The sequence below is a fragment of the Testudinibacter aquarius genome, from assembly GCF_004342725.1.
GTDB classification, from domain to species: Bacteria; Pseudomonadota; Gammaproteobacteria; order Enterobacterales; family Pasteurellaceae; genus Chelonobacter; species Chelonobacter aquarius.
This window is the reverse complement of sequence record NZ_SMCP01000006.1, coordinates 115,343-173,013: the sequence shown is the minus strand read 5'-3', so window position 1 is coordinate 173,013 and position 57,671 is coordinate 115,343. Positions and strand designations below refer to the sequence as shown.

At 46.1% G+C, this 57,671-nt stretch carries 51 protein-coding genes and 1 pseudogene (2 of these 52 running past the window's edge); 14 read left to right on the top strand and 38 right to left on the bottom strand.

Annotated features, from left to right (window positions below; all coding sequences use genetic code 11):
• Both ftsH and rlmE read right to left on the bottom strand, forming a co-directional pair.
• Positions 1–582: the 5' portion of an ATP-dependent zinc metalloprotease FtsH gene (ftsH, locus tag EDC16_RS08125; protein WP_132967231.1), read on the bottom strand. Its footprint begins 1,392 nt before the window's first position; only the first 582 of its 1,974 coding nucleotides appear in the window; the start codon lies at positions 580–582; its stop codon lies beyond the left edge, outside the window.
• A gap of 59 nt (positions 583–641) precedes the next feature.
• Entirely contained in the window at positions 642–1,271 is a 630-nt protein-coding gene (gene rlmE / locus EDC16_RS08120; RefSeq protein ID WP_132967229.1) for a 23S rRNA (uridine(2552)-2'-O)-methyltransferase RlmE, read from the bottom strand.
• A gap of 186 nt (positions 1,272–1,457) precedes the next feature.
• On the opposite strand from rlmE, the gene yhbY reads away from it, so the two are divergent.
• A complete protein-coding gene (yhbY, locus tag EDC16_RS08115) occupies positions 1,458–1,757 on the top strand; it encodes a ribosome assembly RNA-binding protein YhbY (RefSeq protein WP_132967227.1) in 300 nt (99 codons plus the stop codon).
• Positions 1,758–1,832: 75 nt separating this feature from the next.
• Here the strand turns inward: yhbY and greA are convergent, their stop codons facing one another.
• The gene (greA, locus tag EDC16_RS08110; RefSeq protein ID WP_132967225.1) at positions 1,833–2,312 is read right to left on the bottom strand and encodes a transcription elongation factor GreA; all 480 of its coding nucleotides are present in this window, start codon (positions 2,310–2,312) and stop codon (positions 1,833–1,835) included.
• A gap of 460 nt (positions 2,313–2,772) precedes the next feature.
• On the opposite strand from greA, the gene dacB reads away from it, so the two are divergent.
• Entirely contained in the window at positions 2,773–4,233 is a 1,461-nt protein-coding gene (dacB, locus tag EDC16_RS08105) for a serine-type D-Ala-D-Ala carboxypeptidase (RefSeq protein WP_132967223.1), read from the top strand.
• A 31-nt stretch (positions 4,234–4,264) separates the two neighbouring features.
• Positions 4,265–4,762, top strand: coding sequence for a thiol peroxidase (gene tpx / locus EDC16_RS08100; RefSeq protein WP_132967221.1), 498 nt, complete (start codon positions 4,265–4,267; stop codon positions 4,760–4,762).
• Between the two features lie 40 nt (positions 4,763–4,802).
• Here the strand turns inward: tpx and rnd are convergent, their stop codons facing one another.
• The 9 genes and pseudogenes from rnd to EDC16_RS08060 form a co-directional block, all read right to left on the bottom strand.
• On the bottom strand, positions 4,803–5,963 hold the full coding sequence (rnd, locus tag EDC16_RS08095) for a ribonuclease D (protein WP_132967284.1): 1,161 nt from the start codon (positions 5,961–5,963) through the stop codon (positions 4,803–4,805).
• A 30-nt stretch (positions 5,964–5,993) separates the two neighbouring features.
• Complete coding sequence (gene fadD, locus EDC16_RS08090; protein ID WP_132967219.1) at positions 5,994–7,682, bottom strand: long-chain-fatty-acid--CoA ligase FadD; 1,689 nt, start codon at positions 7,680–7,682, stop codon at positions 5,994–5,996.
• 67 nt (positions 7,683–7,749) lie between these two features.
• The gene (locus EDC16_RS08085) at positions 7,750–8,298 is read right to left on the bottom strand and encodes a Slp family lipoprotein (RefSeq protein ID WP_132967217.1); all 549 of its coding nucleotides are present in this window, start codon (positions 8,296–8,298) and stop codon (positions 7,750–7,752) included.
• A 52-nt stretch (positions 8,299–8,350) separates the two neighbouring features.
• Positions 8,351–9,097, bottom strand: coding sequence for a tRNA (adenosine(37)-N6)-threonylcarbamoyltransferase complex dimerization subunit type 1 TsaB (tsaB, locus tag EDC16_RS08080; RefSeq protein ID WP_176551969.1), 747 nt, complete (start codon positions 9,095–9,097; stop codon positions 8,351–8,353).
• Positions 9,098–9,103: 6 nt separating this feature from the next.
• The gene (gene yoaA / locus EDC16_RS08075) at positions 9,104–11,095 is read right to left on the bottom strand and encodes a DNA repair helicase YoaA (protein ID WP_132967215.1); all 1,992 of its coding nucleotides are present in this window, start codon (positions 11,093–11,095) and stop codon (positions 9,104–9,106) included.
• Positions 11,085–11,366 carry a DUF3781 domain-containing protein gene (locus EDC16_RS12750; protein ID WP_176551971.1) on the bottom strand — a complete coding sequence of 94 codons (282 nt, stop codon included), beginning with the start codon at positions 11,364–11,366 and terminating at the stop codon, positions 11,085–11,087. The genes yoaA and EDC16_RS12750 overlap by 11 nt, the downstream gene beginning before the upstream one ends.
• A gap of 6 nt (positions 11,367–11,372) precedes the next feature.
• Positions 11,373–12,200: pseudogene (locus EDC16_RS08070) on the bottom strand (BRO-N domain-containing protein); the annotation flags it as partial.
• Between the two features lie 27 nt (positions 12,201–12,227).
• Complete coding sequence (radA, locus tag EDC16_RS08065; RefSeq protein ID WP_132967211.1) at positions 12,228–13,601, bottom strand: DNA repair protein RadA; 1,374 nt, start codon at positions 13,599–13,601, stop codon at positions 12,228–12,230.
• A gap of 6 nt (positions 13,602–13,607) precedes the next feature.
• Positions 13,608–14,672, bottom strand: coding sequence for a CYTH domain-containing protein (locus EDC16_RS08060; protein ID WP_132967209.1), 1,065 nt, complete (start codon positions 14,670–14,672; stop codon positions 13,608–13,610).
• 175 nt (positions 14,673–14,847) lie between these two features.
• Here EDC16_RS08060 and EDC16_RS08055 point away from each other — a divergent pair, with 175 nt between their 5' ends.
• The 4 genes from EDC16_RS08055 (at position 14,848) to EDC16_RS08040 (ending at position 18,841) form a co-directional block, all read left to right on the top strand.
• Positions 14,848–15,528 (top strand): TIGR00153 family protein, encoded by a 681-nt coding sequence (locus EDC16_RS08055; protein WP_132967207.1) that lies wholly within the window; start codon positions 14,848–14,850, stop codon positions 15,526–15,528.
• Between the two features lie 33 nt (positions 15,529–15,561).
• Complete coding sequence (locus EDC16_RS08050; protein WP_132967205.1) at positions 15,562–16,824, top strand: inorganic phosphate transporter; 1,263 nt, start codon at positions 15,562–15,564, stop codon at positions 16,822–16,824.
• Between the two features lie 137 nt (positions 16,825–16,961).
• Positions 16,962–17,576: a TIGR04211 family SH3 domain-containing protein gene (locus tag EDC16_RS08045; protein WP_132967203.1), complete on the top strand. Its 615-nt coding sequence runs from the start codon at positions 16,962–16,964 to the stop codon at positions 17,574–17,576.
• Positions 17,577–17,587: 11 nt separating this feature from the next.
• On the top strand, positions 17,588–18,841 hold the full coding sequence (locus EDC16_RS08040) for a multifunctional CCA addition/repair protein (RefSeq protein ID WP_132967201.1): 1,254 nt from the start codon (positions 17,588–17,590) through the stop codon (positions 18,839–18,841).
• Here EDC16_RS08040 and recD read toward each other — a convergent pair.
• The 10 genes from recD to EDC16_RS07990 form a co-directional block, all read right to left on the bottom strand.
• A complete protein-coding gene (gene recD / locus EDC16_RS08035; protein ID WP_132967199.1) occupies positions 18,838–20,823 on the bottom strand; it encodes an exodeoxyribonuclease V subunit alpha in 1,986 nt (661 codons plus the stop codon). The two genes, EDC16_RS08040 and recD, sit on opposite strands and share 4 nt — an antisense overlap.
• Positions 20,820–24,569, bottom strand: a complete 3,750-nt coding sequence (recB, locus tag EDC16_RS08030; RefSeq protein WP_132967197.1) for an exodeoxyribonuclease V subunit beta — start codon at positions 24,567–24,569, stop codon at positions 20,820–20,822. Before recB ends, recD begins: the two co-directional genes overlap by 4 nt.
• A gap of 8 nt (positions 24,570–24,577) precedes the next feature.
• Complete coding sequence (locus EDC16_RS08025) at positions 24,578–24,934, bottom strand: DsrE/DsrF/TusD sulfur relay family protein (RefSeq protein WP_132967195.1); 357 nt, start codon at positions 24,932–24,934, stop codon at positions 24,578–24,580.
• 20 nt (positions 24,935–24,954) lie between these two features.
• The gene (locus EDC16_RS08020) at positions 24,955–26,277 is read right to left on the bottom strand and encodes an NCS2 family permease (RefSeq protein ID WP_132967193.1); all 1,323 of its coding nucleotides are present in this window, start codon (positions 26,275–26,277) and stop codon (positions 24,955–24,957) included.
• 191 nt (positions 26,278–26,468) lie between these two features.
• Complete coding sequence (locus EDC16_RS08015) at positions 26,469–26,648, bottom strand: hypothetical protein (protein ID WP_132967191.1); 180 nt, start codon at positions 26,646–26,648, stop codon at positions 26,469–26,471.
• Positions 26,649–26,693: 45 nt separating this feature from the next.
• Entirely contained in the window at positions 26,694–26,987 is a 294-nt protein-coding gene (locus EDC16_RS08010; protein WP_132967189.1) for an addiction module antidote protein, read from the bottom strand.
• 10 nt (positions 26,988–26,997) lie between these two features.
• Positions 26,998–27,291 carry a type II toxin-antitoxin system RelE/ParE family toxin gene (locus EDC16_RS08005; protein ID WP_132967187.1) on the bottom strand — a complete coding sequence of 98 codons (294 nt, stop codon included), beginning with the start codon at positions 27,289–27,291 and terminating at the stop codon, positions 26,998–27,000.
• Positions 27,292–27,530: 239 nt separating this feature from the next.
• Positions 27,531–28,580 (bottom strand): galactose-1-epimerase, encoded by a 1,050-nt coding sequence (gene galM, locus EDC16_RS08000; protein WP_132967185.1) that lies wholly within the window; start codon positions 28,578–28,580, stop codon positions 27,531–27,533.
• A complete protein-coding gene (gene galK, locus EDC16_RS07995; protein WP_132967280.1) occupies positions 28,577–29,746 on the bottom strand; it encodes a galactokinase in 1,170 nt (389 codons plus the stop codon). Before galK ends, galM begins: the two co-directional genes overlap by 4 nt.
• A 101-nt stretch (positions 29,747–29,847) precedes the next feature.
• Entirely contained in the window at positions 29,848–30,900 is a 1,053-nt protein-coding gene (locus EDC16_RS07990; RefSeq protein ID WP_132967183.1) for a UDP-glucose--hexose-1-phosphate uridylyltransferase, read from the bottom strand.
• A gap of 190 nt (positions 30,901–31,090) precedes the next feature.
• Here EDC16_RS07990 and EDC16_RS07985 point away from each other — a divergent pair, with 190 nt between their 5' ends.
• The 4 genes from EDC16_RS07985 to mglC all read left to right on the top strand — a co-directional run bounded on the left by EDC16_RS07985 (position 31,091) and on the right by mglC (position 35,962).
• The gene (locus EDC16_RS07985; RefSeq protein WP_132967180.1) at positions 31,091–32,089 is read left to right on the top strand and encodes a substrate-binding domain-containing protein; all 999 of its coding nucleotides are present in this window, start codon (positions 31,091–31,093) and stop codon (positions 32,087–32,089) included.
• Between the two features lie 240 nt (positions 32,090–32,329).
• Positions 32,330–33,322, top strand: coding sequence for a galactose/glucose ABC transporter substrate-binding protein MglB (gene mglB, locus EDC16_RS07980; RefSeq protein ID WP_132967178.1), 993 nt, complete (start codon positions 32,330–32,332; stop codon positions 33,320–33,322).
• 57 nt (positions 33,323–33,379) lie between these two features.
• Positions 33,380–34,918 carry a galactose/methyl galactoside ABC transporter ATP-binding protein MglA gene (gene mglA / locus EDC16_RS07975; protein WP_132967176.1) on the top strand — a complete coding sequence of 513 codons (1,539 nt, stop codon included), beginning with the start codon at positions 33,380–33,382 and terminating at the stop codon, positions 34,916–34,918.
• A 33-nt stretch (positions 34,919–34,951) separates the two neighbouring features.
• Positions 34,952–35,962 (top strand): galactose/methyl galactoside ABC transporter permease MglC, encoded by a 1,011-nt coding sequence (gene mglC, locus EDC16_RS07970; protein WP_132967174.1) that lies wholly within the window; start codon positions 34,952–34,954, stop codon positions 35,960–35,962.
• Positions 35,963–36,239: 277 nt separating this feature from the next.
• Here mglC and EDC16_RS07965 read toward each other — a convergent pair whose 3' ends face one another.
• The 16 genes from EDC16_RS07965 to seqA all read right to left on the bottom strand — a co-directional run bounded on the left by EDC16_RS07965 (position 36,240) and on the right by seqA (position 56,155).
• The gene (locus tag EDC16_RS07965; RefSeq protein ID WP_232517244.1) at positions 36,240–37,214 is read right to left on the bottom strand and encodes a sigma 54-interacting transcriptional regulator; all 975 of its coding nucleotides are present in this window, start codon (positions 37,212–37,214) and stop codon (positions 36,240–36,242) included.
• A gap of 17 nt (positions 37,215–37,231) precedes the next feature.
• Complete coding sequence (gene cydC, locus EDC16_RS07960; RefSeq protein WP_132967172.1) at positions 37,232–38,998, bottom strand: heme ABC transporter ATP-binding protein/permease CydC; 1,767 nt, start codon at positions 38,996–38,998, stop codon at positions 37,232–37,234.
• 13 nt (positions 38,999–39,011) lie between these two features.
• A complete protein-coding gene (cydD, locus tag EDC16_RS07955) occupies positions 39,012–40,778 on the bottom strand; it encodes a heme ABC transporter permease/ATP-binding protein CydD (protein WP_132967170.1) in 1,767 nt (588 codons plus the stop codon).
• A 59-nt stretch (positions 40,779–40,837) separates the two neighbouring features.
• Positions 40,838–41,791 (bottom strand): thioredoxin-disulfide reductase, encoded by a 954-nt coding sequence (trxB, locus tag EDC16_RS07950; RefSeq protein ID WP_132967168.1) that lies wholly within the window; start codon positions 41,789–41,791, stop codon positions 40,838–40,840.
• Positions 41,792–41,890: 99 nt separating this feature from the next.
• On the bottom strand, positions 41,891–42,748 hold the full coding sequence (locus EDC16_RS07945) for a co-chaperone YbbN (protein ID WP_132967166.1): 858 nt from the start codon (positions 42,746–42,748) through the stop codon (positions 41,891–41,893).
• Positions 42,749–42,807: 59 nt separating this feature from the next.
• On the bottom strand, positions 42,808–43,410 hold the full coding sequence (gene recR, locus EDC16_RS07940) for a recombination mediator RecR (protein ID WP_132967164.1): 603 nt from the start codon (positions 43,408–43,410) through the stop codon (positions 42,808–42,810).
• A 73-nt stretch (positions 43,411–43,483) separates the two neighbouring features.
• A complete protein-coding gene (locus EDC16_RS07935; protein WP_132967163.1) occupies positions 43,484–43,813 on the bottom strand; it encodes a YbaB/EbfC family nucleoid-associated protein in 330 nt (109 codons plus the stop codon).
• A 105-nt stretch (positions 43,814–43,918) separates the two neighbouring features.
• A complete protein-coding gene (gene dnaX, locus EDC16_RS07930; protein WP_132967161.1) occupies positions 43,919–46,114 on the bottom strand; it encodes a DNA polymerase III subunit gamma/tau in 2,196 nt (731 codons plus the stop codon).
• A gap of 26 nt (positions 46,115–46,140) precedes the next feature.
• A complete protein-coding gene (apt, locus tag EDC16_RS07925) occupies positions 46,141–46,683 on the bottom strand; it encodes an adenine phosphoribosyltransferase (RefSeq protein ID WP_132967159.1) in 543 nt (180 codons plus the stop codon).
• A gap of 110 nt (positions 46,684–46,793) precedes the next feature.
• Positions 46,794–47,768, bottom strand: a complete 975-nt coding sequence (gene lpxM / locus EDC16_RS07920; protein ID WP_132967157.1) for a lauroyl-Kdo(2)-lipid IV(A) myristoyltransferase — start codon at positions 47,766–47,768, stop codon at positions 46,794–46,796.
• Between the two features lie 58 nt (positions 47,769–47,826).
• Positions 47,827–48,591: a TSUP family transporter gene (locus tag EDC16_RS07915; RefSeq protein ID WP_132967155.1), complete on the bottom strand. Its 765-nt coding sequence runs from the start codon at positions 48,589–48,591 to the stop codon at positions 47,827–47,829.
• A gap of 29 nt (positions 48,592–48,620) precedes the next feature.
• Positions 48,621–49,457: a penicillin-insensitive murein endopeptidase gene (mepA, locus tag EDC16_RS07910; RefSeq protein ID WP_132967153.1), complete on the bottom strand. Its 837-nt coding sequence runs from the start codon at positions 49,455–49,457 to the stop codon at positions 48,621–48,623.
• Entirely contained in the window at positions 49,447–50,535 is a 1,089-nt protein-coding gene (gene aroC, locus EDC16_RS07905; RefSeq protein WP_132967151.1) for a chorismate synthase, read from the bottom strand. The genes mepA and aroC overlap by 11 nt, the downstream gene beginning before the upstream one ends.
• A gap of 17 nt (positions 50,536–50,552) precedes the next feature.
• A complete protein-coding gene (gene mscK / locus EDC16_RS07900; RefSeq protein WP_132967149.1) occupies positions 50,553–53,885 on the bottom strand; it encodes a mechanosensitive channel MscK in 3,333 nt (1,110 codons plus the stop codon).
• Between the two features lie 10 nt (positions 53,886–53,895).
• Positions 53,896–55,485 carry an o-succinylbenzoate--CoA ligase gene (gene menE / locus EDC16_RS07895; RefSeq protein WP_132967147.1) on the bottom strand — a complete coding sequence of 530 codons (1,590 nt, stop codon included), beginning with the start codon at positions 55,483–55,485 and terminating at the stop codon, positions 53,896–53,898.
• Position 55,486: 1 nt separating this feature from the next.
• Positions 55,487–56,155: a replication initiation negative regulator SeqA gene (seqA, locus tag EDC16_RS07890; protein ID WP_132967145.1), complete on the bottom strand. Its 669-nt coding sequence runs from the start codon at positions 56,153–56,155 to the stop codon at positions 55,487–55,489.
• 150 nt (positions 56,156–56,305) lie between these two features.
• Between seqA and EDC16_RS07885 the strand changes: the two genes are divergently transcribed.
• The 3 genes from EDC16_RS07885 to fldA form a co-directional block, all read left to right on the top strand.
• The gene (locus tag EDC16_RS07885) at positions 56,306–57,109 is read left to right on the top strand and encodes an alpha/beta fold hydrolase (protein WP_132967143.1); all 804 of its coding nucleotides are present in this window, start codon (positions 56,306–56,308) and stop codon (positions 57,107–57,109) included.
• Between the two features lie 101 nt (positions 57,110–57,210).
• A complete protein-coding gene (gene ybfE / locus EDC16_RS07880) occupies positions 57,211–57,492 on the top strand; it encodes a LexA regulated protein (protein WP_132967141.1) in 282 nt (93 codons plus the stop codon).
• A gap of 10 nt (positions 57,493–57,502) precedes the next feature.
• Positions 57,503–57,671 carry the 5' end (the start) of a flavodoxin FldA gene (gene fldA, locus EDC16_RS07875; RefSeq protein WP_132967139.1) on the top strand. The gene runs 356 nt beyond the window's last position, so only the first 169 of its 525 coding nucleotides appear in the window; its start codon is at positions 57,503–57,505; its stop codon lies beyond the right edge, outside the window.

Here is a 57,671-nt window from a genome sequence, read left to right as displayed (position 1 = left end):
TCCCGGTGGCCCGACCATCAAAATGCCTTTCGGTATTTTACCGCCCAATTTTTGGAATTTACTTGGATCGCGCAAAAAATCGACTACTTCGCCAACTTCTTCTTTGGCTTCATCACAGCCTGCAACATCGGTAAAACGGGTGGTATTCTGCTCTTCGGTCATCATGCGGGCTTTGCTCTTGCCAAAGCTCATGGCTTTGCCGCCACCGCCTTGCATCTGGCGCATAAAGAAAATCCAAACACCGATCAACAACAGCATCGGGAACCATGAGATCAAAATTTGTGAGAATAAGCCGCGTTTTTCCGGCGGAGTGCCTGACACTTTGACATTTTTTTGAATTAAATCATCCAAAATTTTGGCATCGTAAATCGGCATGACAGTTTGGTATTTATCACCATTACTTTTGGTCACGGTAATTTGACTGTCATCAAAACGTGCTTCAGTTACCTGATTATTACCCACATCAGAAACAAATGCGGTGTAATCCACGCCACTTTTAGCTTCTGAATCGGAATTAAAACTTTGAAACACGGACATCAGAATGACACCGATTACCGTCCACAAAATTAAGTTTTTTATCATGTCGTTCTTCAAGGCTCAACCTCATTTATCCTTGTTTAACAAATCGGTAGCATAGATTACTATAATTTGTAACCGGTTGCCACAATATATACTTCTCGCGAGCGGCCACGAGAGGCTTCAGGTTTCCGCACTTTCACCACACCAAACAGAGAGCGAATCTCTCTCAGGTATTCGTCGAAGCCTTCTCCCTGAAAAACTTTTACTACAAAACTGCCTTTGTTTGCCAACACTTGACGGCACATGTCCAGCGCAAGTTCCACCAGATACATCGCCCTCGGAATATCCACCGACGGCATACCGCTGAAATTTGGCGCCATATCCGACAACACTACATCGACTTTGCCGTCACCGACCCGTTGCAGCAGCGCTTTCAACACGCTTTCTTCGCGGAAATCCCCTTGTAGGAAATCCACACCGGCAATTGGATCCATATCCAGGATATCACAGGCAATCACTCGCCCCTGACTACCAATCTGTTTGACCACATACTGCGACCAACCACCCGGCGCGGCGCCCAAATCGACCACTGTCATATTCGGTTTAAACAAGCGATCCGTTTGCTGAATTTCGTCCAGTTTAAAGTAGGCGCGCGAACGCAACTTTTGTTTATGTGCTTTTTGCACAAAGTGATCTTTAAAGTGTTCATTTAACCAGCGAGTCGAGCTGGCAGAACGTTTTTTCTTTCCCATTTTATTTATCTCTTGAGATAATTACCTAACTCAAGCGGTAATTATGTTAATATGGCACTTAAATTAATAGATTCAAGTCTAAATAATCAATTATTCAAACTTTTCTATTGTGATGTAACAATGTAGCTTTAGTATTTAACCTAAGCCTGCGTTACAAGAATTATACCTACGTTAAAAGGATTTTTTATGGCAATCAACTTAACCACAAAACAAAAACAGTATTTAAAAGGCTTGGCACACAATTTGAAACCGGTTGTAATGCTCGGCGCCAACGGCTTAACCGAAGGTGTTGTTGCCGAAATCGACAATGCCTTGAACCATCATGAACTGATTAAAGTGAAAGTTGCCGGTGCCGAACGTGAAACCAAGCAATTAATCATCGATGCGATTGTGCGCGAAACCTCTGCCGCTGCCGTACAACTGATTGGTCATATTTTGGTGTTATATCGTCCAAGCAAAGAACCGACTATCAGACTCCCTAAATAATACAACTTAAATAACACAACTCACTACTGGCAGATCGGGCTAATAGCCGACCTGCCAAACCGCACTTTACATATTTTATGCCTGATAAAGCACATCAACGATATCAAATTCTACTTTGCCGCCCGGGGTGGTGATCGACACGCTGTCGTCAATTTCTTTGCCGATTAAACCACGTGCAATCGGCGAATTCACCGAAATCAGACCGCTCTTGATGTCCGCTTCATCGTCACCGACAATTTTATAGCTGACTTCTTCTTCCGTATCCAGATTCACCAATACAACCGTCGCGCCAAAAATCACTTTGCCGTTATTTTTCATCTTGGTGATGTCAATAATGTGGCAGTTAGAAAGTTTGCCTTCAATATCCTGAATTCGTCCTTCACAAAATCCTTGTTGTTCCCTTGCCGCGTGATACTCCGCATTTTCTTTTAAATCGCCGTGCTCGCGCGCTTCGGCAATCGCTTTGATAATTTCCGGACGGCGGACGTTTTTCAAAAATTCCAGCTCTTCTTTTAATTTTTCCGCACCCTGTACGGTCATCGGAATCTGTTTCATAATTTTTCCTCTGTGATCATTTTTATTTTTTACAGACAAAACAAAACCACAACATAGTTTGTATGCTGTTAGACTGCTGACAAAGGTTAAAATATACGATTAATATTGTAAAAGTAGGGGCGGATTATATATCCGCCCGAACCGCAATTCGCATTTTTTCTTTATTGATTAAGTGCTTATACCGCACTTCGCAAACGGGCGGATATATAATCCGCCCCTACATTGCCTCATCAAATATCTTTGTCAATAATCTGACAACATAGTTTGTATGCTGTAGTGATTTGCTTGTTCACCATGCCTTATAAAATGGCTTGTTAGATGCCTTTCAGCACGATTTACACTGTATGACAATTTGCCGTGAAATAATCATTTACCTCGTTGGCTGATGGCACTATTATGGACATCTTATAAAAAAAGGCAACCCCAAAAATAACGCTCAACATCCGTCACTACTCAAACTATGAAACGATTCCAACTTCAATCGACTGCATTCAAAAATATTGCATTTTCACTACTTGGACTGGCTTGGTTAAATGCCGCACCTGCCCAAGCCAATGTCAATCTTAACGACTATATTTCCTACTTGCCGACCGGTGCCAGCGTCGGTTTTGCGGCGGAAAATTTGAACCGGCAGCAAACCATTGCTGACTACAATCAGCAGATCTTGATGTTGCCCGCCAGTACGCAAAAAGTGTTTACCGCACTTGCGGCCAAATTAACGTTAGGTGATGAATTTCAATTTGCCACCGATTTGGTCAGCAGCGCCAAAATTAGCAACAAAACCCTGCAAGGCGATTTAAGTATTCGCTTCAGCGGCGACCCAACCTTGCGCAGTGGTCAGCTTTATCAACTTCTGGCACAACTGAAACAGCAAGGCATTGATACCATCAACGGCAATATTGTGTTGGACACCAGCATCTTTAACAGTCACGATCGCGGTTTGGGCTGGATCTGGAACGATTTGACCATGTGTTTTAATGCACCACCTTCCGCTGCCAGCATTGACGGCAACTGTTTTTCAGTGGAGCTAAATGCCAGCGGAGCGATCGGCGAACTGGTGCAAGCCAGCGTGCCGTCGCATTTTCCGGTGCAAGTTTTCAGTCAAGTGCGGATCGTATCAGCACAAGAAGCAGCAAATTGCGCTTTTGATGTTGTGGTCAATGATAATAATCGCTACACCTTAAAAGGCTGTATTGCACGACAAAGTAACCCTTTTGGCCTCAGTTTTGCCGTGCAGGATACCGACGCCTATGCGATCGCGATTGTGATGAATCAACTGCAAAAATTAAAGATTAATGTCAACGGTCAAATTCGCTTGGCGCTGCAACCAACTAACGGCACGATTCTTGCCAGCCACTATTCCAAACCACTGCCGGATTTATTGAAACAGATGATGAAAAAATCCGATAATCAAATTGCAGATAGCCTGTTTCGTCGGATCGGGTATCAATATTACCAAAAACCGGTTTCCTTCCAGCAAAGTGCACTGGCAATGCGGCAAATTCTCAGCAAGCAGGCGGAAATCGATTTCGGCAACAGCCAAATCGCTGACGGTTCCGGTTTGTCACGCCAAAATCTGATTAGCCCCGCGGCACTGTTGCAAGCGCTGGATTATATTAGCCGCCATGAAGATACGCTCGGCTTGTTGGATACCTTTCCGATCGCCGGGCAAGACGGCACGCTGAGCGGACGCGGCTCGATGGGCGAAGCTCCGCTGGCAAAAAACCTGATCGCCAAAACCGGCGCATTAAAAGGGGTTTATAATCTTGCCGGATTCATGCAAAATGCCAAAGGCGAACGTATCGCTTTTGTCCAATTTATCAACGGCTATTCAACCGGTGACTTAGAAAGCCGAACCAAGCGAAGTCCGTTGGTGAACTTTGAAAAAGGCGTGTTCAACGCACTTTATCAAAACCCGTGAGTTAACCCTTAAATACCCAAAGGAGAACAGGATGACAACAGTCAATTTAGGTGGCAATCCAATCGAAGTGAACGGTCAATTTCCATCCGTCACAACACATGTTGCCGATTTCAGCTTAACGGCGACCGATTTAAGCGAAGTAGCGCTGAGCCATTACAAAGGCAAACGTAAAATTTTAAATATTTTCCCAAGCATCGATACCGGCGTTTGTGCCACTTCAGTCAGAAAATTTAATCAACAGGCTTCCGGTTTAGACAACACTGTGGTGTTGTGCATTTCTGCCGATTTGCCTTTCGCCCAAGCCCGCTTCTGTGGTGCAGAAGGGTTGGAAAATGTGGTCTCATTATCCAGTTTCAGAAACCGCACTTTTGCCGACGCTGTTGGTGTAGCCATTGTCAGCGGTCCGTTGAGTGGTTTAACCGCCAGAGCAGTGATTGTGCTAGATGAAGCCAATACGGTTCTACACAGTGAATTGGTACCGGAAATTAAACAAGAACCCAATTATGAAGCCGCATTAGCTGTGCTGTAAAGAGTATCGGTCGGACAGGATATTGCCGTCCGACCTTTTTCTAGCGGCTAGTTTCGGTTTGCAGCAATGATAGCAACTGCTGTCCATAAGGTTTGCGCCAACCTTGTAATAAACGGGGTAATTTTTCCGGATTGGATTGCTCAGTCCAGACCCATTTAATCAATTGATGTAACAACTTTCGACTTGCCAGCTGCTCTTTGCTCAACTCTGGTGGACAGATCTCGCTCGCTTTATGTTGCAATGCTCGCAATGTGCTTTTATAACGTGGTAAGGTTGCAATTTGTTCAATCGCCGGCGGATATTGATCGGCTTCGACTTTTTGCGCCAAGGCAATAATTTGCAGAATTTTTTTACCATGCCGACGAATCTCATTCGGGTGAAATCCCAGATCAAGGAATTCTGCAGTATGCTTAACCTGTGATTCAGCCGCCTGGTACAGCGCCTGCTCTTTCACCACAAAATTCAGCGCAAGATCCCGCTCTATCGCCATTCTCATGCGCCATTTTGCCAGCCATTTCAGGCTCAATAAACGTTCACCGTGCAAACGCCAAGCGTTGCCGATTTTCAGATAGGCATTTTCCGGATCATTCGGTTGCTGTGCCCGCTTGAGCAAAAATTCACACTCTTCCACAACCGCACTTTGCCACTCGGTTTGCGCCAACAACGGTTGCATTTTTTCAAACAACGGCAACAGATACCAGACATCAGCTGCCGCATATTGCAGTTGCTGTTCCGATAACGGACGCGCCAGCCAGTCGGTACGCGAAGCGCCTTTATCCAACTCCAGATCAAAAAAGTGCTGTACCAATTTGGCAAAGCCGCTGGAAGTGGAAAAACCAAGAAAATCGGCAATGATCTGAGTATCCAGCATCGGCTGTGGTAACTGTTTGAAATAATATTGAAAAACTTCTAAATCTTCACTGCACGAATGTAACACTTTGGTGACGGCTTGATCTGCCAACAATTCTCTAAACGGCGCAAGATCCGGCAGTGAAAGTGGATCAATCAAACTCAACCTTTCGCCGTCATAAAGTTGTATCAAGCCCAATTTCGGATAAAACGTGCGGGTACGGATAAACTCGGTATCCAGCGCCACCACCGCTTTTTTTCTTGCGTTGTCACACACGGTTTGCAATAACTCGGCACTGTCTACCCATTGATAATTAAGCACTGACCGCACTTGCCCATTTTGTTGTTGCATATGATTCATTCTCTACTGCTTTTATTATTTTTACTGCTTTGCAGTGCGTTTCGCCAGTTCTTCATCTCGAACCACTCGACGTAAAATTTTGCCGATGTTGCTTTTCGGCAATTCATCTCTGAATTCAATTTCGCGTGGCAATTTGTAACCGGTTAAATACGCACGGCAATGCTTGCGAATCTCGTCAGCAGTCAAGCTTTCATCACGTTTGACCACAAACACTTTCACTGCCTCACCGGTCTTGACGTCCGGCACACCGATTGCCACCACTTCTAACACTTTGTAATTCAGCATCACCACATCTTCAATTTCATTCGGATACACATTGAAGCCGGAGACAATGATCATGTCTTTTTTGCGATCAACAATTTTCAAGTTTTTGTCTGCGCCCATCACCACGATATCGCCTGTTGCCAGCCAACCGTCTTGCAACACTTCAGCCGTCGCTTCCGGACGTTGCCAGTAACCTTGCATCACTTGATCACCTTTGACCCAAAGCTCACCGCGTTCACCCAGTTGTGCTTCGGTGCCATCTTCTTTGATAATTTTGATATCGGTATTCGGAATCGGCACCCCGATATTGCCATTGTGCTCGGTCGATTGTGGCGGACAAGCAGCAACCAGCGGCGAACATTCGGTCATGCCGTAGCCTTCAATAATATTGTTGCCGGTCAGCGCATGCCAACGTTCTGCCACCGCTTGATTAACCGACATTCCGCCGGCAACCGATAATTTCAGCGCAGAAAAATCCAACTCTCTAAAATTTTCATTATTCAACAATGCGTTGAACAACGTATTTACCCCTGTCAACGCCACATACGGATGGCGTTTCAACTCTTTGACAAAACCATTGATATCGCGCGGATTGGTGATCAGCACGCCGGTCAATCCTAATTCGATAAACAGCAAGCCATTCATAATCAAAGCAAATGCGTGATAAAGCGGCAAGGCAATAATCGCTTCGCGTACCGGTGAGTCTTTAACAAAATCATTGGCAATCCATTTCGCTTGGAAAATATTGGTCAGGATATTTTTATGACTCAGCATCGCCCCTTTTGCCACGCCGGTGGTTCCGCCGGTGTACTGTAAAAAGGCCAGATCATCCGGAGCCACTTGCGGCTTCACATATTGGCGCATTTTGCCGATGCTCAATACTTCACGAAATGTCACCGCACCGGGCAGTTTATATTTAGGCACCAGTTTTTTGACGTATTTCACGATAAAATTGACTAAATTGCGTTTGCCGAACGACAATTGATCGCCCATACGGGTCAAAATCACGTGTTTGACATCGGTTTGATCAACAATGCTTTCTAATGTTGCTGCAAAATTGGACACCACCACAATCGCCACGGCGCCACTGTCTTGCAGTTGGTGTTCCAATTCACGCGGGGTGTAGAGCGGATTGACATTGACCACAATCATGCCGGCACGCAGCACACCGAACAGCGCAATCGGGTATTGCAACAGATTCGGCATCATCAACGCTACTCGATCGCCTTTTTTCAGTTTTAATACATTTTGCAGATAGGCGGCAAACGCTCGACTGCGCTCCTCCAGTTTACGTATTGTCAGCGTCTTCCCCATATTAATGTAGGCGGCTTGATCCGGGCGTTCTCGCACTGCATTTTCAAACATTTCCAGCAAAGAGCGGTATTTATCGGTTTTAATCACACGCTCAGCCCCTTCCGGGTAATTATCGAACCAAATTTTTTCCATGGGATTCCTTTATTATTTCTCTATTGGTGTTTTTGTTATTTTTGTTAGTTTTATTAGTTTTGTCAATTCATCTTAATGCCGGACGCGGATAGCGGGTCGGTATCGGACCGAAAAATCGCCCGTAGCGCCGCCCTTCCCAATAATCCGCCCACTCGTCTTCGTCATAATAATATTCAATCACTTGCTGCCAAATATGGTAGTCCTCTACTTTGATTTTTGGATAAACATACTGCGCCTGATCAATTTTACCGTCCTGCCTACCGCTCAAAATTCCTTTTACAGTAATATACTGATCTTGTAGGCTGAGCGGATCGACAAAGCCGTTAAGCACAGCGATAAAACGTCCGTCACTTTGCGAAGCTAGAATCGGCTTCGCCGTAAAACGGTCAACCGCCATACTCAGCACTTCAATTTCAGTCTGCTGCGCCTGTGCAGTTGCCCGAATCACTTTGCCGCCCAACCGCACTTGCTCACAATTGCAGACAAAATCTGCAGTTTGCAGCGCCTTATAACTGATTATCGTATTGTCACGTTCCAAGCCCTGTGGTGCAAGCTGACAAGATGCCAGCACCACACTTGCAAATCCCGGCACAATCCATTTCAATATTTTCATCATTTGCCTCCTAAGCTAGGGTCTGTTGATCTTTGTTTATAATTTGAGCTATAGACTATTCTCGACCCGGCAGCTTTTTCCAGGTGACTTGGTTGCGTAAATAGACCGGTTCAATCTGCAACGCACTGTAATAGCGCTGTTGCTGCCAATTTAATTGTGCCAACGGTAGCATATAGCGGGCTGATGGCAATAAAATCTCACATTTTTTTAACAAAATGTGAGATTGCTCAAATTGCGCATACGCCCCCCAGCCGCTGCCGACACAGACCGCACTTTGCTGCGCTTGGAATATTTCAGTTTGTTGCAGTTGCTGCAACTGTTGTAACACCGCTTCCGGCGGCAACACCTGTTCTGCAATGATGTGCTGCCAATCGGCATACTCGTTGCCGTCAAGCAGCTGTGGCTGATAACGCAAGGCAGAAAAATAGACTTCGTTCATACGGGCATCAATCGCCGACAATACGCTGGTTGCCCCCAGTGTTTGATAAGCCTGCTGCGCCATGGCTGTCAAATTCGACACCGCAATCACCGGCAAATCTGCCCCCAGCGCCAGCCCCTGCACAATTCCACAGCCGATCCGCACCCCGGTAAAACTGCCCGGCCCACGCCCGAACACCAGCGCATCAACCTGTTTCAGGCTGATCCCCGCTTGCGCCAACACTTCGTCAATCATCGGTAAAATCCGCCGCGTGTGCGCTTTTGGGCTCAGTTTGTCTTTTGCTAATATTTCTCCATTATGCAATAACGCCACCGAACAGGCTTCGGTCGCCGTGTCTAATGCCAATAAGGTTGTTTTTATCATTTTTTGCTACTCTAGGGTCTGTTGATGTTTGTCTATAATTTGAGCTTGCTGTAAAAATGTAATCACTCGATTCAGATCTCGAGTGCGTGTGGCATTCGGCAAGCTCTTTAAAAACGTCGCGCCATACGGACGCATCACTAAACGTGAATCACAAATAATCACCGCACCTCGGTCAGTGACATCACGAATCAAGCGCCCGACACCTTGTTTCAAACTGATCACCGCTGTCGGCAACTGTACCTGATTAAACGGGTCGCCACCTTTCAAACGGCAATCTTCAATCCGGGCTTTCAACAACGGTTCGTCCGGTGAAGCAAACGGCAGTTTGTCGATGATCACCAGCGACAGCGCATCACCACGCACGTCCACTCCCTCCCAAAAACTGGAGGTTGCCACCAATACTGAATGGCTCTCTTCAGTAAACTTCTGTAACAGTTTGCCTTTGCCCATTTCTCCCTGCAACAGCACCGATAAGCTGCTGTGTTCACGTAGGTATTCTGCCAGCCCCCGCATCATCACATATGAAGTGCACAGCAAAAAACAGCGCCCTTGATTGGCTTCGATCACCGGCAGCAACATCTCGCCCAACCTGCCCAAGGTCTGCTTGTGATTACTGCCCGGTAGAAAACGCGGCACACAAAACAGTGATTGTTTGGGATAATCAAACGGCGAAGCCAGTACTTTTTGCTGACTGTTTTTAATTCCCATTCGCTCGCAGAAAAAATCGAAATTGCCACCGACTTCCAGCGTTGCTGAGGTGAAAATCCAACCGGCCTGCTGGTTTTGCAACTGCTGTCCAAATTTGTCCGCCACTGTCAACGGTGTTAAATGCAGCGCAAACTGACGGTTAAAGGTTTCGAACCAATAACAATAGCCGGTGATGCCGGTGTCTAAAATCCGCTTAAACTGTGTTTGTATGGTTTGAATCCGTTCAAAAATACTGTCCAGTGTTTGCGAACGTCCCAACGCCAATTTGACCACATCATGCACAAATTCCAGATTTTCCTGTAAGCTTTGTACCGCTCTTTGCACGTTTGGATCGGCAAAAAAGGTTCGCAAATTTCCCCGTTGGTTGCCCTCGCCCATCATCAGGCGAAAATCCTGCACAATTTTTTGTAAGTGATCGGCCGCGGTTCCCAGTTGCTTCAAATCTTTCACTTCGGTGCGGTAACATAATGTCATATCACGGCATAAATCATACAACTGACGCGAGCTGATCGCTTGCCCAAAGTATTGGCTGGCAATGTCCGGCAATTGGTGAGCTTCATCAAAAATAATCACTTTGGCTTCAGGAATCAGTTCGCCAAAACCGTTTTCTTTCACCGCCATATCGGCACAAAACAGATGGTGATTCACCACCACCAAATCCGCTTCCAGTGCTTTTTTGCGTGCTTTGGAAACATAACACTCGGCATAATTCGGGCAATCACTGCCTAAACAACTCTCGGTGGTGCTGGTTAATTGCGGTAAAATCGGGCTGTCTTCCGGCAATGCGGCACACTCGCTTAAATCACCGTTTGCGGTCGAAGTCTGCCATTTTCGTACCACTGCTAACGATGCCAATACCGATTTATCGCCCAACACCCCCTCAGCAATCAATTTGTCCAGCCGTTCCAGACAAAGATAGTTGGCACGACCTTTAAGCAGTGCCAGTTTGCCACTGTAGCCCAAAGCTTTTTGAATAGTCGGTAAATCACGGTTAAACAGCTGATCTTGCAGATTTTTTGAGCCGGTCGAAATAATGGTTTTTTTGCCTGACAGCATTGCCGGCACCAAATAAGCGAAGGTTTTTCCGGTGCCGGTACCCGCTTCTATCACCAACTGCCCTTGTTGCACAATCGCCTGTTCCACCGCTTGCGCCATCGCAAACTGCTCATCGCGCGGACGAAATTGTTTGATATGACGACTTAGCGTACCGTCCACAGCAAATGCCGATATTAGTTTTGTACTGGGTTTGCTGGAATAAGCTGCAATTTCTTGTTTGGGATTAGCCGCCATTATTGTCCTTGTAGCTTATTTTGTGTGCTGTGATGATACAGTAATTATTAGCATTAATTGTTATGACACTGCCATCAACACTAATATTCCAGTTCTTTCCATTTTTGCTAATCACCGCATGGGGTAACCCAATCTTCAGCTTACACCACTCAACGATATTATCTGTTACTAATTCTAGATTTTTTTGTATACGGGCAGCACCTAATTCAGTGATATGAATTTTATCTAAGTGATTTAATAACAGCTTCTCTTCCTGGATTTTTTCCTGCATTGGTATTTCAGAAATATCTTCAAATAACTTTGAAAAATTAATTGCGTTTTTTGGTGTAATTATTGGTTTCCCTGTTTCCTTCTCGATCTCTTTTCTCGTATTTCCAGCGATAGAGCCACCTCGCTTAGCGGTTTGCCTATTCTCTTCCAACCCCATTGGCTTTTCAACCTTAGTCAACTCTGTTGTCGTTGCTTCAGCAAGCATATTGAGCACCAGTTCAAGCGTAGACATATTATCTCTTAGATTTTCTTTTTTCAGATTTTTGAAGTCTTTATATTGACGGGTGGTCATACCACTCCAAGCTTTTGATATTTCGTTTGTCAGAATGGCATATTCCATTCCTTCTTTAATTCCGTGATCTTCCCAAACATCAGTCAGCTCCTTTCTCACTTGAATAGCTTGAAGGCGTTGATTAATCCATTCTCTGGAATAACCTTTTTGTAAGTATGTCTGCAAAGCTCTTTCAATGGTCAATTCAGGATCAATAATTTCATCCATTCGTTGTTTACCTACTCCGGCTAACCACATTTTAAAGGGTTCAGCTTTGGGGGAAGGAATAGATTGGATAATGCGGAAGATCCCTTGCATCTCTGCAACATCAGTCTTATATTTTTTACCGTCTGAGGACACTAATTTCAGTTGTCGACAAAATGTCGACAACTCAGATTTATCTTCCTCAGCCATACGTTTTTTTACCCGATACCAATAATCTCTGGGATTGTTGCTTTCCGTAAGCACGGCTACCACGTCAATAACTGAAAAATACCACTCCTCTTTTTCATTATCCCAAATTGATCTAATCTCTTTATTTTCATAAAGTTTTATCTCATTCATCGTTCTGCTCCGTTATCCTTCACTCGGCTAAAAATCATCTAGCACGGCTAAAGCATCCGCTAATTTTTTTACGGTGAAAACCTGCATTTGTTCGATATTGTGCTTTGGTTTATTGGCAAACGGAACAATCGCGCGACGAAAGCCATGTTTTGCGGCTTCGCTGATCCGCTCTTGCCCGCTGGTAACCGGGCGAATTTCCCCTGCCAAACCGACTTCGCCGAATACCACCAAATCTTGCGGTAAAGGGCGGTTACGAAAACTGGAAATCAACGCCAGCAACAGGGCCAAATCGGCACCGGTTTCTGCGACTTTCACACCGCCGACCACATTGACAAACACATCTTGATCGGACATCTGCACATTGCCGTGCCGATGCAACACTGCCAACAGTAACGCCAGGCGGTTTTGTTCTAATCCGACTGCAACCCGCCGCGGATTGGCTAGCATTGAGTGATCGACCAATGCCTGAATTTCCACCAGTAAAGGGCGCGTCCCTTCCCATAACACCATCACCGAGCTGCCGGAAGTCTGTTCTTCACCACGGCTTAAAAAAATCGCCGACGGATTTTTGACTTCGCGCAAGCCTTGTTCAGTCATCGCAAAAACGCCTAATTCGTTGACCGCGCCAAAACGGTTTTTGTGGCTACGCAAAGTGCGGTAGCGTGAATCGGCTTCGCCCTCAAGCAAAATTGAACAGTCGATGCAGTGTTCCAGCACTTTCGGGCCGGCAAGCGTACCGTCTTTGGTGACATGACCGACCATAATAATCGCCACTTGTTTGGTTTTGGCATAGCGAGTTAAAAACGAAGCACATTCGCGCACTTGCGCCACACTACCGGGCGAGGATTGAATATCTGCCAAGTGCATCACTTGAATAGAGTCGATCACAATCACCTTCGGCTTTTCCTGGTCGGCAATATTGCAAATCTGCTCAACGGAAGTTTCTGACAGCATGCGCAGTTTATCACTCGGCAGTCCCAACCGGTTGGCACGCATCGCCACTTGCTGCAACGATTCCTCCCCGGTGACATACAAGGTTGGCATCTGTTGTGCCAAACCACACATCACTTGCAATAATAAAGTACTTTTACCGGCACCGGGATGTCCTCCGATCAAAATTGCACTGCCCGGCACAATGCCACCGCCCAGCACACGATCCAATTCGCTGAAACGGCTGCTGAAACGTGGCGTTTCTTGCAGGCTGATTTCGGACAAGGTCTGTACTTTTGCGTTGCTTTCCCCGGCATAACCACTAAAACGGTCGCCTTTAGAGACTGTGCTGACCAAGCGCACTTCGCTGATGGTATTCCAAGCTTTACAGGCGCTGCACTGTCCCTGCCAGCGAGCATAATCTGCACCACAATCATTGCAAACATAGGCTTTTTTCGGAGTTTTCGCCATGTGATATTATCCGTTGAGGGTCAATTTAATCAGGTAAATCTGGCGTTTGACGCCATTACCGCGGTGCAAAAACTCGTGCAGACGTAAAGTGCGGTTTTCATCGCCCGACAGTTGGCTTAATTCAGTTAATTTCGCCAAAAAACGCTGATTCAATTCAATTAACTCCTCAATTGAATCTTGGTCCAACCGCACTTTTAAGCGCTGCCCGACTTGCTGCTGATAAACCTGCCACAGGAGTGATTGATGTTGAGCGTAATAGCGGTATAACGTCATAAACGCTTGTAATGCACTGTCAAGCTGTGCAGCCGATAGTGGCATGGTCAACAGCTCAGCGTAGTACTCCGTCAACGACTGCTCATAAGCAAATAGTCGGCTCAATGCTGCACTCGCAGTGGCTGCCTGCGATAGGTCAGACAGCAATTGCTGCCACTGATGCTGCCATTCAAAGGCTTGCAACGGTACGATCCCGGCCAAGCGATAGCCGCGTTTGGCTTTGCTGACCGAGCCCAAACGAATACCGTCCGACAGACTGAGAGATTCGACAAAGGTCAACAGATCATCCAAGCTGCCGTGCTTCAGTTCAAATTCAGCTTCATAAATCGGCTCAAACCGCTCTTGCGCTTCGATTTCGCCTTGATCCAACGCCACTTCAATATTTGCACCGTTACCCAATTCAATTTCCCATGCTTGGCGTAAAAAATCAGTGCTGAAAATCGGTTTCAAATGTTGCTGTAACTGTTCAAGCGGGCGGCTGAGCTGTAAATCAGCAAATTGGTTCAAGCCGTTTAAACGAGGCGACGCATCGTCTAACGCACAATTGTATTCCGGACGCATGTGCAAACCACCAATTGTGGTTCCGTCGGTTTTCAGGGTTAAAATAAACTGATCATTCAGCGTTCTGACCCGCAATCCCATACGTTGCGATGAGAAAAAATAGTCGGTGGTATCATAGTAACAGTTACCCAACACTTGCTGAGTATGGGATAACACTTTAAAGCTCGCCATCTCTTTGCTTAAAAAAGCGGCAAATGCTGGATTAACCAGCAGCTTTAATTCAATTTCTGCGCTCATATTTCGGCCCCGCTTGTTTTATAACTATCCGTTTAAGATGACAATTTGATTACAATTTAGCAAAAAAGGTTTATTTCTCAAATTAAAATCGTGAGTTATGCCGTAGTTTCGGTTATTATGCGGCAATAATCATCACCTGAGTTATATTATCTTATCGTATATTGGAGCTAATGCTATGCCACTCAACAATATCTTGGGCTTGTTTGCTCAATCCCCACTCAAACCCTTAGAAAAACACTCAAATAAAGTCAGCGAATGCTGTGATATCCTGGTGCCTTTCTTTAAAGCAACATTCGAAAACGATTGGACATTGGCGGAAGAGCTACGTAAAAAAATCTCCGACGCCGAACGTGAAGCCGACAGCTTAAAACGTGAAATCCGACTGAAATTACCACGCGGGCTATTTATGCCACTTGATCGCACCGATCTATTAGAACTGGTCACTCAGCAAGATAAGCTGGCAAACTACGCCAAAGACATCGCTGGGCGTGCCGTTGGGCGCCATCTTTGTATTCCACAACCGATGCAACAGGCTTTTTTGGAATACTTAAACCGCAGTTTAGACGCTGCACATCAAGCCACACGGGTGATCCAAGAGATGGATGAGCTCTTGGAAACCGGATTTAAAGGGCGTGAATTGAATTTCGTGAATAAAATGATCAATGAATTGGATGCGATCGAAGATGATACCGATCATCAACAAATTTTATTGCGCCGCCAATTATTGGAAATCGAAGACCAATACAAACCGGTCGATGTGATTTTTCTGTATAAAATCCTCGAATGGATCGGTGTGCTTGCCGATCAGGCGCAACGGGTCGGTTCACGTATCGAATTAATGTTGGCTCGCTCTTAAGCATATCCCAAACAAGAATAACGAGGATATTATATGGAATTTATCGCACAATACGGTCACACCGTAGTGATTATCACGGCGATCGCCGGACTTTTAATGGCTTTCGGAATCGGCGCCAATGATGTTTCCAACGCAATGGGAACATCCGTCGGCTCTGGCACTATCACAGTTAAACAAGCAATTTTAATCGCAATGGTCTTTGAATTTGCCGGTGCTTATCTGGCTGGCGGTGAAGTCACCGAAACCATCAAGAGTGGTATCATCGATCCCAGCTTATTTGCAGCAGTGCCTGAAGTATTGATTTTGGGGATGATGTCGTCGCTTTTTTCAGCCGGCGCCTGGCTTCTGATCGCCTCTTATATGGGCTGGCCGGTTTCGACTACCCATTCAATTATCGGCGCAATCATCGGCTTTGCCTGTGTTACCGTTGGCCCGCATACGGTAGATTGGGGCTCGGTTAAAGGCATTGTCGGCAGTTGGTTTATCACGCCGATCATCTCCGGTTTGGTCGCATATACCATTTTTGTCAGCACCCAGCGCCTGATTTTTGATACTGAAACCCCGATGGAAAATGCGCAAAAATACGGTCCGTTCTATATGGGATTGACCAGCTTCATCATCTGCATTGTCACTATGACCAAAGGTCTGAAACACGTCGGTCTACACCTCAGCACAATGCAAACCTTTTTCATCTCCTTAGCCATCAGTATTATCTCAATCATCTTCTGCCACTACTACTTCCGCAGCGAATCCTTTAAAAATCGAGTACAAGGCGGTGCCTTCGGTGGCGTTGAAAAAGTATTCAGTATTTTAATGTTACTAACCGCTTGTTCCATGGCATTTGCTCACGGTTCAAACGATGTCGCCAATGCCATCGGTCCACTGTCTGCAGTCGTTTCAATCGTTGATAATGGCGGTGTAATCGCCAGCAAAAGCGCACTGGCATGGTGGATTCTGCCACTCGGTGCAACCGGAATTGTTATCGGTTTGGCGGTGATGGGTTATAAGGTCATGGGTACCATCGGCGGCGGTATCACCGATTTAACCCCAAGCCGTGGCTTCTCTGCTGAATTTGCCACCGCAATCACCGTGGTCATCGCCTCCGGTACCGGCTTGCCGATTTCCACCACCCAAACCTTGGTCGGTGCAGTGCTCGGGGTTGGATTTGCACGCGGTATCGCCGCCCTTAACCTCAATGTTATCCGCAATATTTTTGCCTCATGGGTTGTGACTTTACCGGCCGGTGCCATTTTTGCTATTATCTTCTACTATATTTTACATGCTATTTTTCTTTAGTCTTTTGGGTTAATCTCTTTTATTTACCTATAAAGATAAAATTGTAGAAGCAGGGCGGATTTTATATCCGCCCGTTGCATTGAATCTTTAAAATGAATGTTTAAAAATTGAAAACCGTTCAATTGATTGGTAACCACATGAAAAAATTTCTCAAAACTCTGTGTATTGCAACCTTTGTCACCCTTGCGGCACAAAGTGTCAGCGCCGCAGAGGTTCGCTACGTCACCGAAGATCTCAGCACCTATTTACGCCGTGGTGCCGGCGATGATTATCGGATTGCCGGTTCGATTAAATCCGGTGAAAAAGTGACGGTGCTCAGCCAAAAAGACAAATACAGCCAAATTCGTGACAGTCGTAACCGCGAAGCTTGGATTCTTACCAGCGAACTGAGCAGCGAAGCCAGCAGTAAAGAATTGATCCCGGCGCTAAAAAACCAAATTCAAGAGCTGACGCTAAAATTGAACCGCATTGATGAAGAGTGGCAACAGCGCGTTTCTGAAATGCAACGCCGCAGCCGTCAAGCCGAAAGCCAAAGCAGTCAACTGTTGGAACAAAACAGCCAGCTAAAACGCCAATTAGACATCAGCAGCAATAAAAATAAAGAGTATGAAGCGCTGCTAAGCGCCGAAAAACAAGAGATTATTATCCGCTGGTTTATCTATGGCGGTTCGGTGATGCTGGTCGGCTTAATTCTCGGCTTAATTCTGCCGAATATTATACCGCGTCGCCGTCGCCGTGACGGTTGGTCATAATTCATTCTACGATGATAAAAACTCTGCAATCGCAACTTGAAATCTATCTGGTCGGTGGCGCTGTGCGCGATCAGCTGTTGGGGCTTGAGGTAAAAGATCGTGACTGGGTGGTGGTCGGTTCAACCCCGCAACACATGCTGGCACAAGGCTACCGCCAAGTCGGGCAAGATTTCCCGGTGTTTCTGCATCCCGAAACCCAAGAAGAGTACGCTCTGGCACGGACTGAACGCAAGTGCGGTCATGGCTATCAAGGCTTTGCGGTTGATTTCACCCCGGGCATCAGTTTGGAACAAGATCTGCTGCGCCGCGATTTAACCATCAATGCGATTGCACAACGTCTCGACGGCGAATTAATCGATCCCTATCATGGTCTTCAAGATTTGCAAAACCGCACTTTACGCCATGTTTCCGCTGCGTTTGCCGAAGATCCGCTCAGAGTGCTGCGTGTTGCCCGTTTTCATGCACGTTTTGCCCATTTGGGTTTTAAGATTGCGGCTGAAACCCTACAACTGATGCAGCAGATTACTCAAAGTGGCGAATTGGATCATCTCACCCCGGAAAGGGTTTGGCTGGAAACGGAAAAAGCGTTAAAAACCGCCTCGCCACAAGTCTATTTTCAAAGCCTGCGCGACTGCGGCGCATTGGCACGGCTGTTTCCTGAAGTAGATGCCTTATTTGGTATCCCGAATCCACCACAGCACCACCCGGAAATCGACAGCGGCATCCACACCTTGATGGTGCTGGAGCAAGCAGCAAAATTAACAGGCGATCAAACGGATGCTGCTAGCATTCGTTTTGCTGCTTTGTGCCACGATTTGGGTAAAGCCCGCACCCCAGCGGAAAACTATCCGCACCACTACGGACATGAACAACTGGGCGTGCCGCCGACAATCGAATTGTGCCGCCGTTTAAAAGTGCCGAATCATTACCAACAGCTTGCGGTGTTATGCTGTCGTTATCACAGCCATATTCACCGCATTCAAGTGTTGAAAGCCTCTACCATTGTGCGCTTATTTGACAGTTTAGATGTGTGGCGTAAACCACAAAACCTGAACGCACTTTTAACCGTCTGTCTGGCAGATACGCGCGGACGCTTGGGCTTTGAACACAGCGATTATCCACAAGCGGATCTGGCACGGCAATTTTATCAACGTGCGGTTGCCGTTGATGTACAGGCGATCATCGCCGCCGGCTATCAAAAACAGCAAATTCGCGAACAATTGACCTTGCAAAGAATAAAAGCGATTTCCGCCGCTAAAGGTTAGGGTCTGCTCATTAAATTCAGCAATCCATACAATCCGCTGCGTCTTAAAATCGGTTTCTGTACCGCACTTTGCCATACCCGTTGTGTCGCAAACAGACTGAAATGGGTTTTGGCGCGGGTGATTGCGGTATAGAGCAATTCACGACTGAGCACCGGGCTGGCAGTCAGCGGCAAAATCAGCACCGTATGTGCAAATTCCGAGCCTTGAGATTTATGCACGGTCATGACAAATGCCGCCTCATGCGGCGGCACACGACTTGGTGAGACATCACGAAATCCGCCTTTACCATCTTCAAAACAGACTCGACTATTGCCTTGTTTGTCGGTCAAAAACAGACCGATATCGCCGTTATACAGCGCCACGGCATTGTCGTTTTGCAGCACCATAATCGGTTTGCCGTGGTAGCCTTCATGACGCTGGCGAAAATTCAATAATCCTTTCTGCCGCAAGCGCTCACTGAGTGCCATATTCAACTGCTCCACCCCAAATTCACCACTACGCAAACCGCTTAGCAACCGCACTTTGTTAAAAGCAGTGAAAACTGTTTTAAGCGATTCATGGCTGAAATCATCAAATTGATGCACTGCTTGCAGATAGTCGGCATACCAATTGACCGCATGCTTTAAAATCAGCTCAAGCGCATTGAGTGTCGGGTTGAAAGTGCGGTTTTCAACTGTATTGGCAGGCTGCTCAAGCGGATAAGGATAGCAAGTTAAATCACTTTTCTGTGCAAACCATTGCCAACTGTCGAAGCGCCCTAAATTGACACTTTCCGCCAACACTTTAATGCCTGAGTTTTGATCAAAGCGATAACTTTTACGCAGAAAACAGAGGCAATCACGAATCGGATGGCCATGCTCAACCGATTCATGTTGAATGGTGTCTAAATTTTGCCCTGTCACTTGTTCCAGATAAGCACAATGTTGTCGACTGTAGCCCTGTGCCAAAAACTGACACAACTGTGCCATCACGGCTCCACTTTCCACCGATGCCAATTGATCTTTGTCGCCCAGCAGAATCAAGCGAGTATGCGGTGATAGTGCATTCAGCAATTGGGTAAACAGATTCAAGTCAATCATCGAGGCTTCGTCTAATAACAGCAGATCAAACGGCAACGGATTGGCTTGATGATAACGGGCTTGCCGCCGTTCCGATTGGATTCCCAACAGTCGGTGCAAGGTTTGTGCCTGTAGTGGAATCTGCTGTTTCAGTCGATGATCGATAGTCGACGGCAATTGCGCCAAACTGTTGCCAATTGATTCGCTCAAGCGAGCCGCTGCTTTACCGGTCGGCGCCACCAAGGCAATATTGAGCGGTTCTGCTTGCCATTGCTGCTGTTGCCATTGCAAGGTCAGCAATAAATTGCATACGGTTCGTGTTTTGCCGGTGCCCGGGCCCCCGGAGATCACACTGAAATTATGCCGAAGTGCAGTGGCAACCGCAATTTTTTGCCAGTCAATCTGTGAATCTGTTGCCGGAAACAGTTGCGCTAGAAACGCCGCCAATCGGGGCAACTCAAATAAGGCGGCACGTTGTGACGAGCGCTGCGATAACTGTTGCGCAACTTGCTGTTCGTCAACGCCATTACGGTATAAATACAACAGACCGTTTAACCACAACAGCGGACGAGCTGGCTCAAATTGTTCACCAAAAGCGATATGCTGTTGTTCTTGCAATAAATATTGCCACTGGTTTGGTGCAATACCGTTCAAATGCTGTTGAATCTGTTGCAACAGCGGTCGTAATTCAGTTTGCATTGCCAAATCAAAGAAATCGCCATGTTCAAAATCAGTCGGGCTGAGGCAAGTGCTGCCGTTTTGGCTGTGATAACTGGACAGTGCCGCCAACAAAACCGCAAGGTCGGCAATTGGCTGCGGATAGGCATACGGCTGCTGTTTTTCCGCAATCAAAGCAGCAAATTGATAATCCAAACGGCTGATCGCACCAGCCTGTTGCAGTTGTTGTAAAATCGTCAGCATCATTCCGCCAATAAATTGTCTAATCCGTCAATCAAGCGCCAATCCGGTTTATCGAAATAGACCCCGGTTTGTGCGTTTTCGCCATTCAAACCACGCAAAAACAGGTAAAAAACACCGCCAAAATCCCGTTGATAATCATAATTTGCATCACGTTGTCGCAAATAACGGTGTAGCGCCAAGGTGTAAATCAAATATTGCAAATCATAGTGGTGATAGGCCATCACCCGATTGAGAATCGATGGCAGATAAGCGGCATAATTGTCGCCTAGCCGATTGGATTTGTAATCGATCAGATAGTATTTTCCGTCAATCCGACACACCAAATCGATAAAGCCACGCAACATCCCTTTGAAATAATCTAAATCAAAATCCACCGGCTGTTGTATTTGCTGGTTTATTTGCCGACATAGCGGCGGATACTGTTGTAATAAACGGTTGAGCTTAGCAGATCGCAGCGGTTTTTGTACACTGATCAAAAACGCCAGCTCTTTTAAACAATCCTGTGGCAACAAGCCCTGTAACCGCACTTGCCGCTCTTCTACCACTGATTCTGTCGGCTCTGCCGCTGATAGTGGCGTTTGACCAATCAGCCACAGCCATTGCACTAACGGTTCAAGCCAAGTGTCGTCTAATTCAAGCCTGCGGCAAAGCTCGCTGATTGCGGCCGGATCCGGATCGCGGCTAAAATCCATATGTTGTAAGAAATCATGCAGAACACTGCCCACCAAGCTGCCACTGGGGAAATTGAACGGGGTATGTGGCTGGCGCTGCCAGCAGGTCGGCAGCATAATGCTTGCAGCTTTATCGCCGGCTTGCTGCATTGCATTCGTCAACTGCTCTCCCAAGATAATCTCGTAATTCAATACGTCGCCGTCATCATCTTCACGCCATTGCTGATAGCGTTCGCCTACTTTTTCAAGCTCGGACACCATTCGATTTTTACGCATTTGATTGCGCTGGTGCATCGCAACAAGTGCGGTAAAACTGCTGATACGCCAGTTATTTTCGATTTTGCCATCAAATTCAGCCGCTTGCACCGCCTCAATCGGCAAGGGGGCAGCCCGCCACGCCTCGGCTTCAAGGCTTTCAATTGCCATAGTAGTGTAATCAGCAGCCGCAAAGCGCTGCGCAAGTCGCTCACTGGTGATAAATTCACTGCCATTTTTGAGCGACAACTGATCGTCCTGCTCGAATATTCGCTCAGACAATAAATACGCCAGCGCATTCCAGTTATGCTTTGTCGTCATTTGTGCCGGAAAACCAATATTCAGTTGATAACGGGCGCGAGTGGCTGCGACATAAAACAGCCGCAACTCTTCTGCCAATTTTTCTTTCAGCGTTTCCGCACGATGGCTTAGCGCCAGATCCCAACACAGCTGATTATCACTGTCGTGATAGCTCTGTAATGTGTTTGCATCGTCAGCTCTTGGCTTATAGCCTGCCCCGACGAACGGCAACCAGACGACACCATATTCCAGCCCTTTAGATTTATGCACCGTGACAATCTTGACCAGATCACGCTCACTCTCTAAGCGCAACCGCACTTGCTCCGCGTCAACTTCATCACTGTCAAGTTGCCGCTCGAACCAGCTTAACAACGCATGCTCGTTCTCATTTGCTGTGGCGCCTTGCTGCAAAAACTCCGCCAAATGCAGAATGTCGGTCATCGCCCGCTCGCCATCAGGCATCGCCAATAGCCTCGGCGGTAAATTTTGCTGCTGTAACAAGCGATGAATCATCGGCAGCACGCCTTGCGTTTGCCAAATAGACTGGTAGTTTAAAAACTGTGCGATCCACTGTTCCAAACTTTTTTCATCTCGGCGCAAATGATATAGCTCAGCGGCGTTCATACCGAACAACCGGCTCGCCAACACGGTCATCACCGCTTGTTCACGGTGCGGATTCAGGCAAGCAGTTAATAAATAACGTAATACCTGCGCCCATTCACTGTTTAGCACCGAACTGCGATCCGACAGATACACGCTGCGAATCCCCAGCAGCGCCAACGCCGATTTAATCTTATCCGCTTCGGTTTTATTGCGCACCAATACGGCAAAATCTTTTGCTGCCAAGCCGTTTTCTCCGCCCAGCAGGCATTGATTTTGCTCAATGGCTTTCAGCCACTGTTGCACCGAAACCGCACACGCCTGTGCCATGTCGTCCGTATTGTCGTTAGAACTCAGCATAAAATTGAGTGGCTTTTGCAGCACGCCGTTGAGCAACAAATCTTGACTCTGCTTACCCGCATTGACCGCTTGATATTGAATTTGCGGATAAATAAACGGCAGTGCATTATGTGCAAACAGTGTATTCAATGCCCCAATCAGCGCCGGGGTCGAACGCCAGTTGGTATCTAAGGTAAAGCGATTCGACACCGTTTGTGCCGCACTCAGATAGGTAAAAATATCAGCGTTACGAAAAGCATAAATCGACTGTTTCGGATCGCCGATCATAATCATGCCACCGTCACCAATATCGGCTTGATCAAGATATAACCGTTTAAAGATTTGGTATTGCTCCGCATCGGTATCCTGAAATTCGTCCACCATCGCAAACGGAAATTGTCGGCGGATCAACTGTGCCAGTTCGTTTCCACCTTGAGCATAAAGTGCGGTTTTTAAACGGCTGAGCAAATCGCCAAAACTCATCTGCTTATGCCCGGCTTTATACTCAGACAGCTTGGCACGCACGCCTTTGATATAGTGCCACAGCAATATGCGTTGATAAAAACCCAGGGGGGCAATTTGATCGATTGCCGCAAACAACGGATGTGTAATTTTCTCTTCACCCTTGGTTTTTTGATCCAAATTGGTTTGCGAAAAATACTTAACTAATTTCTCATTTAGCGCCAACGCATCACTGGCTGCCCATGTGTTAATCTCATCAATCGCCGGCACAATATAACGTTGTTGATAGCTTCTGCCGTCTAAACGCTTATCTTTCTTACGGTTTATCTCTGCCAGAAATAAAGCACGAATCTCAGCACTATCGGCTAACCATTGTTGCTTAATTGATTGAATTTTTAATAAATAATCAGAAACATCCTGCTGTAAAAAACTGTTAATGTCCGTTTGTGAGGAATTGGTTTGCGCAAACCGCACTTGCGGCATTTCGCCGTCCAATGCAGGCTTGATCAAGTCAAGCACCGTTTGCGGCGATTGCAAGCTGTAGTCAATAAAGCGGCTGATCGCCAAATTTTGTGGATAAAACTGCTCACGCCAATATTCTCGGCACAGTTGCAGTAATAACTTGTCCTGCTGCTCAACCATTTCCGGATCAAAAGCAATACCGGAGTGAAACGCATGGCGAGTCAGCATTCGTTGGCAAAAACCATGAATGGTAAAAATCGCTGCGGTATCCATATCCTGCTGCGCCGTTTCTAGGCGCAAAATTGCCGTCGGCAAGTCGTGTTTTAGTGCAAGATAAAGCGCATGCAAAAAAGGATCCGAACTGGCAAAGGTTGCTGTCGGTGATTGCGGCGCCTGCTGTAGCAAGGCTTGCTGTAATAAGGCCTTCAATTCGACAATCCGGCTGCGGATCCGCTCTTTCAACTCTTGGGTGGCGGCTTTGGTGAAAGTCATCACCAAAATCTGTTCCACCGTTAGCGCCCGACCTAAACCGTTTTCTCCAATATTCAACAGCAGGCGTAGATACAGCGCCACCATAGTATAGGTTTTTCCAGTACCGGCCGAGGCTTCGATCAACGAAACCCCGTTTAAAGGGTGGGTAATCGGATTCAGTTTTTGCATAACATTCGCTAGAAACTCAACACTTTATCAGCCTTCAATGTCCAATCGGCCAGCTCTGCCAACGTGCCGATCTCCACCCCGTCAACCAAAGGCAGCGCAGTAATTCCGCGTGCATTGGTGCAGGTTTTACACAGTTTCACCACTGCACCGAAACCGGTAATAATTTCCAAAGCTTGTTGCAGATTATACCCCTCATTCGGCGCCTGCCCTTGCAAGCCAGCCACCACCGCATCGGACATCAAAAACAGTTTCAGTTCAACCTCATGCTGATGTTCTTCCAATAGCATTAACGTCAGACGTAACGCATTGAAACAACTTTCATTGCCGTAAGGAGCGCTGTTAACCACCAATAAAATCTTCTGCATTTGTCATTTCTCCCGTCAGATTAGTGCATAATCCCTTTATCAATAAAGATGATTTTTACCAAGAACAACACCGACACCACCCACACCGGAATCGAAACCGCTTTTACCTTGCCGGTGCACACTTTCATCACACAGTAGCTGATGAAACCAAAGGCGATCCCTTCGGTGATCGAATAGGTGAACGGCATTAAAGCGGCGGTGATAAACGCCGGTGTGGCTTCGGTCAAGTCGTCCCAGCGCACTTTAATCAAACTGGACGACATCAAAATACCAACATAAATCAACGCACCGGCGGTGGCATACAGTGGCACTAATCCGGCCAATGGCGATAGGAAAATCACTAACAGAAACAAAATGCCGGTGACTACTGCGGTTAAACCGGTGCGCCCGCCAACCGACACGCCGGAGCTGCTTTCGATATACGCCGTGACCGACGATGTGCCGATATAAGCGCCACTGACCGAGCTGATGCTGTCCACCAGCAACGCTTGTTTCATTTTTGGAAAGCGCCCTTGCTCATCGGCCAAACCGGCTTTTTCGGTCACGCCCAACAATGTGCCGGACGAATCGAACAGGTTGACCAACATAAACGAGAAGATAATGCCCAATAACGCCACATCCAACGCCCCGGACAAATCCACTTGTCCGACCACGTTGGAAACGCTTGGCGGCATCGAGAATACCCCGTTATACTCCACATTGCCGAGCAACAACGAAAGTGCGGTCACCACAGCAATCGACACCAGTACGGCGGCATGGATATTGCGCGATGCCAAAATCACAATGATAAAGAAACCAAGAATGGCGAGCAGCACTTGCGAAGAGTACAAGTTGCCCAAGGTGACCAGCGTTGCCGGGCTGGCAACCACAATACCGGAATTTTGAAAGCCCATTAACGCAATAAACAAGCCGATGCCGGCGGTGATCCCCACCCGCAAACTGGTTGGAATGCTGGCGATCAACCAATACCGCACTTGGAACAACGTCAATAAGAACAGCCCCACTGCACCCCAAAAAATCGTGCCCATCCCCACCTGCCACGACAGTCCGAGTTTAGACACCACGGTGTAAGCAAAAAAGGCATTCAAGCCCATGGCTGGGGCAAGTGCCACCGGCAAATTGGCAAATAACCCCATGAAAATACTGCCAAAAGCAGCAATCAATGCCGTAGTGATAAACACGCTTTGGCTATCCATGCCCGCCACGCCCAAGATCGACGGATTGACGAACACAATATACACCATGGTCAGAAAGGTCGTGATCCCGGCAATAATTTCGGTTTTCACCGTGGTGCCGTGCTGTTCCAGTTTAAAAAAACGTTGCAGAAAGCCTTGATTTTGCATAGTCAGTTCCCGTTTATTCATCAATAAAAATAAGAAAAATCAAAAAGTGAAAAGCTGAACTCAAAATCAGAACTAAAGAATATGCTGTGTAGCGGACGGCTTTTCGTCAGTATAGTAACAAAAACCACTACCGGCTGCGATGTGTTTTTGGCGGGAAACGAGAGTAAAATCTAAAGTGCGGTCAGGACAGATTACGCCAGCCCATAAAAGCCAAAACCTGAATCGAGGTTTTCTCTTTTCAGGTTTTGTTTGTTCAACTTACGGCTCGCTTTATAGCTTTTTTCGTGAATTTGATGACGGGTAAATTTCGCCATATTCTTCGCCACAAAATTGTTGACCGCAGCGACTGCGGCCTGCTTTTTCTTTTTCATTATTTTTCCTTTGTTGTTACAGATGTAGAAAATTGAACTATTACCCTAAGAGACGGCTGTTTTATTTGTAGTAATTGAAATATTTAATCCGAGAGCATGGATAATTTTAAATACGGTATCAAGGCGGGGCTTTTCGCTTGATAACGTTTTATATAAACTTTCACGCCCAATTCCTGTTTTTTCAGCAAGATCAGTCATTCCTTTTGCTCTGGCAACGGTGTTGAGAGCTTGAATAAAATCAGATGTTGTGCCGGTTTCCAGTGTTTCTTTAAGAAAGAGGGCGATCATTTCATCATTTTTCAAATAACGTGCAGCATCAAATACTCTTGTTTGTGTCATTTTATTTCCCCTACTTAATGCTAGACCAAATAACTTTTGCTTGCTTAATGTCGTTACTTTGGCTTGATTTATCACCGCCGCAGAGAAGAAGATAGGTGATTTCCCCTTTACGTGCATAATACACTCTATACCCTTTACCTTTTGTAATCCGCATTTCAAAAATACCATCACCAACTGATTTATGATCACCAAAATTACCTAATCTCACTCGTTCAATTCGGGCAACAATAGCAACTACCGCAAGTGGGTCTGTTAGCTTATCTAGCCATTCGGAAAATATTTCAGTTTCTTCGATGATGTACATGACGATGATGGTATCTTTTATTGTGTTACTGTATTCTTAACTATACAACAACACAAAATTTATTCAAGAAATTTATTGGGAAAATTATATCAGAAGAAATCAGCAATCAATTCAATTTTCCTTGACTTTAAATTAAGCACATTATGCCGGGCTAGCCACCTATTGAGTAAAAATTACAAATTTGTATTCCATAAACTCAAAACCGCACTTTACATGTTAATTGCAAAGTGCGGTTGCGGTTAATTGGCTTTAAAGCAAAATACCGTGGTTTTGTGATATCGCTCGCCAGCATTGCTAATGCCGCCATATTTAAACCATTCCGGGTGGTTTGGGGTGTCGGGTAGGGCTTGGGTTTCTAGGGCGATGCCGGCGTGGTTGGCGTAAACACCGCAAGTGCGGTTTGGGGTGCCGGCTAGGAAGTTGCCGCTGTAAACCTGCACCGCCGCTTGGTCGGTGAAAATCTGTAGTGTCAGGTCACCACTGCTAGCGCTGAGTTCGATTTGCGGTTGCACACCGAGGCTTGGGTTGTCGAGCAAAAAGGCATGATCATAACCTGCGACAATTTTCTGATCGGCATCGTGCAAAAAATCCTGTGCGATTGGCTTGCTTTGGCGGAAATCGAAGCCGCTGTTTGCCACGGGTTTTAACGGTTCTTTCGGAATGCCTTCGGCGTCAACCGGTAAATAATACGCAGCATTTATTTTTAAGCGATGTTGAAGTGCGGTTTGCTCGGCACTTTCGCCGTCTAAATTAAAATAGGCATGGTTGGTTAAATTTAGCGGTGTGTCTTGATCGCTTAAAGCGCTATATTCAACCACAACCGCATTGTCTTCGCGCAAGCTGAACCGCACTTTGGCTTCCAAGTTGCCCGGAAAGCCTTGATCACCGTTGGCAGAAAACAGGCTGAATTGTACGCTGTTCGCTTGTTGCTCACTGATTGTCCAACGTTGTTGCGCAAATCCGACACTGCCGCCATGCAACTGGTGTTTGCCTTGTTGGTTGGCATCCAGTTGATAGTGGTTGCCGTGCAAGCTGAATTCGGCATTGGCAATCCGGTTGGCAAACCGCCCGACGCTGGCGCCCAGATAAGCGCCCTGCACCACATGCAGTGCCACGGTGCTACAGCCTAAAACTACCTTACGCAACTGTTGTTTGATCGGCACTTGACAGGAGAGCCATGTGGCGCCCCAATCAGTTAAACAAATCTGCATCCCGTTGCTGTTTTGCAATGTAATCAGTTTAAACGGCTTGCCGTCGGCCGCAAGCTCACATTCAGAGACAGTTATCATAACACACTCACTCCAGCTGAGGCATGGCACACATAAAAGGTCTCTTTTAAACCGGTGTGTTTTTCATAATGCTCAGCAATATTTTTACGCACGGCTTCGATCTTCTCTTGCGGCGCCAGCGCTACAATACAACCGCCAAAACCGCCTCCGGTCATGCGCGCACCACCACTGTCGCCAATCACTTGTTGTGCAAGCTCCACCAGATAGTCCACTTCCGGCACCGTGATTTCAAAATCGTCTTTCATTGAAACGTGAGATTGCCCCATCAACACGCCCAATTGTTGTAAATCGCCTTGCTTCAGCGCCACCACGGCATCTAACACTCGCTGATTTTCGGTGATGACATGTCTGGCGCGCTTGGCGACAATCGGGTCAAGTGCGGTTAACTCGGCTTCATGCTGTTTGAATTGAGCAATTGACACATCCCGCAGCGCTTTCACCCCGAAAAATTCGGCGGCTTGTTCGCACTGTTGACGACGGCTGTTGTATTCTCCGGCAACCAAATCGTGTTTCACATTAGAGTTGACGATCATCACGGCAACGCCTTGCGGCACAGGCACTGCTTCCGTTTCCAAACTGCGACAGTCAATTTTCAGCAGATGATCTTGCTGCCCCAATGCCGAAATCAATTGATCCATATTGCCGCATTGGCAACCGACAAAACGATTCTCGGCTTGTTGCCCGATCAAGGCGATTTCAACCTGAGTTAAATCCAAACCGCCGACAATTTGACAAAATTTTCCAGTTGCCACTTCCAGCGCAGCGGAAGAACTTAAACCGGAAGAGAGCGGAACATTGCCGCTGATCGCCAGATCGGCACCGGTTTTGAAGTGTGGACATTTTTCTTGAATATATTTGACCACACCACGCACATAGCCGGTCCATTTGTAGTCGCCGGCGGCATCAAAGTGCGGTTTAATCGGCTGGCTCAAATCAAATTCATCCCATTGTTGTAAGTCGGCGGCATAAACCCGAAATATACTGTCCTCTCGTTTTGCACCACTGATTGCCGTGCCGTAATCAATGGCGCATGGCATCACGAAACCGTCGTTATAATCGGTATGTTCGCCGATAACATTCACACGACCGGGCGCATAAACCAGCACTTGCGGTTGATATTCAAATTGATCGATAAAGACTTTCTGGGCTTGCTGTTGTGGTGTCAATTGTGCTGTCATTTTGTTATCCTCATACTGTCATTAAGGTTATCATTATCAGGTGTATTTGCTTTTGTTTTTGGCGCTTTTTTTTGGCGCTATTGTTAGCTTTATTTGGTTTTATAGTGAATATCACTCAATTGCGCCAAACGTGCCGCAGCTTGTTCAGGGGTGAGATCCCGCTGTGCTTCTGCCAACATTTCATAGCCGACCATAAATTTTCGAATTGTCGCGGAACGTAATAACGGCGGATAAAACACCGCATGCAGTTGCCAATGATCCAAAGTGCGGTCGTCTTTGAAAAATGGCGCATAGTGCCACCCCATCGAATACGGAAAAGCACATTCAAACAGATTATCGTAGCGCGTAGTCAATAATTTAAGCGCCAATGCCAAATCATCACGCTGTGCTGAAGTTAATTCATTCATGCGCTTCACCGCACTTTTTGGCAGGAGCAGCGTTTCAAACGGCCAAGCCGCCCAATATGGCACCACTGCTAGCCAATGTTCGGTTTCCACTACGGTGCGACTGCCATCTTTCAGTTCAGCATTGGCATAATCCAGCAGTAAATTACTGCCATGTTGTTGATAATAGTTCCGCAAATTACGCTCTTTGGCTGCCACTTCATTGGGCAAGAAACTATTTGCCCAGATTTGTCCGTGTGGGTGAGGCTGTGAACAGCCCATAACTTCGCCTTTATTTTCAAACGCCTGCACCCAAAGGTAATCTTTTCCCAACTCTTCCAATTGTTCATTCCATGTATCCACCACCGCACGAATTTCGCTGACACTCAGCTCCGGCAAGGTTTTGCTGTGATCCGGTGAAAAACAGATCACACGGCTCAGACCACGCACCCCCATCACCTGAAACAACGGATTATCACTCTGCGGTGCCTCTGGGCTGTCCGGCATTAATGCAGCAAAATCATTAGCAAAGACATAAGTGCCTTGATAGTCTGGATTCACTTCGCCGGAAACCCGCTTGTTGCCGGGACATAAGAAACAGTTTTCATCATAAGTGGGGAGTTGGGTAGTAGATAGCTTTTCGCTTTGCCCACTCCAAGGACGCTTAGCTCGGTGGGGAGAAACCAATATCCACTCATCTTTCAATGGGTTATAGCGTCGATGCGGGTGTTCTGATACGTCAAAAATTAGATTATTCATGTCATTCACCTTGATATTTAATACGAAAATAAATGTAATCGGTTACATTAATGATGTTAAATATAACATAATTGGTTAAACAAACCGTTAATCAGATCACAAAACACCCAAATATTTTACTGATTACTCTTGAAAAATAAAAAAAGGGAGTATAATAGGAAACGGTTTCAATAAATGTGAGGATAGGACAATGGTGACAATTCGTGATGTTGCTAAATTAGCCAATATATCTGTAGCGACAGTTTCGCGGGTTTTGAATGCCCATCCGTCCATCAGCGATAAAACCCGGCAGGCGGTGTTGGCTGCGGTGGAGGAGCTGGGCTACTATCCCAATGCCAATGCTCAAGCGTTGGCAACACAAAGCAGTGATACCATCGGTGTGGTGGTAACAGATGTAACGGACTCTTTTTTTGCGATTTTAGTCAAAGCCGTTGATCAAGTTGCCAGCGCGCACCAACGCAATATTTTGATTGGAATAGGTTATCACAATCCGGAAAAAGAAAAGCAAGCTATTGATTTATTATTAAAAAAACGCTGCAACGCCCTCGTGGTACATTCCAAAGCCTTGAGTGACGAGATATTAAACGAGTATTTACAGCGCCATCCGGGCATGGTGATTATCAATCGTACCATTCCCGGTTTTGAACAGCGCTGCATCGCACTTGATAATGAAAAAGGTACCTATTTAGCAACCAATACACTGATTAATCATGGGCATAAATATATCGGTTATATTGGCTCCAACCATCAGATCAACGATGAAATCGAACGCAAAAGCGGCTATTTGAAAGCGCTCAGTGATCATGATTTGCCGATCATGCCACACGCTATTGCCAACTCCTCTCCGGATTATCAAGGCGGTGAAGAAACCATGATTAAGCTGTTGAGTTATAACTCAAATTTAACTGCTGTGGTGTGTTATAACGATTCGATGGCAGCCGGTGCTTTGTCTATTTTGAATGAAAACAACATTAAAGTGCCGCAACAGTTTTCGCTGATCGGTTTTGATGATATGCCACTTGCCAATTATTTAGTACCTAAGTTGACAACCATTCGCTATCCTATTGATTTAATGGCAACTTATGCTGCCGAGTTGGCACTAAGCCTAGTCAATAAAGCACTGGCCTCACCTGAAAATGTCACTTTTAATCCGACTTTGGTGAAACGTTTTTCAGTGAAAGCGATTTGATTGGCCTTAAGAAATGTGATCTAAACCACATATTTCTTATGCTGATGATGTAATCGTTTTCATAATGTGAATAGGATCACATACTTTTTTCTTTTCCTTGCGTATCCTTACATCCGACATTATCGCATATAGGCAGATAATACTCTGAGTATCGGTTGCAGTTGATCCGTCAATTATTCATTGACCCCGAAATTGCCCGATGGCATTTATCTTTATATAACAAAGATGGAGAGAATTACCATGAAAAAAACCGTATTAACTTCAATCGCACTGGCTGTCGGATTCGGTATCGCTGCCACTTCAGCCCAAGCAGCAAACCGTGTCGGTGTAACCATTTACAAATATGATGACAACTTTATGTCTTTAATGCGTCAGGAAATTGAAAAAGAAGCAAAAGCATTGAAAGATATTGAATTATTGATGAATGACTCTCAAAACGCCCAATCTATCCAAAACGACCAAGTTGACGTTTTGATCTCCAAAGGGGTGAAAGTGTTGGCAATCAATCTGGTTGACCCTGCTGCTGCACCGACTATCATCAAAAAAGCGTCTGAATACGATATTCCGATTGTTTTCTTCAATAAAGACCCTGGTCAAGCTGCAATTGATAGTTATGACAAATCATACTATGTGGGTACCGATCCGAAAGAATCCGGTGTCATTCAAGGGGATTTGATCGCCAAACAATGGAAAGCCAATGCCGCTTGGGATTTAAATAAAGACGGTAAAATTCAGTATGTATTGTTAAAAGGCGAACCGGGGCACCCAGATGCGGAAGCGCGTACCAAATATGTAATTGAAGAGATCAATGGTCAAGGCATTGCAACCGAGCAACTGTATATCGATACCGGCATGTGGGATGCCGCAATGGCAAAAGATAAGAGCGACGCTTGGTTGTCCGGTCCGCATGCCAATAACATTGAAATGATTATTTCTAACAATGACGGTATGGCAATGGGAGCGTTGGAAGCGGCGAAATCTCATGGTAAAAATCTGCCGGTATTCGGGGTAGATGCGTTGCCGGAAGTATTGCAATTGATTAAATCCGGAGCCATCGCCGGAACCGTGTTGAACGATGGTGTCAACCAAGCGAAAGCGGTAGTTCAATTGTCCGATAATCTGGCAAACGGCAAAGCGGCAACCGAAGGGACCAACTGGAAACTGGAAAACCGTGTAGTTCGTATCCCTTACGTCGGTGTTGACAAAGATAACTTAGAAAACTTTTTAAAATAAATACTACGTTGTAATCCGGGGAGGATTCATCCTCCCCCTTGCCGCTTGAGGTTGGATATGAGTACAGAACAATCCACACAAACTGAATCAGTGCGAACTGAAAATCAAATTTTATTGGAAATGAAAGGGGTAAGCAAAACCTTCCCCGGCGTAAAGGCGCTTGATAATGCCAATTTGACAGTGCGCTCGCATTCGGTTCATGCCCTGATGGGGGAAAACGGTGCCGGGAAATCCACATTGCTAAAATGCCTTTTCGGGATCTATGCCAAAGACGAGGGCGAAATCCTTTTTCTTGGAAAACCAATTAATTTTAAAACCTCAAAAGAGGCGCTGGAAAACGGTATTTCGATGGTACACCAGGAGCTTAATCTGGTTAAACAAAGCAGTGTGATGGATAACCTGTGGTTAGGGCGCTATCCGATTAAAGCCGGATTGGTTGATCACACCAAGATGTATAACGATACCAAAGCCATTTTTAAAGAATTAGATATCGATATCGATCCCAAAATGAAAGTGGGCAAACTTTCAGTTTCCCAAATGCAGATGATCGAAATCGCCAAAGCATTCTCCTATAATGCCAAAATCGTGATTATGGACGAACCGACCTCTTCCTTGTCGGAAAAAGAGGTCAATCACCTGTTTTCAATCATCGCAAAATTGAAAAAACGGGGCTGTGGCATTATTTATATCTCGCACAAAATGGACGAGATTTTTAAAATCTGCGACGAAGTAACGGTGCTGCGTGACGGGAAATGGATTAACAGCATTCCGGTCAAAGGCGCTACCATGGACGGCATTGTTGCCATGATGGTCGGCCGCGAGCTAACTCAACGCTTCCCGCCCAAAATCAATCAGCCGAAAGAGGTGATCTTAACGGTCGAGAATCTGACCGCACTTAATCAACCTTCGATTAAAGATGTCAGTTTTGAACTGCATAAAGGCGAAATTTTAGGTATTGCAGGCTTGGTCGGCGCTAAACGAACCGATATTGTCGAAACTATTTTCGGCATCCGTGAAAAAAAGAGCGGTGTGGTGAAATTGCACGATAAAGTGATGCGTAACAAAACCGCACTTGAAGCCATCAATAACGGTTTTGCCTTGGTGACTGAAGAGCGGCGTTCAACAGGGATTTATTCCAATTTAAATATTGAATTTAATTCCTTGATTTCAAATATTAAAGCTTACATGTCAAAATTCGGGTTGCTCAGTAACGCAAAAATGAAAAGTGATACCCAATGGGTTATCGATTCGATGAATGTGAAAACACCTTCACATAAAACCAACATCGGATCGCTTTCAGGTGGTAATCAGCAAAAAGTGATTATCGGACGTTGGCTATTGACTCAGCCGGAGATCCTGATGCTGGACGAGCCGACCCGCGGTATTGATGTTGGCGCAAAATATGAGATTTATCAATTAATTATGGAGCTAGCAAAAAAAGACAAGGGCATTATCATTATCTCGTCCGAAATGCCGGAACTATTGGGGATCACTGACCGGATTATGGTGATGAGTAACGGCAAACTCGCCGGCACTGTCAATACCAAAGAGACATCGCAGCAAGAAATTTTACAGCTTGCCGCTAAATATTTATAACCGTTTATAAAAAATAAGAGAAGGGATAAAATCATGGCTGAATTAGGAAGAAACAAATCTCTTGATTTCCTGAAACAAAATGCTATTTACTTCGTTCTGCTGATTTTGCTGGCGATTATCATCGCACAAGACTCCAGCTTCTTGAGCTTAATCAACTTCAGTAACATTCTGACCCAATCTTCAGTCAGATTGATTATTGCCCTAGGCGTTGCCGGATTATTGGTAACACAAGGCACAGACTTATCCGCCGGTCGCCAGGTCGGCTTGGCGGCAGTGGTTTCCGCCACCTTGCTGCAAGCCATGGATAACGTCAACCGAGTCTTCCCGAATTTAACTGAGATTCCAATTCCGGTGGTGATTCTGGTGGTCTGTGCAATTGGTGCAATTATTGGTTTGATGAACGGTTTCATCATTGCAGTCTTGAACGTAACACCATTTATCGCCACATTAGGCACGATGATCATCGTTTATGGGATCAACTCGCTGTACTACGATGCGGTCGGCTCTTCACCGATTGCCGGTTTTAACCCGACTTTCTCAGCCTTTGCACAAGGGTATTTCAGGTTTGGACAGTTCAGGCTCTCCTATATCACGATATATGCGATCCTTGCCACCATCTTAGTCTGGATTATGTGGAATAAAACCCGCTTCGGCAAAAACATTTTCGCTATCGGCGGCAATCCGGAAGCCGCTCGGGTATCCGGGGTGAACGTAACCCGTAACTTGGTGGTGATTTATATGATCGCGGGGATGTTCTACGCCTTCGGTGGGATGTTGGAAGCCGGACGGATCGGCAGTGCCACTAATAACCTCGGCTTTATGTATGAATTGGATGCAATTGCAGCCTGCGTAGTCGGTGGGGTCTCGTTTGCCGGTGGTGTCGGCACGGTTATCGGCGTGGTCACAGGGGTGTTAATCTTCACCGTGATTAACTACGGTTTGACCTATATCGGGGTCAACCCATATTGGCAATATATTATTAAAGGTAGCATCATTATCTTGGCAGTCGCCATCGACTCCTTGAAATATGCGAAGAAAAAATAAGTAAAATAGCAGCACTAGCAAAAAAACCGTACCGGGTTCTTCCTCTAACCCGGTGCGGTTTTTTAATGCATCAATAAAGTGGAATTGTATTTTTCTTCCCTAATCAAAATTTTCTTTATCTTTACTATCGGGTTTCGCCGATGGCGACTTACTTTTCTTTGCTCGTGCAAAGAAAAAGATAAGCAAAAGAAACACGCCCCAATTGTAGTGCTATTCTTCGCCTTTGCTAATTTCTACGCTCAATTTGTAAACTCGCTACGCTCAATATTAATATATGTTACTTGCCGATGCCGTACTGTTTTAATTTATTGGCAATGGTGGTGTGGGAAATGCCTAAACGGTTTGCCAGTTTACGAGTGCTGGGATAAACATTATAAAATTGTTTGAGTATACCGGATTCAAATTGATTGATAATTTGCTCCAGACTTAAGCCTTCATACTCGCTCAGTACCCACTCTGCACTGTTCACTTTGCCGCTGAAATCCGGCAGCGGTAACTGTTGCTCGGTTTCCATCGAAACCACACTGCGATACAGCAGATTATACAACTCACGAATATTGCCCGGCCAATGATAAGCGGTCAGGCTGTCTAAATAGCGGTTATCATAATTTGGAACTGCAATCTGCAATTGTTGGCAGATTTTCGGCAAAAAAAACGCCACCAAGTGCGGTATGTCCTGTTTATGTTGGCGCAACGGCGGAATATTCAGGCTCAACACGTTTAAACGATGGTATAAATCCTCACGCAATTCGCCTTTTTCTACATAATAAGCCAACGGTTTCTGCGAAGTGCAAATCACCCGCACATCAGCGGAATGCTCTTGCTCCTCACCGACACGACGATAACTGCCGTCGTTCAAAAAACGCAGCAGTTTTGCCTGCAAGCTTAAAGACAGTTCATTGATCGAATCCAATAATACCGTGCCGTTATTGGCATATTCAAAAAAACCGCAGCTGCTGTTGCCGTGCGTGCTGTCGCCAAACATCTCTTGTTCTGCCGCCTCCGGCGGTAAACCGGCACAATTGACTGCAATAAATTTCTCCGCATGGCGTTTGCTCCATTGATAACACAATTTAGCCAGCAGATCCTTACCTGTACCGGTTTCTCCTTGGATTAACAGTGGCGCATCTGAACGAGAAAATTGGTTTAATTGCCGTAAAAGTTGCTGCATTTCAACACTTTCGGCGACCACTTCAACCAATATTTCCGCCGGCGGCAATACCGATTGCTGGTTGTTTTTATTTAACATCATAAATAATCTCTTTACCCTTAAGCCAAGCGGTTCAAAAAACGGTAGAACAAACTGTGTGAATCAGTTGCTAGCGTCGCATAGCTACCCTGTTCTTGCAAGCGACCACTGTCAATGACACAAAGGCGATCAAATTTCTCCAACGCCGTCAATCGATGCGTCACCATAATTAAGGTTTTATCACGGCAATGTGCCAAAATCAAATTCAGAATTTGCCGTTCAGTTTCACGATCCAAACCTTCGGTCGGTTCATCCAGCAACACAATCGGGCTGTTGTTTAACAATACTCTGGCAAGTCCCAAACGGCGCTGCTCACCGCCGGAAAGCGGACGGCCACCATCACCTAACCACAAATTCAGACCTTCGCTTTGCTCACTCAAATGCCCCAAGCCAACTTGATACAGCACCGTCAGCATTTGTTGTTCGCTTGCCTGTTCGTTTGCCAGTTGTAAATTATCACGCAAAGTGGCACTGAACACATACACCCGCTGGCTTAAAAAACAGAATTGTTGTCGCAAAAAAGCTTCCGAATAACAGCTTAGATCTTGCCCAGCGAAGCGCACTTTGCCTTGTTGCGGATCATAATTGCGTACTAACAGCTGTAGCAAACTGGATTTTCCACTGCCGGTTTTTCCCAATAAGGCAATCTTTTCCCCAGCCTTCACCTGCCAATCAATCCCTTGCAACACCGCCGCTGAAACCGCACTTTGCTGAGATGTTGCCAACTCGTTCGCTTCCGGATAAGTAAAAGTCACGTTCTCGACAGCCAACAACGTTTCGTTATCCGCAAATTCTGACTGTTGCCCGTCAAATAGCACCAACGGTTGCTGTTGAATGATGTCATTCACACGCTCTGCGGAACTGATCACCTGTCCCAAGCGCAAAAAAGCGGCACCAAGCGGCATTAAAATTTCAAATGATGCCAGCGCTGAGAAGGTGAACAACGCAATATTGGCCAAGCGTAAATAGCTTTGATCGGCAAAATCAGTTCCACCGGCCAGCCACAACATCGCCACTAAAATCGTGCCATTCCCCAACAGCAACAACGCCGCCGCTAAACCGCTTAAATTTGCTTCTTTGGCTTGCCACTGCTGCCATTGTTGCTCACTGTGTTGCAAGCTTTGCCGCTGTGTCGCTTCAACATTAAACAACAATAATTCTGCTTGATTTTGCAGCCAATCAAGAAAACGTACCCGATAATGCGCACGTTCTTGCACTAGTTGCTCACCAAATCTTTTACCCAGTTGGTAAAAGAGCAGTGGAATCAAAAACAATAGTGCAAATAAGGTCAGCGCAAGGAACAATGCCAACGAGCCATCAATCAGGCTCAGCCCTAAAAACAGAAACAGGATCACCATTGCTGCACTGATAAACGGTGCGACCAGACGCAAATACAGATTATCTAAGGTGTCGACATCAGCAACCAGGCGGTTGAGTAAATCACTATTGCGATAACGTGCCAACACCGCCGGCGAAAGCGGGATCAAACGTTTAAACACCGCCGTCCTCAGCCGCGCAATCACCCGAAAGGTCGCATCATGGGTCACAACCCGTTCAAAATACCGAAGTGCGGTGCGCCCGATGGCCAAACCACGCACACCGGCAGACGGGTAGAAAAAATTGAATAAAATATTTGCACCAGCCAGCGAAGCCGCCGCCAAAAACCAACCGGACAGCGTCAGCAAGCCGACACTTGCCGCCAGCCCACATATCATCAACACAACACCGAACAGTAATCGGAAAGCGGTATATTTAAACATCGCCAAAAAAGGCAATAGTGTACGCATCTTAATCTCTCCGTTAATCAATTGCCTGTCGGCGTTCACTTAATAACTCGGCAAAATAGCCGTCTTGCTGGCGTAGTTCAGCAAAAGTTCCCTGTTGCACGATGGCACCTTGCCGCATCACCCAAATTTGATCAGACTGCTGCAAGTCTTCAATACGGTGTGTCACCATAAGTGTCGTTTGCTGACGGCTGGCCTGTTGCAGCGTATTCAAAACCGCACTTTCAGAGGTCGCATCCAAACTCGCGGTTGGTTCATCAAGCAGCAGCAATTTGGCATGGCGTAATAGCGCTCGGGCAATCGCTAAACGCTGCGCCTGTCCGCCGGACAGCCCCAAACCGCCTTCACGAATCAAATAGTCCAAACCTAATTTATCAGTAAACTCTTGCGCATAAGCCGCTTGTAGCGCCTGTTGCAACTGCTGCTCACTGGCTTTGGGATTGCCCAACAATAAATTTTCCCGAATGCTGCCCGGCAACAACAAGGGATTTTGTCCGACCCAGGCAATTTGTTGTCGCCATTGCTGTAGATTCAACTCACATATTTCAATGCCGTTGACTTGCAAACTGCCACGATACGGCAAAAAACCGAGCAATACATTCAGTAACGAACTTTTGCCTGCACCACTCTGCCCGATCAACGCCACGCTTTGTTTAGACGATAGCGTGAAATTCAATGGCTGGCTTAAAGGTTGCCCCTGTGGGCTAAGGATCTCTAGTTGTTGTGCCGTAATGCTAACCGTTTGATCAGCAATAATGTTATCGCTTTGTTCTGTTTGCACCGTCAAAAAATCTTGTGCTAGAAAATCTTCAATCGCATCCGCCGCCGCAACTGCAGCAGCACGATCGTGATAGTAGGTGCCGAGATCACGCAGTGGTTGATAAAATTCCGGTGCTAAAATCAGGCTGAAAAAACCAACAAATAGCGCCAACATCACACCACCACTGCCAAAGCTAATTTGTCCTAAATAGCTGAAACCAAAATAGACTGCCATCATCGCAATGGAAATCGAGGTAAAAAACTCCAAAACCGCAGAAGACAAGAACGCAATTTTCAGGACATCCATGGTGCTGCGACGGAATTCATCGGCAGCGTGATTCATACTCTGTAGCGTCTGTTCAGTGCGCCCAAACAAGCGCAAGGTTTCTAAACCACGCAAGCGATCCAAAAACTGACCACTCAACCGTCCTAGTATAGTAATGTTGCGTTGGCTGGTTTCTGCCGCTTTCAAGCCAACCAATGCCATAAAGATTGGGATCAACGGCGCAGTAAACAATAAGATCAAGGCACTAACCCAATTGATCGGGAAAACGGCAATCAGAATAATCAAGGGGATCAACAGTGATAAAAATTGTTGACTAAGATAGCGAGCATAGAAATTGTGTAAGTTTTCCACTTGTTCCAGCACAATCGTAGCCCAAGTGCCGCTCGGATGAATTTTCATTGCAACCGGCCCTACCGCCGTGAGTTTATCCAGCACTTGCTGTCGAATCACTTGGCGCAGACGTTGTCCGGCATAAAACCCCAAACGTTCACGCAGATAAAGAATAATGGCTCGAACTACAAAAATGCCGAACAAGCCGATAAATGCACTGAGAAATTGTTGGCGTGGTTGTTGTTGAATAATAAAACCGTCCAAGATCATCGCCAGCAACCAAGTTTGCCCGATCAACAAAACCGCACTTAAACAGCCAAGTAGAATATTAAAATACAGCGGAGCTTTAATTATTTTTTGTTGTTGACGCAGCCACTTGGCAACGACTTTCTGCCGAGCCTTATTCATTCACAGTCCTTAAAAAACAAAAGCATAGCAACTGCTATGCTCTATCTTGGTTAAACGAATTAATTTTCCAATGCGTCCAAATAGCGTTCCGCATCCAATGCCGCCATACAGCCGGTGCCGGCAGAAGTGATCGCTTGGCGATAATTGTGATCCATCACATCACCGGCAGCAAAGACACCCGCAACAGAAGTGGCGGTAGCATTGCCTTCCAGTCCGGATTTCACCACGATATAACCGTTGTTCAACGCCAGTTGTCCGTCAAAAAGTGCGGTATTCGGTGAATGGCCGATAGCCACAAATACCCCGTCCAATTTGATGTCTTCAACCTGAGGCGATTCCGTATCCTGCACGCGAATGCCGGTGACGCCCATGTCATCGCCCAACACTTCTTGCAAAGTACGTTTAGTGTGCAGCACGATTTTGCCCTCTTCGACCCGTTTCATCAGCCGATCCAACAAAATTTTCTCGCTGCGAAATTGATCACGGCGATGCACCAAATGCACTTCAGAGGCAACATTCGCCAAATACAGCGCCTCTTCCACCGCCGTATTGCCGCCACCAATCACAGCGACCGGTTTATTGCGATAGAAAAAGCCGTCGCAAGTGGCACAAGCGGAAACACCGCGCCCTTTATAGCTCTCTTCGCTCTCCAAGCCCAAATATTTGGCTGAGGCGCCGGTAGCGATAATCAACGCATCACAGGTGAAACTCTGGGTATCGCCGTTCAATTTAAACGGGCGCACACTTAAATCCACCTGATTGATATGGTCAAACACAATTTCGGTATTAAATTTTTCTGCGTGTTGCAACATGCGCTGCATCAATTCCGGTCCGGTGGTGTCGCCATAATCCCCCGGCCAGTTTTCAATTTCCGTGGTGGTGGTCAACTGTCCACCCTGTTGCAGCCCCGTCACCAACACCGGATTCAAATTTGCCCGTGCGGCATAAACCGCTGCGGTATAGCCTGCCGGTCCGGAACCTAAAATCAATAATTTGCAATGTTTAACTGTCATTCTCTGACTCCATTTTCTCTTTTTGAATGGCATTATTATAGCGAAAAGCCGTCAATTCGCCATTGAATTTGTTGCCATTGGTTGTGTTGGATCCAAACTCTAATACAGCAAGGAGTAAAGTAAGCGACGATATTTATTCGTCACCGGATCGCTGTTGCCGATTGCCGCCAGAATCGAGAGATATTGCTGTTTCAACTCGCCGTTTGCTACATTGAGATCCTGCTTTAAAAAGCCGAACAGTAACGCTAACGCCTCTTCGTTGCGCCCAGCTTGATGGAGTTGCAACGCCAATTTCAAAGCGATTTCTGGGCTTGGATTACGGCTGAAATCCTGTTGCAGTTGCTGAATTTCCGGTGTATCTGCTGCTTGAATCAATAATTCGATTTGCGCCTGTAACCCTTGCCAACGGCTGTCTCGATCTTGAATCGGAATCTGGTTTAAAATCTCTTGTGCGGCTTCGGTATTTTTGATTGCGATATAGGTTTCGGCATACAACAGTGCGATTTCACTGTTTTTACGATCGGATAAGCTCCATGCCTCTTTCAGCAAAGGCAGCGCATGGTCGTAATCTTCTGCTTGCAGGTAGTCCAGCGCCTGATTAAATTTTATCTCTTCTTCTCGCGGCAAAATCAGCGCCAAGCGGGTTTTCAGCTCTTCCTCCGGCAACACGCCGGGAAAAGCGTCTATCGGTGCGCCGTCTTTAAACAGATAGGTGGTCGGTACCGCTTGAATTTGGAATTGACGCACAATGGTCTGCTGTTGCTCACAATTGACTTTCACCAATACAAATGCGCCATTATGCTGCTCCGCCAACCGTGCTAAAAGTGCGGTAAAGTTTTCTGAGGCGGCATCGCCCGGCATATAAAAGCTGAATACCAACGGAGACTGCTGGCTGAGTTGAAGCACTTCGTTAAAGTTTTGTTCAGTAATATCAATCAGGTAATCTTTATTATTCATCTTATCGAGCCTCTCATATAAATTTTGCTTTATTTTTGTGTTTGTTGCTCATCTGCAAGTTATTTGACTGAACGTCGCCCCAAAAATGAGTGTGACAAGGTAGTACCGTCCACATTCTCCAATTCTCCGCCCACCGGAATGCCATGGGCAATACGAGTGACATGAATGTCATATTGTCGGCAAAGTTCGGCGATATAATTTGCCGTTGCATCACCTTCTACCGTGGGATTGGTTGCCAAAATCACTTCTTCAAAGGCTTCTTGTTGCAAGCGCTGCTGTAACAAGTCTAATCCGATATCACGCGGGCCGATGCCGTCTAGCGGTGAAAGATGTCCCATCAGCACAAAATAGCGACCGGAATATTGCCCCGTCAGCTCCAGTGCTTGAATATCAGACGGCATTTCAACCACACACAACTGGCGGTTCTGCTGACGACGAGGATTTTTACAAATTGCACAGCACTCTTCTTCAGTAAAGGTGCGGCACTGACTACAATGCCCAATCTTGCTCATGGCTTCCTGCAAGGCTTGCGCCAAATTAATACCGCCACTGCGATTACGTTGCAATAGATGGTAAGCCATACGTTGTGCCGATTTAGGGCCGACGCCGGGGAGGCAACGCAGCGCCTCCATTAGGTGTTCCAATAGTGGACTAATTTGCATTTTAAGCTTATTCGCTGATTTTTAATAAACAAACCGCACTTTAAAGTGCGGTTCTAAGATAAATATTTTTTATTTAAAACGGCATCTTGAAGCCCGGCGGCAACTGCATACCGGAAGTCACTGACGACATTTTTTCTTTTTGCAACTCTTCGGCACGGCGCACTGCATCGTTAAATGCTGCTGCGACCAGATCTTCCAGCATCTCTTTGTCATCTTCCATCAATGATGGATCAATTTCGATACGACGACAATTGTGTGCCCCGTTGACGGTGACTTTCACCAAACCGGCTCCGGATTCACCGGTAACTTCCAGTTTCGCCACTTCTTCCTGCATTTTTTGCATACGCTCTTGCATCTGCTGCGCCTGCTTCATCAAGTTGCCTAAGCCGCCTTTTCCAAACATAATTTACTCTCTTTTTTTGCTAACAATAGTTTAAAATCAAGGGTTCATTCTAGCTTAAATTGCTGCGACTGCAAATAGCCGTCCTGATCTTTCATCGGCAAAACACTACCCTACTGCGCGGATACTGTCCAAATCCAATAGCGCATCAAACTCTTGCTGTAACAGCGCTAATTGTGGATCTTGCTGCAATGCTTGTTTTGCTTGTTCACCCAGTTCCAAATAGACCTGACGGCGCTGTTCCAGTGGCGTCATACGAGTTTGGTCGGCTTCCAAACGAACCTCTAACCGCACTTTACGCTGATAAAACTCATTCAATTGCTGTTCTAATATATTGATATAACGTTCATTATTTAAATTAGACTGTTCCGGTCGCAAACCGAGAACCACCATCTGTTCCTCTTCTTGTAGCAGTAATGAATTCAGTCCTAACTGCTTTACCATGCCACTGACATTCAATTTTTCGATCAGGGCTGACCAATGATCACGCTCGGCACTGATTCTCAGAACTTTTGCCACCAATTCAGGCGTTCGCTCCTGCAAAATAGCCTGTTTGATATCTGACGGTCGTAAGCGGTTGCCAAGCTCTTCCTGTTCCAGCGCAGGATTCAGCCACTGCCAGTGGTAATCTTCGCCAATAATTTCAGTTTCAGCTTCATTTTTTGACTCATCGTCTTCAATCGCTTCCGATTGCATGAGTGGCAGCTGTGATTCAGGCTTAGCGGAATCAGCACTACTCTCGCTGATCTGGCTCAAGCGTTCCATAATTTTGAGTGATTTTGCCGGTGCTGCTGTAATTAAACGCTGTCTCGCACGGGATTCCAGCGCAGATTCTTGCGTAGCAGCCTCACCAGTCGTTAATTCAGGATTTTTTTTTTGCGTATTTTGACGCAATTGATCACGCGCCCGCAGCGCTTTTAAGGCGGAAGATTGTGGCGCAGCGTTTTCTGCCGCCGCAGATTCCGCTTCAAGTATTTCCGGTTGAGCTTGATTTTCAATTTCAGGCTGAACGGTTAGTTGTGGTGTCGACTGTGTCTGAAGCTCGGTTTCAACCGCACTTGTCACATCGGAAACAGAAGGCGATTGCTGCTGTTGCGACACTTCTTCATGCTTAATAAAATTTTGACGAATTTTCTCGACATGTTGGCGAGTATTTTCTGCCTGCTCCCTATGATTACCTTGCTCCGTAGCAGTCTGAACGCCGGTTTTTTCCCATTGCAACAATTTAGGGTGAAACGCTAAAGCACGCAACAGCGTCATCTCCACTCCGCTACGTTGATCCGGTGCATACGGCAGCTCTTTGCGCCCGCTCAACATCAATTGATAGTAATATTGCACATCTTCCGGTGGCAAATGGCTTGCCAAAAAATCAATCCGATTTTCTTGTTCAGACGGGTCACTTGTCGGTTGCAATAGTTGGCGCATTGCAATTTGGTGCAAATAAGCCGCAATCTCCTGTAGCAGTTGATCCCACTCTACCCCTTTCTCCGCCACTTGCCGCAGCGCTTGCATAATCGCTTCACCGTCCGCCAGTTGCAGCGCCTGAATAATATCCAGTGCCTGCTCACCGTCCAATGTACCTAACATTTGATGAACGATCTCGCTACTGATATTACTATTGCCCATAGCAATCGCTTGATCAGTCAAACTCAAGGCATCGCGAATACTCCCCCGTGCCGCCTTAGCAATCTGATCTAAGGCGCTACGTTGGTAGGCGATTTTTTCCTGTTGCAGAATATGTTCTAGGTGATCAGCAATCTGCTGCGGTTCAAGCGCTTTTAAATGAAATTGGATACAGCGGGACAAAATCGTCACCGGCAATTTATGCGGATCGGTGGTTGCCAGCAAGAACTTGACGTATTCCGGCGGCTCCTCCAAGGTTTTCAACAACGCATTAAAACTGTGCCGTGACAGCATATGCACTTCATCGATGAGATAAATTTTGTAGCGTCCCTGCACTGGTTTATATTGCACATTATCCAGCAGTTCACGGGTATCTTCTACTTTGGTGCGCGATGCCGCATCAATTTCCAGCAGATCGATAAAGCGCCCTTCTTCAATGGCACGGCAATTTTCGCATTCACCACAAGGCTCGGCACTGACACCCAATTCACAGTTCAGCCCTTTGGCAAACAGCCGGGCAATCGAGGTTTTGCCCACACCACGGGTGCCGGAAAACAAATACGCATGGTGCAACCGATTGTTATCCAACCCATTAGCAAGTGCGGTCAGAACATGCTGTTGTCCCACCACTTGAGAAAATCGCTGCGGTCGCCATTTTCTGGCAAGAACCTGATAGCTCATTGATGCCTGCTTAACAATAAAATCGATTAATGCCCGTCAAAACTGACCAGATTATAGCTGGTAATCCCCACTTTTTGCAGCCGTTCCGCGCCGCCCAATTCCGGCAGTTTAATGATAAAAGCGGCATGCTCCACTTTTCCGCCCAGTCGGCGGATCAATTTCACTGTGGCTTCAACTGTTCCACCGGTCGCTAATAAATCATCAATAATCAAGACATTGTCTTCGGTAGAAATCGCATCGATATGAATTTCCAGTGTATCTTCACCATATTCTAATTGATAATTTTGAGCGATGGTTTCACGCGGTAATTTACGTGGCTTGCGAACCAAAACAAAAGGCAGTCCCAATGCCAGTGCCACCGGTGCACCGAAAATAAAACCACGCGACTCAGTCCCCACCACTTTGGTAATTCCTTTGTCTTTATAGTGCGCGGTAATTAAATCTACCGTTGCCTGAAAAGCTTGCGGTACTTCCAGCAAGCTGGTGATATCACGAAAAATAATCCCTTTTTTCGGATAGTCCGGAATGGATTTAATCGACGATTTGACTAACTCTAGTATTTGGCTCATATTTAAAACCTAAATGAATAAAATCCTGAATGAATAAAAAATAGTACCGTCAATACCATAGCAGATATTACGGCAACCTGATCAACTGCTAAGCATAACAAAACTCACTGCTACTGCAAATGCTTTGTTAGTGCATTTTTATAAATATCCTGTCCGTCTCTGCGGGTTTTCAACAGGCGCAAAATCCAAACATACTGTTCCGGCGTGGCACGCACATAGGATTCAATCTCTTGGTTCATCAATGTTGCCATTTCGTGGTCGTCATCACTCAATCTCATCGGCGGATGAATATCGAGCTGATACTTACCCAATTTGGCGTCATAACGGGGAAACATGGGGATTACCACTGCTTTTGCCACTTTTGCCATTTTGTTCAAACCGGGCAAGGTCGCTTTATAAGTGGCAAAAAAGTCAGCATATACACTCAGCGCTTCGCCATAGTCCTCATCGGGAAGATAATAACCCAATTCGCCGCGTCGAACTGCATTTAAAAACGGTTTAATCCCGTTTTGACGGGCGTGCATTTTACCGCCAAAACGTTCGCGAGTGCGGTTCCACAACCAGTCCACCAACGGATTACGATGCGGATTATACATGGCGGTCATCGGCATACCCTGTGTATGTAAGATAATGCCGGAAGCGTCAATTGCCCAAGTATGCGGCACCAGCAAGATCACATTTTGACCTTCGGCTCTTGCCTGACGAACATAGTCCAAACCTAAAAATTCCACTCGTTGGCTTAAATGTGTTTTTGAACGCAGTGCAACTTCGCCAATCGCTAACATTGTTTGGGTCACACAGACAAACATATCGTCGATCACCTGCTCTTTTTGCTGCTCACTCCAATCCGGAAAGCAGTAGCTCAAATTCACTCTGGCACGATGGCGCTGTTTTTTCGCTTTTTTGCCGATAATTTTGGCTAATTGAGCCGCAAAAGCATCACGCCAGCGATACGGCACATACGCCAGCAGCAGTAATCCGGCTATCCCCAGCCAAATTCCCCAATATTTCGGCAGTAGATAACGCCAAGAAAAGTGCGGATCATAACCCACTCTGCCCGTTATACGGGTATTTTGCTCACTCATCTTTCACAACAATCCTATTTACAACAAATGTATCCACAAAAATCTATTCACACTAGCGCTATTCAAACCACCCATAATCAAACGCTAATTTACTCGCCATCACAAACGCTACCACCACAACCATCGGACGGATCAGCTTTTGCCCTTTGGTCAACACCATTTTAGCGCCCAATCTTGCCCCGATAAACTGCCCAATCAACATCACGATCCCCACGCTCCACATAAGCTGTCCGCCAATCATAAAAAAAAGCAAAGACGCAATATTTGAAGTAAAATTCAGCACTTTTGCATGTGCTGTCGCTTTTGCCAAGTTAAAACCGAGCAACATCACGAATGCCAATCCTAAAAACGAGCCGGTTCCCGGTCCGAAAAAACCATCATAAAACCCAATTCCTAGCCCTGCGGTTAAGGCAAATCCCATATAAGAAATTCGAGTCTTTTTATCACTTTCGCCCAGTTTAGGCGTTAATAAAAAATAGATGCCAATAGCAAAAATCAAAAATGGCAGGATTTTTTTCAAAAAATCAATGTTGATCTGCTGCACCAATAGCGTCCCCAGCACTGCACCGAGAAACGTGAACACAATCAGCCAAATAATCTGCTTTAAATTCACGGCTTTTTGCCGGATAAAATACCAGCTGGCAGAAAATGAACCACCGCACGACTGCAATTTGTTGGTGCCGAGTGCCATCGCTGGCGGCATACCGATCGCTAACAGCGCAGGAATGGTGATCAAGCCGCCACCACCGGCAATGGCATCAATAAAACCGGCGAATAACGCTACCGCAAACAGTACTAAGTAAATTTCAAACGTCAGTTCCACGCCAATATCACCTTATTAATCGTCTGTATTTAGCTTTTACCCTGTTGTGACAAAATCATTTGGCACAATTGTGGCAATGGTGGTGGTGTTTTAGGCGTTGACTGTGTCCCCGGCTTTGGCGGCTCAAACCATGACATCAATTCAGCTCCACACCCTTCACCACTGGGAACCGGTGCTTGTGCTTCACAATGTGTAGCCCCTTGCGGGCAAGTTAAACGCACATGTAAATGCGCATCATGCCCAAACCAAGGACGAATTTTCGCCAGCCAAGTGCGGTCCCCCGTTACCGTTTGGCACAATTTTAATTTGATTGCCGGATTCAAAAAAATCCGATCAACCTTGGGATCTTGTGCCGCCAAACGGATTAGGGTGGTTTGATCCGGCGTCCAAACCCGCTCATCAACCCGCTGAGCCTGACGATTGACCATCAGCGTAGCGGTCGGGGTCAGTGCCTGCTTGTCGGTTAACGGCCCAAAACGCAACCAAATATCCGCATCTAACCCGGTTTGATGGCTAGCATGACCACTGGAAAATCGCCCGCCGGCTGCCATTCCCATATCGCCGATCAAGACATTCTGCAATCCTGCTTGCTTGGCTTTTTTGCCTAAGCGTTGCAAATACGCCAGCAACTCCGGGTGTCCGTAATAACGGTTTTTTTGTGAACGAATCACTTGGTAGCCTTCGCCGCGTAATGGCAAAGCTTCGGCACCAATAATACAGCCGTTGCTGTAACCGCCGATTGGATTGGCGTTGCCTTGTATCGGGCTGTTTATCTGCTCCCAAGGGGAAGCCACAGCGCTGGTACCGAACAAAGGAACGCTGATTAACGATAAAAATACGGTTTTGATAAAAGTATTATTGCGCATTAACCGCTCCGTTTTGTGCACGATGGCGCAACAAATGATCTAACAATACAATTGCTACCATTGCTTCGGCAATCGGTACGGCACGAATGCCGACACAGGGATCATGCCGACCACGGGTGACCACTTCCACCGCTTGATTATCTAAATTGACGGTTTTTCCCGGAATCGTAATACTGGAGGTCGGTTTTAACGCAATCTGTGCCACAATCGGCTGTCCGTTGCTGATGCCGCCTAAAATGCCGCCCGCATGGTTGGAACTGAATCCCTGTGGTGTCATCTCATCACGGTGTTCACTGCCTTTTTGTTCTACCACAGCAAATCCGTCACCGATTTCAACGCCTTTTACGGCATTAATTCCCATCAGAGCATGCGCTAAATCGGCATCTAAACGATCAAATACCGGTTCGCCCAAACCGACAGGTACATTTTCAGCCACCACAGTCAGCTTAGCACCTACCGAGTTGCCCTCTTTTTTCAGTTCGCGGATCAACTCATCAAACTGCTCGACCGCACTTGGATCCGGGCAGAAAAACGGGTTGCTGTTGACCTGTTGCCAATCGATCTGTTGCAAGGCTTGTGGGGCAATTTTTACCGAGCCGATTTGGCTCAGGAAACCACGCACTTCAACCCCGAATTGTTCCCGCAAATATTTTTTTGCCACAGCTCCGGCTGCGACCCGCATCGCGGTTTCTCGGGCAGAAGAGCGCCCGCCGCCACGATAGTCGCGCAGTCCGTATTTTTGCTGATAAGTGTAATCCGCATGTCCCGGACGAAACCGATCTTTAATTTCGCTGTAATCCTGCGAACGCTGATCACCATTTTCGATCAACATTCCGATGCTGGTGCCGGTGGTTTTGCCTTCAAACACGCCGGACAAAATAGTCACTCGATCATCTTCACGACGTGGCGTCGTGTAGCGTGAAGTGCCTGGCTTACGGCGATCCAAATCCGGCTGAATATCAGCCTCGCATAGCGTCATGCCCGGCGGCATGCCGTCAATAATACAACCCAATGCGATGCCATGTGATTCACCGAAGGTGGTCACTCTGAAAACTTGTCCGATGCTGTTGCCTGCCATGTCTGTTCCTTTCCGTCCTATTTCTCAATTTGCAACTGTTGACCGTTGCCGTTTTTAATATACACATCTAATTGGTTAAAGGCGATATCAATATTATTCTCTTTAAATAGCTGATCGATTCGGCGATTTAAAAAATCAACAGTTTTATTACGCTCATTGGTTTGATTCACATATACACGCAGTTCATGATCAAGCGTGCTGGCACCAAAGGTTAAGAAATACACCAGCGGTGCCGGATCTTCCAACACAAAAGGGGCTTCACTGGCGGCTTTATACAGCAAATCGCGGGTGAGTTCCAAATCTGAACCATAAGCCACGCCGACCTTCAACACAACTCTTGTCGTCGTATTGGTTAACGACCAGTTGGTCAAGCGTTCGGTTACAAAAGCCTTATTCGGCACAATCACTTCTTTGCCGTCAAAATCAACTATCGTAGTCGCACGGATACGAATTTTTGACACCGTGCCGCTGAACTCGCCAATTGTCACCAAATCACCAATACGCACCGGACGTTCAAACAAAATAATAATCCCCGACACAAAATTCGCAAAAATTTCCTGCAAGCCGAAACCTAAACCAACCGATAATGCAGCAAACAGCCACTGCAATTTGCTCCACGACATACCCAAACTGGAAAATGCCACGCCGGCACCTAAGGCAACAAAGGCATAGCTTAAAATGGTAGTGATCGCATACGGTGAGCCTTGTGATAACCGCACTCTGGAAAAGACAAGAATCTCGAGTATTCCGCTTAAATTGCGTACCACTAAATAGGTTCCCCACAAAATCACCATCGAGCTCAAGAAATTGAGCAGCGTGACTGATTCGACAATACTAGCACCATTTTCAGCGGTGGAAGTTTGCTGCCAAAGACTGACGTTATCCAAATAGTACGCCACACTGAGCAGATCAGACCACACCCAATAAAACAGACCAAGCAGCAAGATCCACAATAAAATATCGGTCAGTTTAGTCACTTGTTGATTGACGGTAGAAAGGGCAATTTTCTCGTCTTGTGCATCGATAATTTTCTCTTCTCCGCGAAATTCAGTCTGCTCCGTACTCTCTTTTTCACGCAACTCTTTCAAACGGCGATATGCCAACTGGCGTGAGGACACCCGAATAGCACGGTGAGTGAGTTCACGGATGTTGATCCATAAAATCAGCACAACGTAAGTGTAAATGATATGTTTAATCAAGGTCAGCGCTGTATAGTAATATCCCAAACCAATCAGCAGAATTAAGCTGATTGGAATCAACAACAGCAACAGACGAAAAAACTTGAACAGCCGCTGATAGTTTGTATGCTCTTGCGGATGGTGCTCATCGCCGAGTAATTCTTGATCCATGCGTTTAATCGCATTACTGAAAGAAGGTGCAAGTTGAAACAAGAAAAACAAAAGTGCGGTGATAATCAAAGCTTCGCCCAAATAATCATTGGCAATCCCGGTTTCCTCCAGCGAGGTAAACGTCGACGCATTCAACAAAACCACTAAAATCGGAATTGAGCGTTTTAAGCTGCTACGGAACATTCCGTTAGCTGTGGCGGAAAAGTTAAAATGTTTATAGGCAATCCCGTTCGGGCGTAGCAATGATAAAAGAAAGGCAATAAAAAACCAAAATGCTGCCATTTTGAGTGCCCAAGGCAGCAGTGCTAACGGCGATTGAAAACAAAAATAGATCACCAAAATTAAGACGGATAGAAACAATAATGTACTCGGCAGTGCTAATAAAAGCGTATAAAACAGCACAAGGATAGTGCGTGATTGGTTATCGCCACGCAGTGTATTGATATTGCTGTTATGCCAACTGATTTTACGTTTAATCCAATTTTTAGCTAGTGTAATTGCACCTGCCAACAATAATAAAAAACCAACCAATGAACCTATCGGCAATAGATAATCGCGCCAATTACTGAAATTCAGCAGTTTAACAATTTGATCTAATTGAATTTTAGCCATTTTTGGAAAATTGATAAACCAATCAAAGTCAATTGGGCTGTTGCTGCGCACCCAAAAGCTTTGCTGCTCCAACTTGGATTGCAGCTCTTTACTAATACTGCTCACTTGTTGTTGGTTCAATTCAATATTAATGGCGTGATTCAGCTCTTCGTTTAAACGAGTAATCAAATCGGTCAACAATTTACGCCGATCTTGCAAGATGGTGGTCAACTGTGCTTTTTCTTCCTCATTAAACACTGTTTTCTTGCTCTGTTCCAGCCCTGCGATATAAACCGCCGGGCTATACAATGCATCGCGTCGTTCGTTAGTATCAAAAATCCGCACCCGCAAATCGGTAATCCGCTTTGACAATCCACCAATCAAACTATCGGTCGGTAGTGCTTGCCGCTGCTTGTTGATAATCCGCGATAGAATCAACGTGCCCTGTAGCGCACTAATCTGTTCTTCGATATTGCGCTGAGTCTGCAACAAATTATCCAACATATTGCGAATCCGCAAGCCGTCTTGCACCAGTTGGTTATCCATATTGGTTTGTTCAACCAAATCTTGGCTAATTTTGGTATTAAGTTGCAATTCCTGACGAATAAATTCGTTTTTGTTATTGTTATCGGTGCTCTGTTCCGCCTGCTGCTCTGCCTGTTGTTGTGACTGTTGCAACCTTAAGGCACTTATTTTCTCTTGCAGCGCCACTTGAATCGCTTGTTGTTGTTGCTGCTCCAAGTTTTTTTCGGCTACTTCTGATTCGTACAATGAGGTCAAATGTGAATTACCACTTAAACTCAATTGATTATATTCATTTTTTAAATCGATTAATTTCAACTCGGCGTGATATTTGTCCGCTAATGACCGACTGACTTGAGCGCTGAATAACAGTTTGTTCAGCTGCTGACTGCGTGCCAAATTTTCCGCAAGTGCAGCCTGCACCCGTTCCGGCGTCGCACGTTGTGCAACTAACAACACATTTAAATTGCTCAAATCGGTTTGTAACTGCTGTAATTTAGCCTGGCTCTCATTTTGCAATTCCAGCAGCTGTGTCAAACTCATTGAATCCCATTTTTTTGCAAGCGTTTCAATACTTTCTGCCGCATTCAAACGGTTTAAATTTTCTTGTGTTTTTTGCAACAGCGCATCAGACTCATCGATGGTCTTTTGCAAGCTGTCGATATTGCTCTGCTGCTGCTCGATTTGTGCCAGCAAAGTTAACGTGTCACGCAAATTATTCAGCAACAATCCATTGTCTGGCGTTTTATTTTCATCGCTCTCTGCCGCGCTGATGCTGGCATTCAGCGCCTCTTTATTCGGTAATTGATATTCCGATGCCGACCATGCCGCCGAGCTGATAAACAACAGCCCCACTATATACCCTAAAATCCAGAAACGGCTTCTCATACGATCCCTTTTATTGATTCTCTTTTGGTTGATATTGCAACTGCTGCAACACTTGTAGTAACGATCCGCGCGCCACTTTCATCTGTTGTGAGCCAGTCTCCGACGGCAATGGATAATAGGCAATCGGTTGTTTAAAACGTTCCAATTTATCCTGTAGCCATAACCGCACTTCGCCTACCAATTGTACTGAAAACGGCTGTTTAAATTTCACCATTGCTACCGGACGGTAGCCAAATTCGGCATCAGCCCACGGTAGCACAACCGCTTGTTCAATCTCAGAATATTGCTGTAGTATTTGTTCTATCTCCTCCGGCTGAATATTCTCGCCACCGGAAATAAACTGATGATCCAACCGCCCCAGCACGGTCAAATTGCCGTTATGCCACAGTCCGCGATCTTTAGTCTGATACCAGCCTTCGGCATTCAATAACGGTTCGACTGTTCCATCTCGCCAATAGCCTTGCGCCAAGCCCGCACCACGCAGCCAGATCTCCTGTTCACGAATACACAGTTCTCGACCTCGCAGTAACCGCATTTGTGGCTGCTCGAGGTCATTTTGGCAAACAAAAACCGTAGATGCCATTTCGGTCATGCCATAACCACTAAATGTGTTCAACCCCTCAGCCTGCGCTTGAGCGCATAGCATGGGATCAATCGGCGCGCCTCCCAACAGCACGGCTTCAGTTGCAGCCAGTCGATGGTCAACCGCACTTTTTTGTATTTTACTCGCCTGTTCTAAATAAGCCAAATAGCGCTGTAACTGAGTTGGAACTAAAGAAACATGGGTTGCTCTGCCGATGGAGCGGTAAAAATCAATGCCGCTGAAATGCAGTTCCGCTGCGGCATTCAGCCAGCGCCAAACAATGCCTTGCCCCGAAACATGGTATAACGGCAACGACAACAGCCAAGACTTACTGCTGTCAAAAGCCAAAAATTCATTAACACCCAACGCATTTTGCCAGTGAGCGACAATATCATGTACCACCGCTTTCGGATCACCGCTGGAACCAGAGGTTAAGGTCATGGTTAACGCTTGTTGCCACAAGCGTGGTGTAACACGTTGATAATTTTTATCATATTCAGCGCTAACAAGCTCGCTGACCGCACTTGCTAAACCTTCATTCGATAGATAGCGGCTTTGCGTCTTATCCGCCAGCGCTTCAAGCTCCGGCAACGGCGTTGTCGAACAATAAAAATCCAATTGATTTTGTGACAAAATCCGTGCAATTTTTTCAGCAGGAAACTGCGGATTGATCACCATCACCCGTACACCCAACGACAACCCAGCCAGATATAACAACAGTTGTGGCAGACTGTTTTTTCCTATCAACGCCAGCCCTTGCTGACAACTGACGCCTTGTGCTGCCAATTCATCGGCTAAGCAGTCAATCAAAGCAAAAACCTGCTGCCAACTCAATTCAAGTGCGGTTGTGTCTGTTGCTGTCTTTGGCAATAGAGACAATAAAAGCAAGTCGGAATCCAGTTCCTGGCTTGCTTTATTAGCGCTTGCTTCGCCGAAGCTTAGGTTGTCAAGCGGGTAATAGATAGCACCCTGCTGCTGCTGGGCTAATTCAGCCAAGCTACGAATAACATCACTCATACTAAACCGAAAAATAGCTTCTCACTTCTTCAACCAGCTCCGTCGGCAAATGCATGGAGGTCATCGCCCCTTCCAACATCGACATCTTGCGCTGACTATTGGTGTTGGTAATCACCCAATACGGTGTCTCCGGGATCTGTCTTGGTTTGGTATGATTTCCTGCTTGTAACAATGTCGCTTCATCGCGCGCAAAATAGATTCGGGTACGCCCTTGTTGCGATTCAGTCGCTTGAGCAAAACTTTCCGGATTGGCACGGTAAAGTGCGGTCAAGATCATTAAAAACCGCACCACTCCTTTGCTTTCGCTCTGAAACTCCTCCGATTGCAACACGCCGTTTAAACGGTTGACCACGCGTTGAATCGCCTCGTCCGACTGTTTTCTCGGGATAACGGGTTCAACAACATCGACTGTCGGCTGCACCGCACTTTTGACTGGGTCGCCGGCATTGATCTGGACAGCATTAGTCTGAACGGCTTGATCCACCGTCTTCGCACTTTCTTGACTGCTCAGCGCCATGCCGTCTGTCGCCACAATTTGTTCTTTATTACCACTTTGAGACGAGGACAACTTTAAAAGACGACGCAAAATATCGGAAGCACTTTCGCCAATTGAGCGGGTATTGGCCGCAATATATTGATAAAGCTCTTCATCTACTTCAATAATTTTCATCGTTATCTCCTTGCGTTTTCTCTTTTGTTTTAGGGGCTGTTGATGTTTGTTTATATTTTGAGTTGTAACAAACGGATAGCTTGATCCTAGCGCTAATTTAGCACATTATAATCGCTTAATTAAGATTAAACCACGACTTAGCGATAGCAAATGACTGAAAATCCATTATTAAATTACCAATTGCAACTGCCGCAATCCACATCGCAGGGTGACGACCATACTTTACCTACGTTAGTTTTTCTGCATGGCATGTTCGGCGATCTAAATAATTTAGGCATTCTTGCCCGAGCTTATGCCGACTACTTTCCGCTGCTGCGTATTGATTTGCGTAACCACGGACACAGTTTCCAACATGCCGAGATGAACTATGAACTGATGGCGCATGATGTTATCCGTTTGATCCAACATCTAAAATTAGAGCGTCTTATTCTGATCGGGCATTCGATGGGCGGAAAAACGGCCATGAAAATTGCTGCCTTATTGCCCAATCACGTAGAGAAATTGGTGGTTTTGGACATTGCCCCGATTGCCTATCATGAAAATCACCACGATGCTGTATTCAAGGCGCTGTTTGCCGTCAAACAAGCTCGTCCGCAAAGCCGTCAACAAGCCGATCCCATTTTGCAGCGCCACATTCAACAGCTCGGTGTTCGCCAATTCATGTTGAAATCTTTTGCACCACAACAGCCGGACTGTTTTTTATTTAACCTGACCGCACTTTATAACAATTACCCCGACTTGTTAAATTGGCAAGCGGTTTACAGTGACGTTCCTGCCTTATTGATTAAAGGCGGACGTTCAAGTTATATTTTGCCGGAATATAAAGACGCTATTCTGGCGCAATTTCCAAACGCCACTGCTTTCACTATCGGCCGCAGCGGGCATTGGATTCACAGCGACAGTCCCGAGTTGGTGATTAAAGCGATTGACCGTTTTCTGGCGTTGATACGTTGACACGCTGAAGGACGATTTATCTTTAAAACAAATTATGCTATAGTGCGCCAACTTAAAAATGGCTTATCATTCTCAATTAAAACAGTGATCGAAATTGGTTTATGGCAAAACAAGAAGCAGATTGCATTACATTGGATCTATTCCACAATCTACCTAAAGTAGGGCGTCCGAAAACCAACCCGCTGAGTAGAGAGCAACAGGCACGCATCAACAAACGCAACCAGTTACGCCGCGATCGTGCCTCCGGTTTAAAACGGGTAGAGCTGAAATTACACAGTGAGATTATTGAACGTTTACAGCAACTCGCTGACGAATATAACCTAAGTCGAGCGCAATTAATCGAGAATGTATTAAACGAATATTTAGAACAACAGCAAAAATAGGATACAAAATATGGCACTTGTTGGTTTATTTTATGGCAGCGATACTGGAAATACTGAAAATATTGCAAAAATGATCCAGAAGAAACTGGGCGATAATCTGGTGGATATCCGTGATATTGCCAAGAGCAGCAAAGCAGATATCGAAGCCTATGATTTTATTTTAATCGGCATTCCGACGT

What these genes read in the sequence shown, in the direction of transcription:
- rlmE (WP_132967229.1), bottom strand. Translation starts at nt 1,271, where the DNA reads ATGGGAAAGAAAAAACGTTCTGCCAGCTCGACTCGCTGGTTAAATGAA.
- yhbY (WP_132967227.1), top strand. Translation starts at nt 1,458, where the DNA reads ATGGCAATCAACTTAACCACAAAACAAAAACAGTATTTAAAAGGCTTG.
- greA (WP_132967225.1), bottom strand. Translation starts at nt 2,312, where the DNA reads ATGAAACAGATTCCGATGACCGTACAGGGTGCGGAAAAATTAAAAGAA.
- dacB (WP_132967223.1), top strand. Translation starts at nt 2,773, where the DNA reads ATGAAACGATTCCAACTTCAATCGACTGCATTCAAAAATATTGCATTT.
- tpx (WP_132967221.1), top strand. Translation starts at nt 4,265, where the DNA reads ATGACAACAGTCAATTTAGGTGGCAATCCAATCGAAGTGAACGGTCAA.
- rnd (WP_132967284.1), bottom strand. Translation starts at nt 5,963, where the DNA reads ATGCAACAACAAAATGGGCAAGTGCGGTCAGTGCTTAATTATCAATGG.
- fadD (WP_132967219.1), bottom strand. Translation starts at nt 7,682, where the DNA reads ATGGAAAAAATTTGGTTCGATAATTACCCGGAAGGGGCTGAGCGTGTG.
- EDC16_RS08085 (WP_132967217.1), bottom strand. Translation starts at nt 8,298, where the DNA reads ATGATGAAAATATTGAAATGGATTGTGCCGGGATTTGCAAGTGTGGTG.
- tsaB (WP_176551969.1), bottom strand. Translation starts at nt 9,097, where the DNA reads ATGATAAAAACAACCTTATTGGCATTAGACACGGCGACCGAAGCCTGT.
- yoaA (WP_132967215.1), bottom strand. Translation starts at nt 11,095, where the DNA reads ATGGCGGCTAATCCCAAACAAGAAATTGCAGCTTATTCCAGCAAACCC.
- EDC16_RS12750 (WP_176551971.1), bottom strand. Translation starts at nt 11,366, where the DNA reads ATGCAGGAAAAAATCCAGGAAGAGAAGCTGTTATTAAATCACTTAGAT.
- radA (WP_132967211.1), bottom strand. Translation starts at nt 13,601, where the DNA reads ATGGCGAAAACTCCGAAAAAAGCCTATGTTTGCAATGATTGTGGTGCA.
- EDC16_RS08060 (WP_132967209.1), bottom strand. Translation starts at nt 14,672, where the DNA reads ATGAGCGCAGAAATTGAATTAAAGCTGCTGGTTAATCCAGCATTTGCC.
- EDC16_RS08055 (WP_132967207.1), top strand. Translation starts at nt 14,848, where the DNA reads ATGCCACTCAACAATATCTTGGGCTTGTTTGCTCAATCCCCACTCAAA.
- EDC16_RS08050 (WP_132967205.1), top strand. Translation starts at nt 15,562, where the DNA reads ATGGAATTTATCGCACAATACGGTCACACCGTAGTGATTATCACGGCG.
- EDC16_RS08045 (WP_132967203.1), top strand. Translation starts at nt 16,962, where the DNA reads ATGAAAAAATTTCTCAAAACTCTGTGTATTGCAACCTTTGTCACCCTT.
- EDC16_RS08040 (WP_132967201.1), top strand. Translation starts at nt 17,588, where the DNA reads ATGATAAAAACTCTGCAATCGCAACTTGAAATCTATCTGGTCGGTGGC.
- recD (WP_132967199.1), bottom strand. Translation starts at nt 20,823, where the DNA reads ATGATGCTGACGATTTTACAACAACTGCAACAGGCTGGTGCGATCAGC.
- recB (WP_132967197.1), bottom strand. Translation starts at nt 24,569, where the DNA reads ATGCAAAAACTGAATCCGATTACCCACCCTTTAAACGGGGTTTCGTTG.
- EDC16_RS08025 (WP_132967195.1), bottom strand. Translation starts at nt 24,934, where the DNA reads ATGCAGAAGATTTTATTGGTGGTTAACAGCGCTCCTTACGGCAATGAA.
- EDC16_RS08020 (WP_132967193.1), bottom strand. Translation starts at nt 26,277, where the DNA reads ATGCAAAATCAAGGCTTTCTGCAACGTTTTTTTAAACTGGAACAGCAC.
- EDC16_RS08015 (WP_132967191.1), bottom strand. Translation starts at nt 26,648, where the DNA reads ATGAAAAAGAAAAAGCAGGCCGCAGTCGCTGCGGTCAACAATTTTGTG.
- EDC16_RS08010 (WP_132967189.1), bottom strand. Translation starts at nt 26,987, where the DNA reads ATGACACAAACAAGAGTATTTGATGCTGCACGTTATTTGAAAAATGAT.
- EDC16_RS08005 (WP_132967187.1), bottom strand. Translation starts at nt 27,291, where the DNA reads ATGTACATCATCGAAGAAACTGAAATATTTTCCGAATGGCTAGATAAG.
- galM (WP_132967185.1), bottom strand. Translation starts at nt 28,580, where the DNA reads ATGATAACTGTCTCTGAATGTGAGCTTGCGGCCGACGGCAAGCCGTTT.
- EDC16_RS07990 (WP_132967183.1), bottom strand. Translation starts at nt 30,900, where the DNA reads ATGAATAATCTAATTTTTGACGTATCAGAACACCCGCATCGACGCTAT.
- EDC16_RS07985 (WP_132967180.1), top strand. Translation starts at nt 31,091, where the DNA reads ATGGTGACAATTCGTGATGTTGCTAAATTAGCCAATATATCTGTAGCG.
- mglB (WP_132967178.1), top strand. Translation starts at nt 32,330, where the DNA reads ATGAAAAAAACCGTATTAACTTCAATCGCACTGGCTGTCGGATTCGGT.
- mglA (WP_132967176.1), top strand. Translation starts at nt 33,380, where the DNA reads ATGAGTACAGAACAATCCACACAAACTGAATCAGTGCGAACTGAAAAT.
- mglC (WP_132967174.1), top strand. Translation starts at nt 34,952, where the DNA reads ATGGCTGAATTAGGAAGAAACAAATCTCTTGATTTCCTGAAACAAAAT.
- EDC16_RS07965 (WP_232517244.1), bottom strand. Translation starts at nt 37,214, where the DNA reads ATGATGTTAAATAAAAACAACCAGCAATCGGTATTGCCGCCGGCGGAA.
- cydC (WP_132967172.1), bottom strand. Translation starts at nt 38,998, where the DNA reads ATGCGTACACTATTGCCTTTTTTGGCGATGTTTAAATATACCGCTTTC.
- cydD (WP_132967170.1), bottom strand. Translation starts at nt 40,778, where the DNA reads ATGAATAAGGCTCGGCAGAAAGTCGTTGCCAAGTGGCTGCGTCAACAA.
- trxB (WP_132967168.1), bottom strand. Translation starts at nt 41,791, where the DNA reads ATGACAGTTAAACATTGCAAATTATTGATTTTAGGTTCCGGACCGGCA.
- EDC16_RS07945 (WP_132967166.1), bottom strand. Translation starts at nt 42,748, where the DNA reads ATGAATAATAAAGATTACCTGATTGATATTACTGAACAAAACTTTAAC.
- recR (WP_132967164.1), bottom strand. Translation starts at nt 43,410, where the DNA reads ATGCAAATTAGTCCACTATTGGAACACCTAATGGAGGCGCTGCGTTGC.
- EDC16_RS07935 (WP_132967163.1), bottom strand. Translation starts at nt 43,813, where the DNA reads ATGTTTGGAAAAGGCGGCTTAGGCAACTTGATGAAGCAGGCGCAGCAG.
- dnaX (WP_132967161.1), bottom strand. Translation starts at nt 46,114, where the DNA reads ATGAGCTATCAGGTTCTTGCCAGAAAATGGCGACCGCAGCGATTTTCT.
- apt (WP_132967159.1), bottom strand. Translation starts at nt 46,683, where the DNA reads ATGAGCCAAATACTAGAGTTAGTCAAATCGTCGATTAAATCCATTCCG.
- lpxM (WP_132967157.1), bottom strand. Translation starts at nt 47,768, where the DNA reads ATGAGTGAGCAAAATACCCGTATAACGGGCAGAGTGGGTTATGATCCG.
- mepA (WP_132967153.1), bottom strand. Translation starts at nt 49,457, where the DNA reads ATGCGCAATAATACTTTTATCAAAACCGTATTTTTATCGTTAATCAGC.
- aroC (WP_132967151.1), bottom strand. Translation starts at nt 50,535, where the DNA reads ATGGCAGGCAACAGCATCGGACAAGTTTTCAGAGTGACCACCTTCGGT.
- mscK (WP_132967149.1), bottom strand. Translation starts at nt 53,885, where the DNA reads ATGAGAAGCCGTTTCTGGATTTTAGGGTATATAGTGGGGCTGTTGTTT.
- menE (WP_132967147.1), bottom strand. Translation starts at nt 55,485, where the DNA reads ATGAGTGATGTTATTCGTAGCTTGGCTGAATTAGCCCAGCAGCAGCAG.
- seqA (WP_132967145.1), bottom strand. Translation starts at nt 56,155, where the DNA reads ATGAAAATTATTGAAGTAGATGAAGAGCTTTATCAATATATTGCGGCC.
- EDC16_RS07885 (WP_132967143.1), top strand. Translation starts at nt 56,306, where the DNA reads ATGACTGAAAATCCATTATTAAATTACCAATTGCAACTGCCGCAATCC.
- ybfE (WP_132967141.1), top strand. Translation starts at nt 57,211, where the DNA reads ATGGCAAAACAAGAAGCAGATTGCATTACATTGGATCTATTCCACAAT.